General features: G+C 35.0%; 48 protein-coding genes (2 of these 48 cut by a window edge). 24 read left to right on the top strand and 24 right to left on the bottom strand.

Features of this window, described 5'->3' with window-relative positions:
• Window positions 1-930 carry the 5' portion of an SPFH domain-containing protein gene (locus tag LNP23_RS02995; protein WP_230003653.1) on the bottom strand. The gene continues 198 nt to the left of window position 1, outside the view, so the window shows 930 of its 1,128 coding nt (coding positions 1-930); the start codon lies at window positions 928-930; the stop codon falls past the left edge of the window.
• A gap of 335 nt (window positions 931-1,265) precedes the next feature.
• Window positions 1,266-3,629, bottom strand: a complete 2,364-nt coding sequence (locus LNP23_RS02990; protein ID WP_230003651.1) for an efflux RND transporter permease subunit — start codon at window positions 3,627-3,629, stop codon at window positions 1,266-1,268.
• A 178-nt stretch (window positions 3,630-3,807) separates the two neighbouring features.
• On the opposite strand from LNP23_RS02990, the gene LNP23_RS02985 reads away from it, so the two are divergent.
• From LNP23_RS02985 to LNP23_RS02970, 4 genes are all read left to right on the top strand, one after another.
• Window positions 3,808-4,137: a DMT family transporter gene (locus tag LNP23_RS02985; RefSeq protein ID WP_047778919.1), complete on the top strand. Its 330-nt coding sequence runs from the start codon at window positions 3,808-3,810 to the stop codon at window positions 4,135-4,137.
• A 769-nt stretch (window positions 4,138-4,906) separates the two neighbouring features.
• A complete protein-coding gene (locus LNP23_RS02980; protein ID WP_230003649.1) occupies window positions 4,907-5,668 on the top strand; it encodes a sensor histidine kinase in 762 nt (253 codons plus the stop codon).
• A complete protein-coding gene (locus LNP23_RS02975) occupies window positions 5,631-6,350 on the top strand; it encodes a LytR/AlgR family response regulator transcription factor (protein ID WP_230003647.1) in 720 nt (239 codons plus the stop codon). The genes LNP23_RS02980 and LNP23_RS02975 overlap by 38 nt, the downstream gene beginning before the upstream one ends.
• Before the next feature lie 190 nt (window positions 6,351-6,540).
• Window positions 6,541-8,811, top strand: a complete 2,271-nt coding sequence (locus tag LNP23_RS02970; RefSeq protein WP_047778916.1) for a cation:proton antiporter — start codon at window positions 6,541-6,543, stop codon at window positions 8,809-8,811.
• 549 nt (window positions 8,812-9,360) lie between these two features.
• On the opposite strand, the gene LNP23_RS02965 is transcribed toward LNP23_RS02970, so the two are convergent.
• From LNP23_RS02965 to pyrH, 3 genes are all read right to left on the bottom strand, one after another.
• Complete coding sequence (locus LNP23_RS02965; protein ID WP_230003645.1) at window positions 9,361-11,856, bottom strand: DUF5686 family protein; 2,496 nt, start codon at window positions 11,854-11,856, stop codon at window positions 9,361-9,363.
• Between the two features lie 116 nt (window positions 11,857-11,972).
• Complete coding sequence (frr, locus tag LNP23_RS02960; protein WP_047778914.1) at window positions 11,973-12,536, bottom strand: ribosome recycling factor; 564 nt, start codon at window positions 12,534-12,536, stop codon at window positions 11,973-11,975.
• Between the two features lie 75 nt (window positions 12,537-12,611).
• Window positions 12,612-13,319 (bottom strand): UMP kinase, encoded by a 708-nt coding sequence (pyrH, locus tag LNP23_RS02955; RefSeq protein ID WP_047778913.1) that lies wholly within the window; start codon window positions 13,317-13,319, stop codon window positions 12,612-12,614.
• Between the two features lie 191 nt (window positions 13,320-13,510).
• Between pyrH and LNP23_RS02950 the strand changes: the two genes are divergently transcribed.
• Entirely contained in the window at window positions 13,511-14,128 is a 618-nt protein-coding gene (locus LNP23_RS02950; RefSeq protein ID WP_230003643.1) for a thioredoxin family protein, read from the top strand.
• A 362-nt stretch (window positions 14,129-14,490) separates the two neighbouring features.
• On the opposite strand, the gene truB is transcribed toward LNP23_RS02950, so the two are convergent.
• From truB to LNP23_RS02930, 4 genes are all read right to left on the bottom strand, one after another.
• A complete protein-coding gene (gene truB / locus LNP23_RS02945; protein WP_047778911.1) occupies window positions 14,491-15,186 on the bottom strand; it encodes a tRNA pseudouridine(55) synthase TruB in 696 nt (231 codons plus the stop codon).
• Entirely contained in the window at window positions 15,186-15,983 is a 798-nt protein-coding gene (locus LNP23_RS02940; protein ID WP_047778910.1) for an undecaprenyl-diphosphate phosphatase, read from the bottom strand. The genes truB and LNP23_RS02940 overlap by 1 nt, the downstream gene beginning before the upstream one ends.
• 83 nt (window positions 15,984-16,066) lie before the next feature.
• Complete coding sequence (locus LNP23_RS02935; RefSeq protein WP_047778909.1) at window positions 16,067-16,312, bottom strand: DUF3098 domain-containing protein; 246 nt, start codon at window positions 16,310-16,312, stop codon at window positions 16,067-16,069.
• A 58-nt stretch (window positions 16,313-16,370) separates the two neighbouring features.
• Entirely contained in the window at window positions 16,371-17,246 is an 876-nt protein-coding gene (locus LNP23_RS02930) for a cell division protein FtsX (RefSeq protein ID WP_047778908.1), read from the bottom strand.
• A 1,117-nt stretch (window positions 17,247-18,363) separates the two neighbouring features.
• Here LNP23_RS02930 and leuS point away from each other — a divergent pair.
• The 5 genes from leuS to LNP23_RS02905 all read left to right on the top strand — a co-directional run bounded on the left by leuS (window position 18,364) and on the right by LNP23_RS02905 (window position 24,579).
• Entirely contained in the window at window positions 18,364-21,267 is a 2,904-nt protein-coding gene (leuS, locus tag LNP23_RS02925; RefSeq protein ID WP_230003642.1) for a leucine--tRNA ligase, read from the top strand.
• 615 nt (window positions 21,268-21,882) lie between these two features.
• Window positions 21,883-22,734 (top strand): alpha/beta fold hydrolase, encoded by an 852-nt coding sequence (locus LNP23_RS02920; protein ID WP_230003640.1) that lies wholly within the window; start codon window positions 21,883-21,885, stop codon window positions 22,732-22,734.
• Window positions 22,734-23,204: an RNA polymerase sigma factor gene (locus tag LNP23_RS02915; RefSeq protein WP_230003638.1), complete on the top strand. Its 471-nt coding sequence runs from the start codon at window positions 22,734-22,736 to the stop codon at window positions 23,202-23,204. Before LNP23_RS02920 ends, LNP23_RS02915 begins: the two co-directional genes overlap by 1 nt.
• Complete coding sequence (locus LNP23_RS02910; RefSeq protein ID WP_230003637.1) at window positions 23,194-23,790, top strand: hypothetical protein; 597 nt, start codon at window positions 23,194-23,196, stop codon at window positions 23,788-23,790. The genes LNP23_RS02915 and LNP23_RS02910 overlap by 11 nt, the downstream gene beginning before the upstream one ends.
• 99 nt (window positions 23,791-23,889) lie before the next feature.
• A complete protein-coding gene (locus LNP23_RS02905; RefSeq protein ID WP_047778903.1) occupies window positions 23,890-24,579 on the top strand; it encodes a zinc metallopeptidase in 690 nt (229 codons plus the stop codon).
• Window positions 24,580-24,716: 137 nt separating this feature from the next.
• On the opposite strand, the gene LNP23_RS02900 is transcribed toward LNP23_RS02905, so the two are convergent.
• The 3 genes from LNP23_RS02900 to LNP23_RS02890 all read right to left on the bottom strand — a co-directional run bounded on the left by LNP23_RS02900 (window position 24,717) and on the right by LNP23_RS02890 (window position 26,774).
• A complete protein-coding gene (locus LNP23_RS02900) occupies window positions 24,717-25,187 on the bottom strand; it encodes an Lrp/AsnC family transcriptional regulator (RefSeq protein ID WP_047778902.1) in 471 nt (156 codons plus the stop codon).
• A gap of 154 nt (window positions 25,188-25,341) precedes the next feature.
• A complete protein-coding gene (locus tag LNP23_RS02895) occupies window positions 25,342-26,091 on the bottom strand; it encodes a uroporphyrinogen-III synthase (RefSeq protein ID WP_047778940.1) in 750 nt (249 codons plus the stop codon).
• A 14-nt stretch (window positions 26,092-26,105) separates the two neighbouring features.
• Entirely contained in the window at window positions 26,106-26,774 is a 669-nt protein-coding gene (locus LNP23_RS02890) for a DUF4271 domain-containing protein (protein WP_047778901.1), read from the bottom strand.
• Window positions 26,775-26,879: 105 nt separating this feature from the next.
• Here LNP23_RS02890 and LNP23_RS02885 point away from each other — a divergent pair, with 105 nt between their 5' ends.
• Genes LNP23_RS02885 through LNP23_RS02875 form a run of 3 tightly spaced genes read left to right on the top strand, consistent with a single transcriptional unit; the run spans window position 26,880 to window position 29,458 of the window.
• On the top strand, window positions 26,880-27,605 hold the full coding sequence (locus LNP23_RS02885; RefSeq protein WP_047778900.1) for a polyprenol monophosphomannose synthase: 726 nt from the start codon (window positions 26,880-26,882) through the stop codon (window positions 27,603-27,605).
• A 10-nt stretch (window positions 27,606-27,615) separates the two neighbouring features.
• Window positions 27,616-28,956, top strand: a complete 1,341-nt coding sequence (locus tag LNP23_RS02880; RefSeq protein ID WP_230003635.1) for a dihydroorotase — start codon at window positions 27,616-27,618, stop codon at window positions 28,954-28,956.
• Between the two features lie 10 nt (window positions 28,957-28,966).
• The gene (locus tag LNP23_RS02875; RefSeq protein WP_230003633.1) at window positions 28,967-29,458 is read left to right on the top strand and encodes a DUF4296 domain-containing protein; all 492 of its coding nucleotides are present in this window, start codon (window positions 28,967-28,969) and stop codon (window positions 29,456-29,458) included.
• A 2-nt stretch (window positions 29,459-29,460) separates the two neighbouring features.
• Here the strand turns inward: LNP23_RS02875 and LNP23_RS02870 are convergent, their stop codons facing one another.
• Entirely contained in the window at window positions 29,461-30,462 is a 1,002-nt protein-coding gene (locus LNP23_RS02870) for an NAD-dependent epimerase/dehydratase family protein (protein ID WP_230003632.1), read from the bottom strand.
• Window positions 30,463-30,640: 178 nt separating this feature from the next.
• The gene (locus LNP23_RS02865; RefSeq protein WP_230003630.1) at window positions 30,641-31,891 is read right to left on the bottom strand and encodes a PorT family protein; all 1,251 of its coding nucleotides are present in this window, start codon (window positions 31,889-31,891) and stop codon (window positions 30,641-30,643) included.
• A gap of 247 nt (window positions 31,892-32,138) precedes the next feature.
• On the opposite strand from LNP23_RS02865, the gene tyrS reads away from it, so the two are divergent.
• Together tyrS and LNP23_RS02855 are read left to right on the top strand one after the other, a co-directional pair.
• Window positions 32,139-33,434 (top strand): tyrosine--tRNA ligase, encoded by a 1,296-nt coding sequence (gene tyrS, locus LNP23_RS02860; RefSeq protein ID WP_230003628.1) that lies wholly within the window; start codon window positions 32,139-32,141, stop codon window positions 33,432-33,434.
• A gap of 39 nt (window positions 33,435-33,473) precedes the next feature.
• A complete protein-coding gene (locus tag LNP23_RS02855) occupies window positions 33,474-33,818 on the top strand; it encodes a hypothetical protein (protein ID WP_230003626.1) in 345 nt (114 codons plus the stop codon).
• Here LNP23_RS02855 and LNP23_RS02850 read toward each other — a convergent pair.
• From LNP23_RS02850 to LNP23_RS02835, 4 genes are all read right to left on the bottom strand, one after another.
• Window positions 33,815-34,795, bottom strand: coding sequence for a LuxE/PaaK family acyltransferase (locus LNP23_RS02850; RefSeq protein ID WP_230003624.1), 981 nt, complete (start codon window positions 34,793-34,795; stop codon window positions 33,815-33,817). The genes LNP23_RS02855 and LNP23_RS02850 overlap by 4 nt on opposite strands.
• 534 nt (window positions 34,796-35,329) lie before the next feature.
• Window positions 35,330-35,671, bottom strand: coding sequence for a T9SS type A sorting domain-containing protein (locus LNP23_RS02845; RefSeq protein WP_230003622.1), 342 nt, complete (start codon window positions 35,669-35,671; stop codon window positions 35,330-35,332).
• A 316-nt stretch (window positions 35,672-35,987) separates the two neighbouring features.
• Window positions 35,988-37,127 carry a hypothetical protein gene (locus LNP23_RS02840; RefSeq protein ID WP_230003620.1) on the bottom strand — a complete coding sequence of 380 codons (1,140 nt, stop codon included), beginning with the start codon at window positions 37,125-37,127 and terminating at the stop codon, window positions 35,988-35,990.
• 204 nt (window positions 37,128-37,331) lie between these two features.
• A complete protein-coding gene (locus LNP23_RS02835; RefSeq protein WP_230003618.1) occupies window positions 37,332-40,109 on the bottom strand; it encodes a TonB-dependent receptor in 2,778 nt (925 codons plus the stop codon).
• A 231-nt stretch (window positions 40,110-40,340) separates the two neighbouring features.
• Between LNP23_RS02835 and LNP23_RS02830 the strand changes: the two genes are divergently transcribed.
• From LNP23_RS02830 to LNP23_RS02820, 3 genes are all read left to right on the top strand, one after another.
• Window positions 40,341-41,024 (top strand): response regulator transcription factor, encoded by a 684-nt coding sequence (locus tag LNP23_RS02830; protein ID WP_047778888.1) that lies wholly within the window; start codon window positions 40,341-40,343, stop codon window positions 41,022-41,024.
• Window positions 41,025-41,253: 229 nt separating this feature from the next.
• Complete coding sequence (locus LNP23_RS02825; protein WP_047778887.1) at window positions 41,254-42,333, top strand: sensor histidine kinase; 1,080 nt, start codon at window positions 41,254-41,256, stop codon at window positions 42,331-42,333.
• A 168-nt stretch (window positions 42,334-42,501) separates the two neighbouring features.
• Window positions 42,502-43,797, top strand: coding sequence for a porin (locus tag LNP23_RS02820; protein WP_047778886.1), 1,296 nt, complete (start codon window positions 42,502-42,504; stop codon window positions 43,795-43,797).
• Window positions 43,798-43,799: 2 nt separating this feature from the next.
• Here LNP23_RS02820 and LNP23_RS02815 read toward each other — a convergent pair whose 3' ends face one another.
• The 3 genes from LNP23_RS02815 to LNP23_RS02805 all read right to left on the bottom strand — a co-directional run bounded on the left by LNP23_RS02815 (window position 43,800) and on the right by LNP23_RS02805 (window position 49,193).
• Window positions 43,800-44,870 (bottom strand): glycosyltransferase, encoded by a 1,071-nt coding sequence (locus tag LNP23_RS02815; RefSeq protein WP_230003616.1) that lies wholly within the window; start codon window positions 44,868-44,870, stop codon window positions 43,800-43,802.
• A 235-nt stretch (window positions 44,871-45,105) separates the two neighbouring features.
• Window positions 45,106-45,699, bottom strand: a complete 594-nt coding sequence (locus LNP23_RS02810; RefSeq protein ID WP_230003614.1) for a hypothetical protein — start codon at window positions 45,697-45,699, stop codon at window positions 45,106-45,108.
• A 62-nt stretch (window positions 45,700-45,761) separates the two neighbouring features.
• Window positions 45,762-49,193, bottom strand: a complete 3,432-nt coding sequence (locus LNP23_RS02805) for a hypothetical protein (RefSeq protein WP_230003612.1) — start codon at window positions 49,191-49,193, stop codon at window positions 45,762-45,764.
• A gap of 378 nt (window positions 49,194-49,571) precedes the next feature.
• Between LNP23_RS02805 and LNP23_RS02800 the strand changes: the two genes are divergently transcribed.
• From LNP23_RS02800 to LNP23_RS02790, 3 genes are all read left to right on the top strand, one after another.
• Window positions 49,572-49,919 carry a helix-turn-helix domain-containing protein gene (locus LNP23_RS02800; protein WP_230003610.1) on the top strand — a complete coding sequence of 116 codons (348 nt, stop codon included), beginning with the start codon at window positions 49,572-49,574 and terminating at the stop codon, window positions 49,917-49,919.
• Window positions 49,920-50,054: 135 nt separating this feature from the next.
• A complete protein-coding gene (locus LNP23_RS02795; protein WP_230003608.1) occupies window positions 50,055-50,972 on the top strand; it encodes a PorP/SprF family type IX secretion system membrane protein in 918 nt (305 codons plus the stop codon).
• An 11-nt stretch (window positions 50,973-50,983) separates the two neighbouring features.
• On the top strand, window positions 50,984-52,918 hold the full coding sequence (locus LNP23_RS02790; protein ID WP_230003607.1) for an OmpA family protein: 1,935 nt from the start codon (window positions 50,984-50,986) through the stop codon (window positions 52,916-52,918).
• A gap of 110 nt (window positions 52,919-53,028) precedes the next feature.
• On the opposite strand, the gene LNP23_RS02785 is transcribed toward LNP23_RS02790, so the two are convergent.
• Both LNP23_RS02785 and LNP23_RS02780 read right to left on the bottom strand, forming a co-directional pair.
• On the bottom strand, window positions 53,029-54,288 hold the full coding sequence (locus LNP23_RS02785) for an aspartate kinase (RefSeq protein ID WP_047778994.1): 1,260 nt from the start codon (window positions 54,286-54,288) through the stop codon (window positions 53,029-53,031).
• Between the two features lie 66 nt (window positions 54,289-54,354).
• Window positions 54,355-54,828, bottom strand: a complete 474-nt coding sequence (locus LNP23_RS02780; protein WP_047778993.1) for a GNAT family N-acetyltransferase — start codon at window positions 54,826-54,828, stop codon at window positions 54,355-54,357.
• A gap of 171 nt (window positions 54,829-54,999) precedes the next feature.
• Here LNP23_RS02780 and fbp point away from each other — a divergent pair, with 171 nt between their 5' ends.
• Window positions 55,000-56,007: a class 1 fructose-bisphosphatase gene (gene fbp, locus LNP23_RS02775; RefSeq protein ID WP_047778992.1), complete on the top strand. Its 1,008-nt coding sequence runs from the start codon at window positions 55,000-55,002 to the stop codon at window positions 56,005-56,007.
• Between the two features lie 105 nt (window positions 56,008-56,112).
• Here the strand turns inward: fbp and LNP23_RS02770 are convergent, their stop codons facing one another.
• Entirely contained in the window at window positions 56,113-56,544 is a 432-nt protein-coding gene (locus tag LNP23_RS02770) for a TerB family tellurite resistance protein (RefSeq protein WP_047778991.1), read from the bottom strand.
• Between the two features lie 171 nt (window positions 56,545-56,715).
• Between LNP23_RS02770 and LNP23_RS02765 the strand changes: the two genes are divergently transcribed.
• The gene (locus tag LNP23_RS02765) at window positions 56,716-57,309 is read left to right on the top strand and encodes a HupE/UreJ family protein (protein WP_047778990.1); all 594 of its coding nucleotides are present in this window, start codon (window positions 56,716-56,718) and stop codon (window positions 57,307-57,309) included.
• A gap of 5 nt (window positions 57,310-57,314) precedes the next feature.
• Window positions 57,315-57,671, top strand: the 5' portion of a protein-coding gene (locus LNP23_RS02760; RefSeq protein ID WP_047778989.1) for a deoxycytidylate deaminase. The gene runs 75 nt beyond the window's last position; the window shows 357 of its 432 coding nt (coding positions 1-357); the start codon lies at window positions 57,315-57,317; its stop codon lies beyond the right edge, outside the window.

Below are 57,671 nucleotides of genomic sequence, written 5' to 3'. Positions count from 1 at the left end.
CTTCCCTTCAACGGGTAAAGGTGGAGGCGTTTGATTCGGTGTAAAGGAAGTTTGGTTTGCTGTCGCTGTTTGAGACGATTCGTCGAAAGACTGCATCATTTGTTTTGCCATATGCAATCCAGTTCCGATGCTAAAAGCGGTTCCTGCAATTCCGGAAGGGTTTTCTACGGCTTTTTCAATAGATTGAGCTGTTTTGTATTGTGTGAATTTCTGCATGTCTATCTTATTGAGACGGCTTAATTCAAAAATCTCTTTTTTAATATCCTCAGGCATTGAGGTGTTTTCGAGTAAAAATCTACTGAGTTCTATCCCATAATCCGCAAAATCATCTTTCATGAAGTTAAAAATCGTAGTCGAAAGTTCCGTAGTGTTGCCTACATACGATTCTATCGGTAATTTTGCTTCACCAATTGCATCAGTAAAACGCGAAACAATTATACTTTTTAATTGCTCTGCAATTTCTTGGGTGGTAAATTGTCCGTCGGTACCCACAATTTCCTGAATGAATTTTTGAGAATCAACAACTTTAAAAGCATAGGTTCCAAATGCTCTGACTTCCAGCATTCCAAAACGATCGTCATTTAAAATTAACGCATTTTTTGTTCCCCATTTCTGATCGATAAAGTTGCGAGTGTTAATAAAATAAACTTCTGCTTTAAAGGGACTGTTAAAATCGTATTTCCAGCCTTTTAAAGTAGATAAAATAGGTAAATTTTGAGTATTTAGATTATAAGTTCCTGCGCTAAAAATGTCTGCAATTTTGCCTTCATTCATGAAAACAGCCTGCTGACCTTCTCTAACAATAAGTTTACTGTTGTTTTTTATTTCATTCTGAAATCTTTCAAATCTATAAACAATAGTATTGTTGGTATTGTCTACGAATTCAATGATGTCAAGGAATTCATTCCTTAATCTATCAAATATCCCCATTTTTAATTTAGTTAAATTTTAAATTCAAATGTAAGAATAATTTGTTTTCTTGTTTGAACAAAAAGGATCTTTTATTGTTTTAATATTTATTTTTAGATTGTTTTTCGCGCGTAAAAATCAGAACGAAATTTAGTTAAGTGAATAAATGGTTAATAAGAAAATACGAAGTGTAGTTGGGGGTTCATCAAAAAAAAACACACATTCATGAATTTTAATTCGTAAATGTGTGTGTTTATTTTATAAAATTGCTGTTTCTCGTTGTTTCTCTACATTTTGATGTAGTGATAAATCGAATTGAACAATTCGCACTAATTCGTGAAATTCGTGGCAAAAAACTATTCCAATCCTTCCAAATCCTCTTTCTTCGCCTTCTTCTTCTCAAATGTCAAAACCAAAGCCGGTAAAACCAATAAGTTCGCAAACATCGCAAATGCAAGTGTACAAGAAATTAATCCCCCAAGTGCAATTGTTCCGCTAAAGCTGGAAAGCGTAAAAGTGGCAAAACCTAAAATCAAAACTACTGAAGTATAAAAAGTACTGATTCCGGTTTCTCTTAAAGCACTGAAAACAGATTTTTTGACCTTTCCGTTACTTTGCAATAAATCATGTTTGTATTTCGCCATAAACTGAATTGCATTATCTACCGAAATTCCAAATGCAATACTGAATACTAAAATAGTAGACGGTTTTAGAGGGATTCCAAAATACCCCATTAATCCCGAAGTAATGCAAAGCGGTAAAACATTCGTAATAACCGAAGCGAAAACCATTTTGAAAGAGCGGAATAAATACAACATCAGTATCGCAATCACCAGTATAGCAAAAATCAACGATTCGATTAAGTTGTCTACTAAATACGAAGTTCCTTTCTGGAAAACCAAAGCTTTTCCGGTAACCGTAACTTCATAACGGTCTTTTGGGAAAATTTCGTCAATTTTTTTATGTAGTTTTTTCTCGACTCTCGCCATTTCATCTGTACCGATATCCTTCATGAAAGTAGTGATACGGGCGTATTGACCAGTCGAATCTACATAAGCTTTCATTAAATTGTCTTTACTGTTTTTCGTCGCATTTTTAGCATAGCCCAAAATAAAAGTCTGCTCTTGCGAAGTTGGCAGTTGATAATATTCAGGATTTCCGTTGTAAAAAGCCTGTTTTGAATATTTAACCAAATTTACAATCGAAACCGGTTTTGCCAATTCAGGCATTTCGATAATTGTATTTTGCAATTCATCCATTTTACGAATGGTAGACGCTTTCATAACACCTTTTTTCTTCTTAGTGTCAATCATTATTTCCAAAGGCATTACACCATTGAATTCTTTTTCGTAGAATAAAATGTCTTTAAAGAACGAAGCGCTTTTTGGCATTTCTCCGATCAAACTTCCCGAAACTTTCATTTGTGAAACTCCGATAACACTAAAAACTAAAAGCAAACCGTAAAGGATGTAAATTACTTTGCGTTTGTTTTTTACCACATTTTCAACAAAGTCAAGCAGGGTCGAAATATAGGTTTTGGTTAAGTGATACAAATGTTTTTCATTTGGCATCGACATAAAGCTGTATATGATTGGCACAATTAAAAGAGTCAATAAATAAACAGAGATCACATTGATAGAAGTCACTAAACCAAATTCAAAAAGCAAATCGTTACCCGTAATCATAAAGGTAGCAAAACCAATTGCAGTCGTCAGATTCGTCATTAGAGTCGAAACTCCGATTCTCGAAATAATACGTTGCAAAGCTCTTGCCTGATTATTGTGAAGTTTGATTTCCTGCTGGTATTTATTAATCAGAAAAATACAATTCGTGATTCCGATTACGATAATTAATGGCGGAATAATAGCCGTTAGAATCGTGATTTTGTAATGAAATAATCCAAGTGTTCCGAAGGACCAGATTACCCCGACAATCAAAATACAGATGGAAATAAAAGTAGCTCTGAACGAACGGAAAAAGAAAAAGAAAATCAGAGAAACTGTCAGTAAAGCTGCACCGATAAAAAGTCCGATTTCGCCTTTCATATTGGCAGCATTGATGGTTCTGATATAAGGCATCCCCGAAACGCGCAGGTCAATTCCCGTAGTTTTTTCGAATTTATCGATTTTTGGGACTAAATTTTCAAGAATAAAAGTTTTTCTTTCGGCTGTATTTACAATCTTTTTATTGATGTAAATAGCAGATCGAACACTACCACTTTCTTTATTAAACAATAGTCCCTCGTAAAAAGGCAGATTGTGAAACAGATCGTATTGAACACTTTTCAGATAAGCCGGATCATGCGTTTTGCTTTGGTTGATAAACGGTGACAAAACAAATTTCTCGTTAACGGTATCTTTTTCCAGTTTCTTCAAATCGTTTAAGGAAACCACTAAATCTACTTCTTTGGATTCTTTTAAACCTGTCATTAATTCATTCCAGGCAGCATAATTTTTCGGAGTAAAAAAGTTAGGATCTTTAAAACCAATTACAACAAGATTTCCTTCTTCACCAAACTTGTCTAAGAATTTTTGATAGTCTTTATTGGCAATATGATTTTTAGGAAGCAGATTGGCTTCGGTATAGGTCATAGAAAGGTTTTTCCATTGATAAGCAAGGAAAATGGTTAAGGCAGATAGGAGAACTAATATTGCAACTCTGTTTTTAAGTATGATTCGGGCTATTTTTTCCCAAAATCCGACTTGAATAGTGTTTTTCATAAAATCTTTAAAAATGGATGCAAATGTAGTGAAAAGTGCTCAAAATCATAAACAATTGGTTCAGTTTTTACGGTATGTTAACACAAAATTACCATTGGATTTCTAAGATTTATAGCTGATTTTAGAATTACTAGCTTAGCTTTTCGGATATTTGCGCTTAATTTAAAATGAAACAAAAATGAATTGGATTTTGTTAATTATTGCGGGACTTTTTGAAGTTGGTTTTGCTTCGTGCTTAGGAAAAGCGAAAGAAACAACCGGAATTATTTCAACCTATTGGATGGCAGGCTTTTTTGTTTGTCTTTCTATCAGTATGATTTTACTATATAAAGCAACACAGGTTTTACCAATTGGTACCGCTTATGCCGTTTGGACAGGAATCGGAGCAGTAGGAACCGTTTTGGTAGGGATTCTGATTTTTAAAGAACCGGTTACTTTTTGGAGAGTCTTTTTTCTTTCGACATTAATTGCTTCGATCATTGGGTTGAAGTTTGTGTCTAGTCATTAAAAAGGTTAGCCACAGATTAAACAGATTTCTACATATTGTATATTTCAATTCGTGAAATTTGCGTAATTGGTGGCAAAAAAAGGTCGCAGATTAAACGGATTAAACGGATTAAACGGATTTACACAGATCGTATATTTTAGTTTGTGAAATTTGCGTAATTCGTGGTAAGAAAACTGGTTACAGGTTTAAAGTTTTAGCGCCAGGCAAAAAAAAATCCGCGAGAATCTGTTTAATCCGTTTAATCTGTGGCAAAAAAACACCACCAAGGATTTATCTGATTAAACAGATTTGTGCAGATTGTATATTTTAATTTGTGGAATTCGTGGCAAAAAAAGGTCGCAGATTAAACGGATTAAACGGATTTACACAGATCGTATATTTTAGTTTGTGAAATTTGCGTAATTCGTGGCAAGAAAACTGGTTACAGGTTTAAAGTTTTAGCGCCAAGCTAAAAAAGAATCCGCGAGAATCCGTTTAATCCGTTTAATCTGTGGCAAAAAAACACCACCAGAGATTTATCTGATTAAACAGATTTGCACAGATCGTATATTTTAGTTTGTGAAATTTGCGTGATTCGTGGCAAGAAAATAGGTTACAGGCTTAAAGTTTTAGCGCCAGGCAAAAAAAAATCCGCGAGAATCCGTTTAATCCGTTTAATCTGTGGCAGAACAACGCAACGAATGACATGAATTAAATGATTTTTTTAGTGTCAAAAGAGAGCTCAATTTGTAAAAATTCGTGAAATTCGTGTTGAAAAAAAAATAGTACTATGCAGGAAAACGATACCATTACTTTTATTTTTTTAGCCATTATTTTATTATTGGTTGTCATCATTGGCTTTATGGTGTATCAATTAATGCATTCAAAAAAAGCAAAAGAGGATGCTGAAAAAAGTTTTTATGCGCTCGAGATGAAAGTCAATGACTTGCAACTGGAAACATTAGAAGCAAAACTGAATCCCCATCTTTTTAAGAATATTCTAAACTCCATACAATCGCATGCCTATCAAACCTATTTTGCTTTAGATAAACTGGCGAATGTTTTGGATTATATTTTATACGAAAGCAAAAAGAAATTTGTCACTGCAAAAGAAGAAATTGATTTTGCATTGAATTTAATCGAAATCAATAAAATCAAGATTAGTCCGCTGTTTGAGTTGAAAATCAAAACCAATATCAATAAAGAGGATAAATTGTATGAGCAGCCTTTGCTGGCGCCACTAATTTCTATTGATTTAATCGAAAATGCTTTCAAACATGCCGATTTGCAAAGTGCCGATGCTTTTATTTCAGTGATTTTTGAGTTTAAAGACAACGCGTTTTCTATGACCGTTTCCAATAAAATCTCAGATAAAAAAGTGCTGAAAAAAGAGCGAAGCGGTATTGGCCACTCGACTTTAGAACATCGTCTGCGGATTATTTACAGAAATAATTTCAAACTCGAGAGATTTGTAGAAAATGATGTTTACATTGCTCACCTAAAAATTGATCTACTTGAATACAAAACTGAAATGCTTGCTTCTGGACGATGAGTTACCCGGATTAACGTATTTGAAAATGCTTTGCGAACAAATTTCCGAAGTTGAAATCGTAAAAACGTTTAATAATCCCGAGAAACTATTGACCGAAATGGACCAACTCGATTTTGATTTATTAATTTCTGACATCGAAATGCCGGGAATTAACGGTTTGCATTTGGCGGAAATGTTGCAAAATAAGCTGGTTATTTTTTGTACCGCTTATAAAGAATATGCTGCAGATGCTTTTACAATCGAGGCAGTAGATTATATCACGAAACCGGTAAAATTGGAACGTTTACAGAAAGCGATCTCAAAAGCAGCAGAACGATTCCACAAACCCGACGCAGCCAAAAAATTCATACAGCTCAATACCGATAAAGGAAAGACTTTGCTGTATTTTGATCAGATTCAATACATAAAAACCGCAATCAGCGACAGCCGCGATAAAACGGTACTGTTGACCGATGGCAGTTTTCTGAATTTGAAAAACGTTAAATTTGATACCCTCCTAAAAGAATTACCCGAAACCGACTTTTGTCGCGTAAACAAAAAAGAGATTGTCGCGGTAAAAGCCATTAAGTTTTTTAATCACAACGAAATTGTTTTACATCATTTAGAAAAAAACGAAAAAAACAGCACACTATTACTTAGCGAAACCTATCGTTCAGACTTCTTAAAAAAAATAAAAATATAACCTCTCAACTGTCAAGCTGAGCGGAGTCGAAGCCCAAGCTAAGCAAAGTCGAAGCTCTTTTTTATCAACTATTCCAACTTATTACAAAGTTTTTCGGACTTGTTACATGGATTGAAAATTAGGTTTAAATTTACTTCTTGGATAAGAAATCACTTCTGATATTTGCCCCATAAAAATTAAAAGAGAAGTTATGAACAGCATAAAAAACTCAGCGTTTTACGTTACCATTATTGGAGGTTTTACTGCTTTGATATATTGGGTGATTGTTAAGGGCGCTTCGCTGGAAGTAGGCCGTGGAATTGTTCGCAAAAAAATAGAAAGCAATCATTGGAATGATTTTCTGCATTCTATGGTCGAGAACCTGCAACATCCTTTGGCTATTTTGTTAGCGCAGATTGTTACGATTATTCTGGTGGCACGTTTATTCGGGTGGATTTTTAGAAAAATTGGGCAACCTTCCGTTATTGGCGAGATGATTGCCGGAATTGTGTTAGGGCCGTCTTTGGTCGGAATGTATTTCCCGGAATTCTCCGCTACACTATTTCCAAAAGAATCTTTAGGGAATCTGCAGTTTTTAAGTCAGATTGGTTTAATCCTTTTTATGTTCGTTATTGGAATGGAGCTGGACTTAAAAGTACTGAAGAATAAAGCCCATGATGCAGTCGTAATAAGCCACGCCAGTATCGTAATTCCGTTTGCATTAGGGTTAAGTTTAGCCTATTTTATTTACCACACTTTTGCTCCAATTGGCGTAGAGTTCTCTTCTTTCGGATTGTTTATGGGAATTGCCATGAGTATTACCGCATTTCCGGTTCTGGCGAGAATTGTGCAGGAGCGAGGTATGCAAAAGACAAAACTGGGTACAATTGCGATAACCTGTGCTGCCGCAGATGATATTACAGCCTGGTGTATTTTGGCTGTTGTAATTGCAATTGTAAAAGCGGGTTCTTTTACAAGTTCTTTGTATGTAATTGGTTTGGCGGTTTTGTATGTTATTATCATGCTCAAAATAGTTCGTCCGTTTTTAAAACGAGTGGGGGACTTAAACTCAACCCGCGAAAGTCTGAATAAACCGGTTGTCGCCATTTTCTTTATAACCTTATTATTTTCTGCTTATGCGGCTGAGCTAATTGGAATTCATGCGTTATTTGGAGCCTTTTTAGCAGGAGCCATTATGCCGGAAAACAATACGTTTAGAAATATTTTTATTGAAAAAGTCGAAGATGTTGCCATCATCGTGTTATTGCCGTTGTTCTTTGTATTTACTGGATTGCGTACGCAAATTGGTTTATTGAATGATCCTTATTTGTGGAAAATCACAGGTTTAATTATTGCCGTTGCCGTAGTTGGGAAGTTTTTTGGAAGCGCTTTTGCTGCCAAGTTTATGGGACAAAGCTGGAAAGACAGTCTGGCGATTGGTGCTTTAATGAATACGAGAGGTTTAATGGAGCTGGTAGTACTGAATATCGGATATGATTTAGGTGTTTTGTCTACTGAGATTTTTACTATGATGGTAATTATGGCGTTAGTGACCACTTTTATGACGGGCCCGGCGTTGGATTTTATAGGCTTTATTTTTAAAGATAAAATAACGGCCATTCCACAAGAGATTGGGAATAAAAGCAAGTTTAAGATTCTGCTGTCCTTTGCGACTCCCGAGAAAGGTAAAAAACTGTTGCGAATTGCAAATAGCTTGGTTAAAAAACAATCTGATAATTCTATTGTTACAGCAATGCATTTGTCTTTAAGTACAGAAGTGCATTCGTTTGATGTGAAAGATCAGGAACGTAAAATGTTGGTTCCGGTTATCGAAGAGTCAGAACGTCTGAATCAAAATATGGTTAGTGTTTTTAAAGTAACAAACGATATTGATACCGACATCATCGATACCGCCAATCAAGGGGACTATGATTTGTTATTGGTAGGTTTGGGACAATCTATTTTTGAAGGAACTTTGCTTGGAAAAATACTTGGCTTTACCTCCAGAATTGTAAACCCGGATCGCTTAATTGATAAGTTCACAGGAAAAGAAGGGCTGTTTGAAAATTCTCCTTTTGATGAAAGAACACGTCATATTATTGCTAAAAGTAAAATGCCGGTCGGAATTTTTATCGACAAAGACTTAGAAGACGTCAACCAGATTTTTATGCCGATTTTCAATAAAGAAGATGCTTTTTTAATTGAATATGCTAAAAAGTTAATCAATAATAACGGTTCTCAGATCACGGTTTTAGATGCAAGCGGTGAAATGAAAAGCACCCGTGATATTCAGGAAACCATTCGTTCGATAGAGCAAATCGCTCCAAATCACATCATGATCATGCACGACCGAACAATCAAAAAAGAGTTTTTAGAAAGTCAGAATCTGATGATCATCAGTCTAGATAGTTGGAAAAAACTGATTGAATCACAAAGCATATGGTTGAATAATACGCCCTCAGTTCTGATTTTGAAACCGTAGAGGGGGGGATGAAATTCCAATCTTTTTAAATTCCAAATTCCAATTTTGTTGGGGTTTGGATTTTTATTGTTTTTGTTTTCCTTTCCGTAGAGATGCACCGCAGTGCATCTAACTCAATGCCCCGAATATTTAATTTTATAAAATAGAGGAGGGGGTGAAATTCCAATCCTTTTAAATTCCAAATTCCAAATTTGTTTGGGTTTGGGATTTTTTATTTGCGTGATGATTGATTTTAGTGATAAAGAATTAAATCCAGAAGATACAAGGAAGCCAAATAGAGAAATCATTTTAATCTGTGAAATCTGTGGCATAAAAACAAAAGCCGCAGATTTAGGGATCAAGTGTTAGTAAAACATTAAAACTGGCAATTTAGTTTATCTAAAAAAGACACCCCCATTTGTCCTTTCGACGAAGGAGAAATCTCCGCAAGTAACTCCATAAAGATAAGCTCAGTAAACGCAGATTTATTCACATTTAACAAGTTTTCATAATCATAAAAAGCATTCCATTGGAATTTGGAATTTAAAAAGATTGGAATTTTACAAAATTTTAGATCCCCAAATCCAATACATAAGAGATTTTAACCGCAATATTATTCTCAAATCTTGGCAGTTGATTTGGCCCATATCTATAGAAACCTCCTAAACCGATGCCTTTATAGATTTTGTTTAATTCGATTCCGGATTCAAAGAAACCTTTGTCAAGTGTTTTATAAGCAGGGCCGACATGTTGTTGCGGATTTTCCATATTTCCCCAAGCCATTCGGGTAACCAGTACCAATGAAGGGCGAACTTTTCTGAGGATTCGGATTCGGTCAAAACCATGTTTAATTTGAAACATTACATATTGACTGGAGAAAAACTCATTAAAATACATAGTTTCAAAACTGTTTCTGCCGGCAAAAGTAATACGTTGAACAACCGTTTCTTTGGTCAGGTTATTCGGAGCCGTATTGTATAGGTGGGTAATCGGCACATCGCCAAAAGCATATCCGCCTTGTAGCAGTACACCAGTTTTCTGACCGTTTAGATATTTTTTTTCATATTCAGCTTTGAAATCTATTTTACCAAATTTAAAATCATTTTCAAATACATCTGGGAGCGATTGGGTATATTGAAAAGTAAACTTTGGAAACCTTTTATCCGCTTCGGTTCTTCCGGTTGGGGTTTGCATGAAATCACTAAACGGTGACCAGACAATAGAAAGCATTGCTGTAGTCATTATGTAGCTTGAATACAGTTTTCCATGCAGATTAAAAAGATAATCAAATTTAGGTTCGATGTGATTTCGTGATAATTCCAGAACAGCCTCCGTTTTCGGAATGATCTTAGTCTGAATATTACCCCTCCAGCCGACATACTGATAGAAAGTACTAATGTTTATCGGACGTGGATCATAAATTTTAAAAACACGTTTGTCGACAGCAAAAACGGTACTCGCAATTTCCCGAACATCATCCGAGTAATACCCATTTAGCCATGTATTGGTGTTTTTATCGAGTAAAAAGCCGGAGCCGATGCTGTATTTCGTTGTGCCGTCTTTTGTTCCGTAAGCGGCATATCCTTCAATTCGGAAATTTTTAGAAAAACGGTCATTCGTAATTCCGCCAAGACCCAGACGAAAGCCTTCGTAATTATTGTAGCTGATTAGTTTTTTTAGGTCAAAATCAATTGGCCCCATCGGAATGTAACCGTTGATGATTTTTCGGCCAAGGCCCAAACGTTTTTCAATTCTCTTTTTAATAGAAATGCTGTCCAGCAATAAATAGGTTTTTTGACTTTTCAGATCTAGCGTTTCTTTGCGATATTCGTTCCAGAAAGCTTCCGGTTTCTTGCTGGCATCCTCTTTAATTTCGATATAAAGTGCCGGGTTTTTTATGACCGGATTAGTGTTATAGTGAATATCAAAATTGTTGCTCTCAGAAAGTAAATAGGTGAAGTCGGACGCTGCTTTTTTTCTCGGTTCAAAGTTTTCTCCGGTGTCTGCATCAAATTGAATGGTTCCTCCCAGAATTTTAATATCCTCGTCGTTTTTGCCTTTTACAATTTTGAATGTGGTACGGCTTTGAAACCATATTTTTTCACTTGGAACATATTCAAACTCATGAATTCCGCTAATGTCCAAAACACCTTTTATACGCATTACAGCTTTGGCGATTGCAAAATTTTCTGCGTCTATGTATAAAACACCTTCCAGACCTGATGCATTTCTTTTTTGCTTGTTTTTGTAATGGATCATGTAGGTTTCACGCCCCTGTACCGTTACCGTGTCAAGCAGCTTGTACGTGTAATCTTTAAGTGCATTGTTTGAAATCGGGCTCTCATATTTTGTTTCCAGCAATTCGTATTTCGGATCATAAATAGAAATAGATTGCAGACTGAAAGCGATAATTTCGTACACAGGCTGTTTGAAACCCGCCATTTTTGTACCTAATACGGTTTCTTTGAGCCTTTTACTTCCAAATTGATATTGTGATATTTTTTCTGTTTGAAATAAATGTTGTTTACTTATTATTTCTTTGAATTTATAATCGGAAGAATCAATATTGATTTTCTTTTTCTTTAAATCTTTATAAGTTGCCGAAGAGTCAATGCGTCCGTCGATAGAATCAGGATTGGCAGTGACGATAAGTTTGTTGTAAGTTTTGTACTCAAAACTACTCAGCTTTTTCTGTGGATTGTTGCTGTTTTTATTGGAAATGACCTTTCTTAAAATGCTCAGCGCCGGGTTTTCATTTGAAATAACAACCTCTTTTAAATCATCCGTTTTCTGAGAAAGTGAAACGGAGTAGAATTTTTTGTTGTTTGTTAGGGTAATGTTTTTGGTCTCGAAACCAATATAGGAAACTGTAAAAAATCCGGTTTCAGAGGAAACCGTAAAAGAAAATTTGCCATCAACATCTGTAATGGTGTTATTGTGGTCTGCTGTTTTAATGCTGGCAAAGGGAAGCGGTTTGTTGCCGGAGTCCGTAACAATTCCGTTTATTTGAAATTGCGCCTGAATGGTAAGCGTAAAAAACAAAGTCAATAAACAAAATAGCTTCATACAGAGGATTATAGTTTCAGAAACGAAAACATTTAATTTTCAATAGGTAAAAATAAGAATAAAAAAATCCGTCTGGTTAAATATACCAGACGGATTTTGTTTTGTATCGAATAAAATTAAACTTTCATGATCTCAGCTTCTTTCGCAGCCAATAATTCATCAATTTTTTTAATATAAGTATTCGTTAAATTCTGAACTTCTTCTTCAGCAGATTTACAAACATCTTCAGAAGTTCCTTCTTTTTCTAATTTTTTAATATCAGTATTGGAGTCTTTACGTACGTTACGAACACCAATTTTTGCATCTTCTGCCTCAGATTTTGCTTGTTTAGCAAGGTCTTTACGACGCTCTTCTGTCAAAGGTGGTACACTGATAATGATCACGTCTCCGTTGTTCATTGGGTTGAAACCAATATTAGCAACCATAATTGCTTTTTCAATTACAGACAACATGTTTTTTTCAAAAGGTTGTAAGGTAATTGTTCTCGCATCAGGAACACTAATCTTTGACACTTGCGAAAGTGGTGTTGCAGATCCGTAATAGTCTACAAAAACACTTCCAAGCATTGCCGGTGAAGCTTTTCCTGCGCGAATGTTAAGAAATTCTTTCTCTAAATGCGCTATCGAACCATTCATTGATTCTTCAGTACTATCTAATATAAATTCTATTTCTTCAGTCATTGTTTTTTTAGTTTTCAGTTTTCAATCCTCATTTTCAGTTTAAGCAGTCTGCGACTGTAATCTGTCACTGAAGACTTATATATTAACTACAGTTCCTATGTTTTCGCCTTCGCAGATTTTTAATAAATTTCCAATTTTGTTCATATCAAAAACAACGATTGGCAATTTGTTTTCCTGGCTTAATGTAAAAGCAGTTGTGTCCATTACATTTAATCCTTTTTTCAATACATCATCAAAAGAGATGTAATCAAATTTTACTGCCGATGCATTTTTTTCAGGATCAGAATCATAAACACCATCAACACGGGTTCCTTTTAGGATCACATCAGCATTGATTTCGATTCCTCTTAAAACAGCAGCTGTATCAGTAGTGAAATAAGGATTACCGGTTCCAGCACCAAAAATTACAATTCTTCCTTTTTCAAGGTGACGATCTGCTCTTCTTTTGATGTAAGGCTCTGCAATAGATTCCATTTTCAAAGCAGTCTGTAAGCGCGTTTTCATTCCTTTATCTTCAAGAGCACCTTGTAATGCCATTCCGTTAATTACGGTTGCAAGCATTCCCATATAATCGCCTTGTACGCGATCCATACCGGCACTTGCTCCTGCAACGCCTCTAAAAATATTTCCTCCTCCAATAACAATAGCAATTTCTACTCCTTTAGTGTGAATTTGCTTAATTTCCTCAGCATACTCGGCTAGTCTTTTTGGGTCAATTCCGTATTGTAAATCACCCATTAAGGCTTCACCGCTTAGTTTTAGAAGAATCCTTTTATATTTCATGTGTGTCTTGCGTTAATTTGTGCAAATATAGACATATTCTGATTTTTAGAAATAGTGTTTTAAAAATAATTTCGGATTGTATACTTTGCTCTTTTGAGAGGAGTCCGGTTTTATTTCTTTTGAATGTGATAAAAATCAATTCAAGGTCTTTTTAAAAATCGTATTTTTATGGTATTCTAAACAAATTAAGTATGAAAAGTATTGTAGCCAAAGCATTATTCAATAGTCACTCTTATTCTGAATATCGAAAACTTGTTACGGATTTATTATCCGACGGAAAATCAACAGGCAATGAACAATCTGAAAGTTTAACGCATTATACAAGTCTCAATGAAGCCCGAATGAACCGATTGGAGAAAACAATAAAAATTTCGGAAGAAACAATCGAAAAACTTCAAAAACTGGAGAATCATTATATTTGGTTGGTAATTTCTGAAGGCTGGTGCGGTGATGCAGCTCAAATACTTCCTATACTAAATAAGATGGCCTCATCATCAGATAAAAAAGTTGATCTGCGAATTGTTTTGCGTGATGAAAATGATGAATTAATGAGTCATTATTTAACAAACGGAGGAAGGGCAATACCCAAAGTCATTGTGATTTGTAAAGAAGCCGGAATTGTCCGTACCGATTGGGGACCAAGACCCAAAGGAGCCACAGAATTAATGGCAAACTATAAAAAAGAGTTTGGTGTAATTGATGAAAAAATCAAAACCGATTTGCAGTTGTGGTATCTGGCAGACAAAGGACTTTCTGTTCAGGAAGAATTACTGGAGATTATGGAGAATATCAAATACGATCGCCTGTAATTTTGGGTTGTGATGCCCTTAATTTACTGCTAATTGGTTGATATTAAATAGGCTAAATATTTAAAATGTATTAAAATGTTTTTTTTATTTTAATACATTTTGTATCTTGCTTGAGGAATCCCAATTCTATTATTTACTTTTTATTTGCTCTTTTTATTGGTGTTTTTATTATTTAACAACTAAAAAATACCACCATTATGAAAAAGTTATTCGAAAGGTTTTATGATTTTATTTCAGGTTTTTTGTTTGGAAGTGAAAAAGCGACTCACTACTAGTCCAAAACAACAGCGGGGATAAAAATGGCACTATTCTAATTTAAGGGTAGGCACATTACTATTGTCTTTTGTAATGTGCTTGATGTCTTATTTTTGTTCCAGAGTTTCTTCAAACAAAGTGATGTCGATGGCGTTTTTTACATCGTAGTCACCAATTTTAGTTCGGCGTAAAACAGTTAGGTGTGAACCCGAATTCATTGCTTTCCCAAAATCAAAAGCCAGGGAGCGAATGTAAGTTCCTTTACTGCAAACTACTCTAAAATCAATTTCCGGCAATGCAATTCGCGTAATTTCAAACTCGTGAATGGTTGTTTTTCTGCTTGCGATTTCAACAGTTTCTCCAGCACGCGCATGTTCGTACAAACGAACACCGTCTTTTTTAATGGCAGAAAAAATAGGCGGTTTTTGATCAATTTCACCTAAAAATTGTTTTACCGTTTCATGAATCAGCGTTTCATCGATATGCTCGGTTGGAAAGGTCTGATCGATTTCGGTTTCTAAATCGTAAGATGGAGTAGTGGCTCCAATATAAAAAGTCCCCGTATATTCTTTGGCCTGACCTTGCAATTCAGAAATACTTTTGGTGAATTTTCCGGTGCAGATCAATAATAATCCGGTCGCTAAAGGATCTAACGTTCCCGCATGACCGATCTTGAACTTTTTTGGAAGTCCAACTTTGTTGATTAAAAGGTATTTTAATTTATTGACTGCTTGAAACGAACTCCATTTTAAAGGTTTGTCGATCAATAAAACCTGTCCGTTTAAATATTCTTCAGGAGTCATTATATAATGGTAAGCGGGTGAATGAAAAAGTGAATGGCCAATAAAATGATTCCGGCAATTATTCGATAAATACCAAATACTTTGAAACCGTTTTTAGTAAGGAAACCAATGAAAGTTTTAATGGCTAAAAGTGCTACAATGAAAGCTACAATGTTTCCAATAATTAACAGATTGATTTGATCGTGAGATAATACAAAACCGTCTTTGTAATAGTCGTAACATTTCTTTACCGTTGCGCCTAACATGGTTGGGACAGCAAGGAAAAACGAAAATTCGGCTGCGGTAGTACGACTTAGTTTTTGCGACATTCCGCCCACAATACTGGCACCACTTCTGGAAACTCCGGGGATCATGGCAATACATTGAAAAAGGCCTATTTTGAAAGCCTGTAAATAGGTAATTTCCTGAGAAGCTTCAGTTGCATTTGGCTGATTGAACCATTGGTCAACTTTTAGTAAAATAAGTCCCCCAATCAAAAGAGATATGGCAACTGTAACCGGGTTTTCTAGCAATCCGTCTATAAAATCACTTAATAATAATCCTAAAACTACAGCAGGAATAAAAGCGACTAAAAGTTTAAAGTAAAAGTCAAGTGTCTGAAAGAAACGTTTGAAATATAAAACGACAACCGAAAGGATGGCGCCTAATTGAATAACTATTGTAAAGAGTTTAGTGAAATCGTCATGAGCAATTCCAAAAAAAGAAGAGGCAATAATCATGTGACCAGTTGAAGAAACAGGTAAAAATTCTGTAATTCCTTCAATAATGGCAAGGATAATAGCTTGTAATGTGTTCATTAAAAGTTTAGATTTTAGATTTTAGATTTTAGATCGGTTGCCTTTATTAAATGCAAGGAAACGGAATGAAAATCTATAAAATGCTATTGTTTTGATTTTTTGAAAATCGAGTAAATCGTGATTCCAAACCCTATTAAAACAGTTGTTGGAGCTAATCGGATACGTCTGAAGTTAAAAATATCTTCGTTAAAAACATTCGGATTATCACTACCACCACCGGACATTAAGATAAAACCCAATGCAATTACCGCAATTCCTATCAAAAGGATTTTGTAGTTGATGCCTTCAAAAAGGAATTCTTGTTTTTGTTCTGTTGTATTATTTTTCATTGCTGTTAAATTCGATTATAAAGTGACTGAAAACTGCGACTGTGACTGTTTTTATAAGTTAATAAAGGTCGTCAGTTCTTAAATTCAGAAAACGTTGTGTGGCAAAGTGTGTGCTTACCCAGGTGATTAAAACTCCCAATCCGAAAACAATAAGTAAGATCAAACCGGTTACCAGTTTATCGTCTAAAATTCCTAGTCCCGGGAAATTGGTTTCTACATAAACTAAAAGCGCAATCAAGGCAATAATCGCGAGACCAGCGCCCAACATGCCTAGTTTTACACTACGCATTACAAACGGTTTACGGATAAATGATTTTGTTGCACCAACCATTTGCATGGTTTTAATGATAAAACGATTAGAATGTATCGATAAACGAAGAGAACTATTGATTAGTAAAACCGCAATTACAGTCAGGAATCCGCTGATAATCAAAATCCACATACTCACTTTTTTGATGTTGTCATTAACCAAGTTGACCAATTGTTTGTCATAAACGATATCGGAAATCATGGTGTTTTTACGCAGATGGCTTTCAATTCTCTGAATGCTGTCTCTTTCAACATAATCCGCTTTGAAGTGAATGTCGTAAGAATTCAATAATGGATTTTCTCCCAAAAAGGTCAGGAAATCTTCACCAATTATATCAGTATGCTCTTTAGCCGCTTTTTCTTTAGTTACATAAACGTATGATTTTGCAAAAGGAGCTCTTTTTAGTTCGGTATTAAAGGCTTTTATAACACTGTCATTCGCTTCGTTTTTAAAGAAAACAGTCATGGCGATTTTTTCTTTAAAATCGTCTGCCAGTTTTTTAGAATTAACGATGAACAATCCCAATACTCCTAAAAGGAATAGTACCAGAAAGACACTTAATACAACCGAAAAATAAGAGGAAATTAACCTGCGCTTTTGAAATTTATCAAAGTTAGAACTCATAGTTTGCTTAAATTATGTGGTAAAAATAATAAACAATTTCTTTATTTAAAGTTAATAACGATCAAAGTTTTAACTTTTGTACAATATAAGCAATTTTAGTGTTGCATTTTGTCGGAATAAGAATGAAGAAATTAAAATTTAACGCATTTGGGGTTATTTCGCTAAATTTATTTAACACATAGAGACATAGATTTAGGATCTGCTATTTGAGATGTTTCAAGGAAATCACAATTTTTTCATGTAGTCATAATGCTTGTTTAAATTTCATCGGAAAGAATTTTAAATCCGTTTTAATCCGCGTCTTAGTGATAACGAATCTGTTCAATCCGTGTCTGAAATTAAGTTGCAAGTTCTCTATGTAAAGAGTATGCAGAATTGGACGCGGATTATGCGGATTTGCAAGGGCAAAAACGCTGACAAAAACGGATTTTTTTATATTGAAAAGCAATAGTGATCGATTAAGATGGGGTAGTTTTATTTTTACGTTTTAGAATTTAGTTTGGTTTTTCTTTTTGGAATCAGAAATTTAAACAAGCTCTGATGTGATTTATTTGGAATGAAACTTCATTTTTAGGCTTTGTTAGCTATGCTTCTATGTGTTAAAATTAATTGCACTCATTGAGTTAATTGTTTTATGTATTCTAAGCGCTTGTTTAGATTTCATCGCAAAGAATTTTAAATCCGTTTTAATCCGCGTCTTCGTGATAACGAATCTGTTCAATCCGTGTGTGAAATTAGGTTGCAATGTCTGTGTGTAAAGATTATGCAGAATTGCACGCGGATTATACGGATTTGCAAGGGCAAAAAACGCTGATAAAAACGGATTTTTTTATATTGAAAAGAAATATTGATCGATTAAGAATTTAATGTGGTTTTTTCTTTTTGGAATTAGAAATTTAAATAGGCTCTGATGTGATTTATTTGGAGTGAAACGTCTTTTTTAAGCTTTGTTAGCTATGCTTCTATGTGTTAAAATTAATTGCACCCATTGAGTTAATTGTTTTATGTGTTAAAATACTTTTTGTTACAATCTGTAATAAATGTAAATTTGCGATCTTATTACATAATGCATTAAAACTTAGCAACTCAGTTACTCAGTAACTCAGCAACTCACAAAATGAAATACAATCCGAACGAAATAGAAGCCAAGTGGCAAAAATATTGGGCCGATAATCAAACTTTTGCAGCCGTAAATAATTCTGACAAACCAAAACACTACGTATTAGATATGTTTCCATATCCATCCGGTGCTGGATTACATGTCGGACATCCACTCGGATATATTGCTTCAGACGTGTATTCGCGTTTCAAAAGACATCAGGGCTTTAATGTTTTGCACCCGATGGGTTACGACAGTTTCGGATTGCCGGCAGAACAATATGCCATTCAAACCGGGCAACGTCCCGAAGATACTACGCGTGTGAATATTGACGGTGGAGTAGATAAAGAAGGAAAAGAAATTGCCGGATACAGAAAACAATTGGATAAAATTGGATTTTCATTTGATTGGGCGAGAGAAGTTCGTACATCAAATCCGGATTATTACAAACATACACAGTGGATTTTCATTCAGTTGTTTAATTCGTGGTACAATAAAGAGGCTGATAAAGCCGAAGATATTTCGACCTTAGTTTCTGTTTTTGAAAAGGAAGGAAATACAAACGTAAAAGCCGTTTCAGATGACAATATTGCTCCTTTTTCGTCAAGCGAATGGAATTCGTATTCAGTAGATCAAAAAGGAAAAATAATATTACAATACCGATTGACATATTTGGCGGAAACGGAAGTGAACTGGTGTCCCGGTTTAGGAACGGTTTTGGCAAATGATGAAATTATAAACGGAGTTTCGGAACGTGGTGGTTACCCTGTTATCCGTAAAAAAATGACCCAATGGAGCATGCGTATTTCTGCTTATGCAGAGCGTTTGTTACAAGGTCTAAATGATATTGACTGGAGCGAAAGCATCAAAGAAAGCCAACGCAACTGGATTGGAAAATCTGTTGGTGCGATGGTTAAGTTTCAAGTTTCAAGTTTCAACTCTCAAGAGGTGGAAACTTCAAACGTGAAACCTGAAACAAAATTTATCGAAGTGTTTACCACGCGTCCTGATACTATTTTTGGAGTTACGTTTATGACTTTGGCTCCGGAGCATCCTTTGGTAGCTGAAATTACAACTGCGGAACAAAAAGCGGCTATTGAGGGGTATATCGAGAAAACAGCAAAACGTTCGGAGCGTGAACGTATGGCTGATGTTAAGACTATTTCGGGAGTATTTACCGGAGCTTATGCAGAACATCCGTTTACAAAAGAGCCAATTCCGGTTTGGATTGGGGATTATGTTTTGGCAGGTTATGGTACCGGTGCTGTAATGGCAGTTCCTTGTGGAGACGAGAGGGATTATGCTTTTGCAAATTTCTTTAAAGGTCAAAACGGAATGCCGGAAATCAAAAATATTTTCGCGAATGTCGATATTTCTGAGGCAGCTTACGGTTCAAAAGATAACGTTGAAATCGCTAATTCTGATTTCTTAAACGGATTAAATTATAAAGCAGCTACTCAAAAAGCAATTGCTGAATTAGAGAAAATTGAACAAGGAACAGGAAAGACCAATTACCGTTTGCGTGATGCCGTATTTTCGCGTCAGCGTTATTGGGGAGAGCCTTTTCCTGTATATTATGTAAACGGTCTTCCGAAAATGATTGACGCACAACATTTGCCAATTATTTTGCCGGAAGTAGAGAAATATTTACCAACCGAAGACGGTTTGCCTCCTTTAGGTAACGCAGCAGTTTGGGCTTGGGATACCAAGGAGAATAAAGTTGTGGATACTGATTTAGTTGACCATGCAACGATTTTCCCTTTAGAGTTAAACACGATGCCGGGTTGGGCTGGAAGTTCATGGTATTGGATGCGTTATATGGATGCACACAACGAAACCGAATTTGCAAGCAAAGAAGCTTTAGCATACTGGGAAAGTGTTGATTTGTATATTGGTGGAAGCGAACACGCAACCGGACATTTACTATATTCTCGTTTCTGGAATAAATTCTTAAAAGACAAAGGATTCGCTCCAACCGAAGAACCATTCAAAAAACTGATCAATCAGGGAATGATTTTAGGGACTAGTGCTTTTGTTTATAGAGTTGAAGGGACAAATAGCTTTGTGTCTAAGAGTAAAATTGGAGATCAGAGCGTACAGCCAATTCATGCTGATGTTTCAATGGTAAATTCATCTGATGAACTAGATATTGAAAGATTCAAAGCCTGGAGAGAGGATTATGCTGATGCTGAGTTTATTTTAGATGATAACGGAAAATACATTGTAGGCCGCGAGGTTGAAAAAATGTCAAAATCGAAATACAATGTAGTAACACCGGATGATATTTGTAATGAATACGGAGCAGATACATTGCGTTTGTATGAAATGTTTTTAGGTCCGTTGGAGCAGGCAAAACCTTGGAATACCGCTGGTATCTCAGGTGTTTTCGGATTCCTTAAAAAATTATGCCGTTTGTATTTTGATGACAATGGTTTGATTATAACGAATGAAGAGCCAACAAAAGACAATCTAAAATCATTGCACAAAACGATTAAAAAAGTAGCAGAGGATATCGAGAATTTCTCTTTTAACACTTCTGTTTCTCAGTTTATGATTTGTGTGAATGAATTGTCGACTCAAAATTGTCATTCACGTGCTATTCTAGAGCCATTGGCAATTGTAGTTTCTTCTTATGCACCGCATATTGCAGAAGAGCTTTGGAGTTTGTTAGGACATACGACTTCGATTTCGACAGTTGCTTTCCCTGTTTTTGAACCGAACTATTTGGTAGAAAGCAGTAAAGAATATCCGGTTTCATTTAATGGGAAAATGCGTTTCACTATCGAGTTACCGCTAGATTTAACGGCAGCACAAATCGAAGAAATCATTATGAAAGATGAAAGAACACAACGTCAATTAGAAGGAAGAACTCCAAATAAAGTGATTATTGTTCCCGGGAAGATCATTAATTTGGTCGGATAAAGGGAGTAAATTCCAATATTTTAAATTCCAAATTCCAATTCTGTTGGGATTTGGAATTTTTTTTTGCCACGAATTACACGAATTTTTGCAAATTAATTCGTGAAGATTCGTGCAATTCGCGGCGGAATTTTTTTACCACAAATTTTCAAAAAACAATCCGTGGAAATCCGTGCAGTTCGTGTTGAAATTTAATCATACGGTATTGACGTGCCTCCGTAGAGACGCACAGCAGTGCGTCTCTACCATTGTGCGTCTCTACTGCTGTGCGTCTCTACTTTTTTATGTCACAAATTTCACGAATGACCACAAATCAATTCGTGGAGATTCGTGTAATTCGCGGCGAAATTTTTTTTCATCGCAAATTTTCAAAAAAACAATCCGTGCAAATCCGTGCAATCCGTGTTAAAATTTACCCGCACCGCAGAGACGCACAATGGCAGAGACGCACAATGGTAGAGACGCACAGCAGTGCGTCTCTACGATGTCGTCAAAAATTGGAATTTGGAATTTAAAAAATTGAATTTTAATTTTATTTTCTAAAATTTGTAACATTTTGATTTTTCCCGTATCCAAAAGGCGAATTTGATTCATTAACAATTTAAAAAGCTATTAAAAATGAAAAAGTATATCATCCTGGTTATCGCGTTATTATTTTCTGCAGTATGTTTAAATGTGTTTGCACAAACAAAATCATATCCTTTTGAGGTTGTTAAATCGGGAAAAGGAAAACAGGCTATTTTATTTATTCCGGGTTTTGCTTCTTCGGGAGAAGTATGGAACGATACAAAAGCTAATTTCGAAAAGAATTTTACATGTTATACGCTTACCATGGCAGGATTCGCCGGTGTGCAGCCACAGTCCAATGCTTCTTTTAAAAATTGGGAAGATGCTATAGCGGGTTATATAAAAGACAATAAAATCGAGAAACCGATTATAATTGGTCACAGTATGGGCGGAGGATTAGCTTTGGCAATTGCTGCAGATTATCCCGATCTGGCTGACAGAATAGTTGTTGTTGATGCCGTTCCTTGCCTCGCGGCTTTGATGGATGCCTCTTTTAAGCCAAAAGTAAATAACGACTGTAAGCCAATTGTGGATCAAATGACCGGCATGACCGACGAACAGTTTTTGGAAAATCAAAAGAAATATTTGGTAAGATTGACTGAAGATGCTTCTAAACATGACTTGTTGTTGGGTTGGAGTGCGAAATCGGACAGAAAGACTTTTGCTGAGATGTATTGTGATTTTTCGAACACAGATTTAAGAGATAAGATTGCTGCCATAAAATGTCCCGCATTGATTTTATTAGAGTCTTATTTTGCAAATATAAAACCGGCTATCGAAGCGCAGTATAAAAATCTTAAAACCGCTAACCTTCAATATGCGGCTAAAGGATTACATTTTATTATGTATGATGACAAAGAATTTTATTTCAAACATTTAAACAACTTTATAAAAGTTAAATAATGGAGTTTGAAAGCATTTATAAAATGTATTGGGACAGAATCTTCAGGCTTTGCATGGGTTTTGTCAATGATTATGATGCTGCACAAGATTTGGCTCAGGAGACTTTTATTATAGTCTGGCAGAAATTGGATACGTTCAGGAATGAATCAGGTATTGGGACCTGGATTTTTAGAATTGCGTCTAATAATTGTTTAAGGCAGATCGAAAAGCAAAAGCGTTTTCCTAAATCGGAATTGCCTTCTAATCTTACAGAGGAAAAACAGTATTCCATAGAACCACGGATCCAGTTTTTGTATAAGTGTATTGCTGAATTACCGGAAGCAGAGCGGATCATTATTTCTTTAGAATTGGAGGACGTCAAACAAGCTGAAATCGCTAAAATCGTCGGACTTTCTGAAGCTAATACAAGAGTTAAAATTCACAGAATAAAAGAAAAACTGACTCAAAAATTCAAACAAAATGGACAATAAGATAGATTTTAAAGATTTATGGAACAAACAGTCCGTAAGTCCACCCGATATAAAAGATTTGTTGGTTAAGTTAAGTCGTTTCAAACAGTCGAGTTTGAGGAAATTAATGCTAACCAATGCGCTGCTTTTGGCTACCTGTATATTTATTGTTTTTATCTGGTACCGCTTCAAACCCGAATTTATTTCGACCAAAATCGGAATTGTTTTATGCGTTGTTGCAATGGTCGTTTATTTGGCGGTTTACAATAGATTATTTGGTGCTTATAAGAAAATTGACGGTACGAAAAGCAATACAGAATATTTGCAAAAATTAATTGAAATAAAAACGAAACAGAAATTCCTGCAATCCACTATGTTGAGTTTGTACTTTGTAATGCTGGGAGTGGGGTTATGTTTGTATATGTTTGAATATACGTCAAGAATGACTGCGTTCTGGGCTGTTTTTACCTATGCAATGCTGTTGTTGTGGTTTGGCTTTGTTTGGCTTTATCTGCGTCCGAAACAAATCAAAAAAGAGAATGCAAAAATCAATGCGCTGATTGAAAAATTTGAAACCATAAATAAGCAATTGACTACTGATTTTTGATTATAGATGCTTTTCGGGACCTCTTGGCATTTTGTTAAAGTGGTTCGCAATTTGCAGTTTGTTTTGTAACTTTAAAATTCAAACTAAAAAACGAAAGACATGGGGTACGGATATATTATAATTGCAGGAGTCATAATGTTGCTTAGCTGGATGGTAAGCTCAAAGCTGAAAAGTAAATTTGAACTTTATTCAAGGCTACAATTAAGAAATGGAATGAGTGGTGCTGAAATTGCTGAAAAAATGCTGGCCGATAACGGTATAACTGACGTACGTGTTATTTCGACACCCGGACAGTTAACCGATCATTATAATCCATCGGATAAAACGGTAAATTTAAGCGAAGCAGTATATAGTCATCGCAATGCTGCTGCAGCTGCGGTCGCGGCGCACGAATGCGGTCACGCAGTACAACACGCTATCGGTTATCAAATGTTGACGATGCGTTCCACATTAGTCCCGATTGTTAATGTAGCATCCAGTTATATGCAATGGATTTTGCTGGCGGGGATATTGATGATTAATATTTTTCCACAATTATTGCTTATCGGGATTATCGTATTTGCATCAACAACTTTATTTGCGATCGTTACTTTGCCTGTAGAATATGACGCAAGCAATCGAGCGCTGGCTTGGTTAGAGAATAAACATATGCTGACACAAGAAGAGCAGGCGGGAGCAAAAGATGCCTTAAAATGGGCTGCACGAACTTATGTAGTAGCAGCGCTCGGTTCAATTGCAACGTTGCTGTACTATATCTCTATTTATTCCGGAAGTAACAGGAGGGATTAAATTTTAAAAAATAAATTCCAAATTCTAAAATCCCAAATTCCAATTAAAAAAACAACCCGACAGGTTTTTAAAACCTGTCGGGTTTAATTCATCCCAACAAATTTGGAATTTGGAATTTGGAATTTTAGAATTTAACCTCAAAGTTGTATCTGTCGGTCAATTTGTTGGTCTAAGGATATAAAGGTTTCTGTTCTGGAAACGCCTTCAATGGCTTGAATTTTGGTGTTTAAAAGCTGCATTAAATGTTCGTTATCGCGACAAATGATTTTTATTAATACGGACCAGTTTCCGGTTGTGTAATGGCATTCCAAAACTTCGGGGATTTTTTTTAGATCTTTTACGGCTTCAGAATTTCGAGAGGCTTTGTCTAGATATACCCCCACAAAAGCCATAGTGTTGTAACCTAATACTTTTGGATTTACAATAAATTTTGATCCCGAAATGACACCCGATTGTTCCAGTTTTTTCAAACGCTGATGGATCGCGGCTCCCGAAATGCCTATTTTATTGGCGATTTGTAAAATGGGTTTTCGCGCATCATCCATTAAATAACGAAGGATTTCTTTATCGATACCGTCAATTTCAATTAAGAGGGAGTTGATTTTCATAATTTGCAATTTGAAACTATAATTAGTGTTTTGGGTTTTGAATAGAAACCAAATGTAGTTAAAATGCTGTAAAAAAGAAAATTCCAAATCCCAACAGTTAAGTTGGAATTTGGAATTTGGAATTTGAAATTTTTATATTGTATATTCTAAAAGGTTATTTTCCTTTGTTTGCTTCGTTGATGTATTTTTCCAAAGCCATTGTCATAGAAGGAGTTTCAGGAGTTGGAGCAAGAATATCAATTCTTAAGCCATAATCTAAAGCTTCTTTTTGAGTGGTGCTTCCAAAAACAGCAATTCGGGTTTCGTTTTGTTTAAAATCAGGGAAGTTTTTAAACAAAGATTTGATTCCTGTTGGGCTAAAAAAGGCTAAGACATCATAATAAACGTCTGCTAAATCAGATAAGTCGCTCATTACGGTTCTGTAAAAAATGGCCTGAGTCCAGTCTACTTTTAAATTGTTTAAAGTAACGGGTGCATCTGCATTTAATTGGTCAGAAGCCGGAAGTAAGAACTTTTCGTCTTTGTACTTTTTAATTAATGGAGATAAATCTGCAAAATCTTTTGCGCCTACATAAATTTTACGTTTTCTGTACACTACATATTTTTGTAAGTAAAACGCAACTGCTTCAGACTGGCAAAAATATTTCAGTCCTTCAGGTACTTTATAACGCATTTCATCGGCTACTCTGAAAAAATGATCCACGGCATTTCTGCTTGTCAAAATAATCGCAGTATAATGATTAAGATCGATTTTTTGTAATCGAATCTCTTTTGCGCTAACCCCTTCCACATGAATAAATGGTCTGAAATCAATTTTTATTTTGTGTTTTTGTTGGAGCTCAAAGTAAGGAGAATTCTCCACTTTAGGTTCAGGCTGTGACACCAAAATTGTTTTCACTTTCATATTATAAACTTTTACTAAGCCGCCTCTTTTGTAATCCAATAATAGATGAAATAATAAGGGGCTATTTCAAGAGCGCAAAGATATAAAATAAAATAAAATAACTTGCTGATTATTATATTTTGATGCGTTTTAATCGAAATAAAATAGGAGAATAGACTTATACACAGTGAAACACCGATGATTGCTAGTGGTACACTTTTCGGAATGTTGTCATAATAAAACAAAACCGCATTAAAAGGAAGGATTAAAACACCAATATACGTACGGTATGTTGCTTTTTGTAAGTTAAGAAGGTCTATAAAATCTTCAATATTGAATGAAGTAGCAACGATTTTTTCGATTAAATATTTTGCCAGAATAAAATATAATAAAAAAGTGGCAATTTGAATGAATAAAACCCAGTCCGTTTTTGAGGCATATCCAAAAGTATGCATCGTAAGCTGAATGAAAAAAGAAAACGAAATAATCTGCACAAAAAACAAACCAACAATAAAGCTGCCTTTCAGATTACTTGAATCCCGATAGATTTTGGCATATTTATCAGAGAAAATAAGCTTGCTGAATTCGCTAAATCGGGATTCATATGCTGATTTAGTAATGGCAACAAGAGCAAAAGCCAACACAAATAAAAGTGTCGCCCAGTCTTTGTTTTCGATAATTCGGGGATGAAGTTGTTCAATCATAACGTTGCAAAATTAGTAATTTTTTGGATCAATACTTTTATTATAAATTTATTGTGAATCAAATGGCATAAAAAGTTTACTTTTGCGGTGAAATTACCCAGAAAAATGAATGATTGTATTGTCATAATTCCCACTTATAACGAAATTGAAAACATAGAAAGTATAGTTAGAGCTGTACTTTCTCAACATAAACCTTTTCATCTTTTAATTATTGACGATAATTCGCCGGATTTTACTGCGAATAAAGTAATTGCACTGCAGGAAGAATATCCCGATAGATTGTTTTTAGAAAAAAGAGCCAAAAAATCAGGTTTAGGAACCGCTTATGTTCATGGTTTCAAATGGGCTTTAGAGCGCAAATATGAGTTTATATTTGAGATGGATGCCGATTTTTCTCATAATCCAAACGATCTCGAAAAGTTGTACGACGCCTGTCATTTTGGTGGTGCCGATTTAGCTATCGGATCACGATATGTAAAAGGTGTAAATGTCGTAAACTGGCCACTAAGCCGTGTTTTGATGTCTTACTTTGCTTCCGTGTATGTCAAATTTATTACCGGAATGAAAATTCATGATGCTACAGCAGGTTTTATCTGCTATAAAAGAGTAGTTTTAGAAAAGATAAAACTCGACAAAATTAAATTTGTTGGTTATGCTTTTCAAATCGAAATGAAATATCGAACGTATTGTGCTAAATTTGAAATTACCGAAGTTCCGATCATTTTTACGGATCGTACCAAAGGGGTTTCGAAAATGAGCAACGCCATTATAAAAGAAGCAATTCTGGGTGTAATAACACTTCGATTAAAAAAATTATTCAATACTTTATAAAGTCACGGTGATGAACAGAATTTTAATAAAGAACGCTAAAATTGTAAACGAAGGATCCATTTTTGAAGGTGATGTATTGATCGAAGACGACTTAATTGTTGAAATTTCAGACAGCATCAGTTTAAAATCATCGGATTGTAAAGTGATTGATGCCGAAGGAAGTTATTTGATTCCGGGTGCGATCGATGATCAGGTACATTTTAGAGAACCGGGGTTAACACACAAAGGAGATATTGAGTCAGAATCCAGAGCTGCAGTTGCAGGAGGAATTACCTCTTTTATCGAGCAACCTAATACGGTGCCAAATGCTGTTACTCAGGAAATACTGGAAGATAAATATCAAATTGCTGCCGTAAAATCATATGCGAACTATTCGTTTATGATGGGAGCTACCAATGATAACCTGGAAGAAGTTTTAAAAACGAATCCAAAAAATGTTGCAGGAATAAAAATATTTTTAGGTTCTTCAACCGGAAATATGTTGGTGGATAATGAAGCCACTTTAGAGAAAATATTTTCAAGTACGTCAATGTTAATTGCGGTGCACTGCGAAGATGAAACAACTATTCAAAACAATTTGGCCTTGTACAAAGAGCAGTATGGTGATGATATTCCGGTAACGGCGCATCATTTAATCAGAAGTGCTGAGGCCTGTTATATTTCGTCGTCTAAAGCAGTGGCTTTAGCCAAAAAGACAGGTGCCCGTTTGCATATTTTCCATCTTTCGACTGCTAAAGAAATGGAGTTGTTTACGAACAAAATCCCATTAGAAGATAAAAAAATAACGGCTGAGGTTTGTATACATCATCTGTGGTTTACAGATGAAGATTATAAAACAAAAGGTAATTTCATAAAATGGAATCCCGCTGTGAAAACGGCAGCTGACAGAAAAGTACTTTGGGAAGCTTTAAATGATGGTCGTATCGATGTAATTGCTACAGATCACGCTCCACATACAAAAGAAGAGAAAAAACAACCTTACCTAAATGCACCTTCCGGTGGGCCATTGGTTCAACATGCTGTTGTGGCTATGTTTGAGGCGCATCATCAAGGGAAAATCTCTATTGAAAAGATCGTTGAAAAAATGTGTCATAATCCGGCTAAGATTTTCAAAATCGAGAAAAGAGGTTTTATAAAAGAAGGTTATTTTGCCGATTTAGTTATCGTGAATCCAAGCTTGCCATGGAGTGTGAATGCGGACAATATTTTAGCAAAATGCGGCTGGTCTCCATTTGAAGGCTTTGTTTTCAGATCAAGAATCACACATACTTTTGTAAACGGAGAACTGGTTTACAATAACTTTAAGGTGAAAGACCTTCGCAATGGAAAAAGATTATTGTTTGACAGATAAAAAAGTATAGATGAAGAATTTTATAATACTAACATTGGTTTTGTTTCTTTCGGTGAGCTGCGAAAAAGAGTTGGTAAAACAACCCAAAGGGCTTATTGAGAAAGAAAAGATGCTTGATATTATGTATGATTTGTCTATTTTGGAAGCTGTAAAATACCAACATCCGTTATCCTTAGACTCGATTGATGCGAATCAAAAAAGGTTTGTTTTGCAGAAATATAAAGTAGATAGTCTGCAGTTTGCGCAAAGTAATATTTATTACGCAGCAGATTACGAAGGGTATAAAGATATGTTTGATGCAATTGCCAAGCGCTTGGAGAAAAATCAAAGAGCAGCAGATTCATTGGCTAAAATAGACGAGAAGAAAGCCATTAAGAAGAAAAAGCAGGAAGAAAAATTGAGAAAATTGAATCCTGAACTTAAAGAAGCAATGCCGGCTAAAGCGAATATTGATTCGATAAAAACGGCGATGCATGCAAGAAGAATAAGGCAAACAAGATAGTTTTATAACTTAGAAACGTCTTTTACATATTGGTGTACATCCAGAAAAACCGTTCCCAGAGCGGTTTTTGTTTTTTCATTACTATACAGATTTTTGGAATAAGAAGCTTTCAAAGTGGCTTTGGTGATGCTTCTTTTTTTGAAAAACAAAGTTGAAAATATCCCGTCTGCTAGCCAGGCTATAGTTAATAATATTGGTTTCGCGTGGATATTCGGTCTTTTTACTTTTAAGCTGTCGGCTATAGTGTTGAGGATATCTCGAAATACGATATTTTCGGCAATCAGCGTAAAACGCTCATTTTTGATGCTGCTTTTCATTAATTCAAAAGCAATTTTTACTACATCATTTACAGTAATAAACCCGGTACTTCCAAGGGTATAGAAAGGGAGGCCTTTGGCAACTCTGGTGTAAAATTCAGCGCTTCCCTGCTCGCTTGTTTTTGTAGTTGGAATTGGTCCTAAGATTACTCCCGGATTTAAAATGATGACTTCTAAGCCTTCCTGAAGTCCACGCCAGACTTCCATTTCGGCACCATATTTTGAAATTGCATAATCGCTGTGTGGTTTCTCAGGATTCCATTCTGTTTCTTCGGTAATGGTGGTTTCATGGGCGGCCAGATCTCCTAAAGCGGCTATTGAACTCACAAAACAGAATTTTTTTATTTGTTTCGCAATCGAAAAATTAACCATATTGGCAGTTCCTTCAATATTGGTTTTTCGCAGTAAATCTTCGTCTTTTGGATCAAGCGAAATAAATGCGGCACAGTGGTAAACATATTCAATGCCGATAAAAGCAATCTCTAATGAAGGAATGTCAAGAATATCAGCCTCCAACCATTCTATTTTCTCAAATAAATCGGCTTTTTTGTATAATTCAAAAACAGCTTTTGTTTTCTCAATTTTGTTTGGATTTCTATATATTGCTCGTACAGTTTCTCCATTTTCAATTAAATGAAGTGCTAAATGTGAGCCTACCAGACCTGTTCCTCCTGTTACTAATACCATTTTGTAAATATACTATTTTGGTTTAAAGGTGCAAAGTAGGGAAGGTGCGAAGTTTTTGTTTGTTTTGAAATTGGTAATCTTTGTTTTTATGCAAATGGTTTAAAAAAAAGGTGATGCAAATGAATTAAGAATTTTAATTCATTTGCATCACCTAGAGGTCGAATAATTTTATTGCTTACTAAAAAATAGTATAGGCAAATATGAAATCTATTGCATTGTATTTTGCTGAATGATAGGTGTAATTAACTAATTCTTTTTTTGTATTAAATCTTATTTCAGCTGAGAATTTATTTTTGAAATTATAACCGATTCCCAACGCTGAGTTTTTTGCGAAATCTCCTGTGAAACTCCCCGAAGCGTTGCTTGCCGTTTTGTTAGTGTAAGTTATATCTGTTTTGCTGCTGACGTCTATGGTGTACGAATAATTAATGAAAATTTTTGAATTTTCGTTTAAAAACATATAATGGCGTATACCAATTGGTAGTTGCAATGAGCTATAACTGGCTTTTATAGTGTATTCTACATTTGGAAAGGTGATAAAAGGACTCGGAACTCCATAGTCTTTTTCATTCTGATATTTTTGATACGTCGGGTTGATAAAAACACTCCATTTGTTTTTATTGTAAGGAAGTACGTATTCGAATTCAGCGCCAATTCTAAACACAGCTTTTTTATCAAGTTTTGCATTAAGTTGATTGTCAGCGTCATTGGTTGATGATAATGAAGCAAAACTTACGCCGGGTGTTATTTTGATGAAGAATTTACTTTTGGTCTTTTTTGTATTTTCATTTTTAACGGAGTCAGGATTAAGGTTGTTGTATTTTGAAAAATAAGCAACAAGGTCTGCTTTTTTGTATGTTAGGTTTAAGAGACTTTTTTCGGTTGTAGTTGGAGTGGCAACATTCTTATATAACTGTTGTTTGTATTCGTTGTTTTCGCCTATCTTTTCTGCTCCTTCGCTTTGCTCTGTTATTAGGTATTTAACGTAAATCAATTGTTCCGTTGGAATTGTTTTAGTAGCGTAAAAGAATCGGTTCATATTGTCTTCTGTATAACTATACAACGTAGCATCGCCTTCTACAAGTGTTTTTAAGAATAGCGTTTCTTCTCTCCAATCCGGATTTCTGTTTGATGTTAATTTTAACGGATCGTCGCTTGAACGGTCTATTTTTATTTTGAATTTTTTGTAGGTACTTTCATTGTCAATACCAAATTCTTGGGTATCCGCACCAGTACTTGTTTGGAATTCGGAATCTGTAAGTTGTAGTTTGTATTTAAAGTCTGTTGGGTTATTCTTCCAATCTAAATTTTTAATATAACATTCTGTTCTGTTTCCGTTATTGGATATAAAGTATCCTTTTTCGAACGTAATTTGCGCATTTGTAAACGAGTAGCAAAGTAGTAAGGTAATCAGTAATAGTTTTTTCATAAGTGGTTTCTTGGTTTTTTGTCAAAATTAGATAATGAAATTTGAAAATATATCAATTTTTAAGATTTTTTTTACGTTCCAAAAAAGTTCTTCGTAATTGGCTCATTATAAGTCTTGTGTTTGTTTTTTGTACGGTTAGTTTGAAGGTTAGGATAAAGTGCCTCGTGAAAAATCTTTTTCGGATATAAAATTTTATAGTATCCCACTACTAGCGGAATTAATTATATTTGCACAAATTATTTTAAAAATGAAAAATCTAGTTGAAGAATTAAAATGGCGCGGGTTATATCATGACAGTATGCCTGGAACGGAAGAACAATTACTGAAAGAAGTAACAACAGCGTATATTGGTTTTGATCCAACAGCAGATTCACTTCATATTGGAAGTATGGTTCAGATTATTTTATTGGTTCATTTAAAGAATTTTGGTCATCAGCCTATCGCTTTGGTAGGAGGTGCAACCGGGATGATTGGTGATCCATCTGGAAAATCGGACGAAAGAAATTTATTAAACGAAGAGACTTTGGCTAAAAACGTAGCCGGTATTAAAAGTGTTCTGTCTCGTTTCTTAGATTTTAATTCGGCAGATAAAAATGCTCCGGTAATGGTGAATAACTACGATTGGATGAAAGAATTTTCGTTTATTGATTTTGCGCGTGAAGTTGGAAAACGAATCACCGTAAACTATATGATGGCGAAAGATTCTGTAAAAAAGAGATTGAGCGGAGAAGGAGAAGGAATGTCTTTTACAGAGTTTACATATCAATTGATTCAAGGTTACGATTTTTATCATTTATATAAAAACAACAACTGCCTTTTGCAAATGGGAGGTTCTGACCAATGGGGTAATATCACCACAGGTACAGAATTAGTGCGCAGAATGGGAGGAGAAAGTGCAAAAGCTTTTGCCTTAACAACGCCATTGATTACAAAAGCAGATGGATCTAAATTCGGAAAATCTGAAGGAGGAAACGTATGGTTGGATACTGATAAAACTTCAGTATACAAATTCTACCAATTTTGGGTAAATGCCACTGATGTTGATGCTGAAAAGTATATTAAAATTTTTACTTTTTTAGAGAAAGAAGAAATAGATGCCTTAATCGAAGAGCATAAAACAGCACCACACTTGAGAGTTTTACAAAAGAAACTGGCTGAAGAAATCACCATTTTTGTGCACAGTAAAGAAGAGTTGGAAAAAGCGATTCAAGCTTCGAATATCTTGTTTGGAAACTCGACTGCAGAAGATTTGAAACAATTGGATGAAGCTACTTTCTTAGAAGTTTTTGACGGAGTTCCGCAAGCAGAAATTGCAAAAGCAGATCTTGAAAACGGTTTGGAAATTGTGACGGTTCTAAATGAAAAAACAGGTTTCTTTAAATCAAACGGAGAAGCAAGACGTGCGCTAACAGCAAATTCGATTTCGGTAAACAGAGAGAAAATAAAAGAAGATTTTGTTTTAACGGCAAATGATCTGATCAATAATCAATTTGTGTTATTGCAGAGTGGAAAGAAAAATTATTTTGTGATTAGAGTAAAATAAGAATACTAACTTAACTACGGTTATTGTCTAAATTAATATATGTTCGGATTTATTTTTATTTATTGGATTTGGAAAGCTTTCAGTAATTTGGCGATTTTGTACAATAAAAATAAATGGAAATATTTCTTTTTAGGACTAGGGTCTTATTTTGGTTTGTCTTTTATATTCGCAGTAAGTTTTATGATTGTGATGGGACTTGTTGATGGATTTGAGACTATAGAAAATGGAAATTATGATAGCCCGGCTCATAATATATGTTATTCAATTTTAGGAGGATTAGGTTGTTATGCAGTCTATAAATCGCTTGAAAGCAAAGGCAAGAAAGAAAAAGAGTTACTTAGAAAAGAAGGAATAGATAGTATTGGTTTGCTGGAAGAAAATTAAAGTACCATCAAATTACAGCCACGAATATCAGAATTATCAAAACGTCCCAATACCTCGAAAGAGTTGTTGGGATATTTTTTGCCCAAATCCTGCGTTGCGATAAAAGAACAGGAATTGATATTGGCTAAATCGATCACATTTATTCCACCCGTTTTTCCTTCTTTTACATAGGTCAAAGCATCTTCAGGGTCACGAACTAAAATGTTCATCCAAGACGGACATTCAAATATACCTTCACCTAAAGAATAGGCCTGACCTAAAAGTTCGGTCATTCCATATTCGGAATGAATGGCAGTAACACCAAAACCTTCGCAAAGTTGTTCGTGCAGTTCTTCGCGAATCATTTCTTTTCGTTTGCCTTTCATTCCTCCGGTTTCCATGATAATGGTGTTCTGAAGTTGAAATTGATGTTTTTCAATTAAATCCAATAAAGCATAAGTTACCCCAATCAGAATGGTATTTTGTCCGGATTGGTCTAATTCGATTAGTTTTTGGGTAAGTTCTTCGTGGTTGTGTAAATAAAACCCGCTTTCAGGCTGATTGGATAGTTTTATCAGATCTTCTACCATGTAGATTAACGAAGAGCCCTCGCGTTCGAGATAAGACGGTAAAAGGGCTAAAACAACGTAATCCTCGATATTGCCGTAAAATTCAGAAAACCCTTTTCGATAACTTTCTTCGTATAAAGTAACATCGGTTACGATATGTCTGCTGGTAATCATTCCGGTAGTTCCGCTGCTGGTAAAAGTAACCTGAGCAGGATCTGCATTCGAAACAACATCATGACTTTTGAAAAACTGAATGGGTAAAAAAGGAATTTGTTGTATTGATTTTACCTGTTGTGGATTTACTTTCAAAAAATCACAAAAATCACGATATACCTGATTGTTCTCATGCTGAAAACGAAACACCTTTAAGGCTATTTTTTCAAATTGTTTCTGACTCGAAATGGTAAATATATCGTTGGCTGTAATCAAAACTTTTTTTGCGCAAAGGTAGGTATTATTGTAGATAGTTTTTAGTTTTCGGTCTCAGTTTTCAGTTTCAGTCTGAGTCTTGACATTCATTTGTCACCCTGAGCGAAGTCGAAGGGTTTTGGGTTAAGCAGGGCTTCGACTTCGCTCAGCCTGACATTAAGGTTTTTTTAGTGTTCAGTCTCAGTGTTCAGTCTCGGTATTCAGTCTCGGTATTCAGTCTCGGTATTCAGTCTCAGTCTCAGTATTCAGTTTTAGTTTTGACATTTATTGTCGCCCTGAGCGAAGTCGAAGGGCTTTGTATTTGATCCATGAGAATATTATTTTCCACAGTATTCATTTCGAGCGAAGTCGAGAAATCGCGTTCAGTTGAATGCGAGTACTCCTCCGTCAATTGACAAAAAGGGAGCACGAGTGAATCATTTTAGAAGAATTAGAAAAGCAGATTTCGAAGAAAATTTAAGCAACCCCAAAAACCGAACCTGAGATCGAAAACTAAAAAAGGCTGTTCAAAATGAACAGCCTTTTTTTTATTTTTTATCGAATAATCAACTTTCGCGTAGCGGAAACATTTTGTTCGCTTATTTTTATAATGTAAACGCCGGGAGATAAATCAGCAACGTTTAATTCTTTGGAGACTAAATGTGTCTGAATTACTTTTTTACCCAAGAGATCAAAGACAATAATTTCCTTTTCTAAATCGTTTTTAGAGGTGATATAAACCTTGCCATTTGTGACCGGATTAGGGTACAAACTTAGTCCCTCAATAGTGGCAGATCCATCTTGAGGTTTTGACGTTTGTTTACTGTCTTGTGCAGAAGAGCTAACAGTAAAGAAAAAAGCCAGTAAGATTATAATATAAAAGTAATTTTTTGCCATCGCATTTTTTTAGATAAGTAAATATACAAAAAAAATTACAAAAATTACACCAAAAAATTACATCCTGAAAATTTAGGATGTTTTTAACAAAATGGGTTTTTCTAAATTAGAAGGCAATAAATCAGTGAGTTGTCTCATAGCAGTTATATATCTATTGTTAGTTATTACTCGTAGTTCAACTGAAGGCGTGATTTCAGTAGTGAAGTTTAAGAAAATAGTTTTCGGCACCCGTTTTCAACAAAAGGCAAATTGTTGCAAAAGAAAAAGCAGTCTGAAAATTATTTTCAGACTGCTTTTCTATATGATTGTTATTTAATTACTTAGTCCAATCAGCCCAAGTAGGTAAATTTGCACCAGCACCAGCACCAGTTTGACCACTAGTTGCTCCAGATAATTTAGGACCAGTTACATTAGTGATTTGAGCACCAAAAGTATAGTTTGTGATCGTAAAGAAACCAGCATTCATGTTTGCAACAGCACCAGCATCAGTAGCTAGTTTAGCAAGAGCGATAGGCATATCGTCAGCAACATATAAGTTTGTGTAAGCTTGTTTTCCACCACCTTCTTTATAGTTGATTGCTTTTTCGTCTGATAAGAAAGTAGCTCCACCTTTTATGATAGAAACATTAACGATTTTAGCATTTGTTACAGGAAGTGCTCCACTAGGATCTTTCTCATTGTTTGAACCTTCAACACCTGCTTTTGAAACACCTTTAATATATACGTTTGTTGCAGTACCTTGCCATCCGTCAGCGAAATCTAATGAATCATCATAAGAGTTGATTATTGTAAGGTTTGTAGCGTTTACAGCTCCTCCGAAAAATTCAATACCATCATCACCACTTTCGTAAGTATAGATGTCAGATACTTTTGTTCCAGAACCTACTCCAAAGAAAGATACTCCATTGTATTCTTTAGTTGCAGAGAATTTAGAACCAGTATAAGAAATTTTCAAGTAGTTAATGTTTCCTGAGTTATCCGTATTGTCAGTTCCTCCGTAGCTTAAACCACCTACTTCAGAAGTTCCGTTTGCTCCAGTGTTTACGATACCATTACCAGCGATAATTAATCCACCCCAGTCACTTTGTGCAGGAGTAGCTTTTCCAGATGTCATAACTACTGGTTTAGCAGCGGTACCATTGATGTTGATTTTAGCATTTCTTTCTACAGCGATAAATAAAGAAGTAGATTCTGCAGTAGCAGAACTTTTGATTACTGTTCCGGCAGGAATAACTAAAGTTGCTCCACCTTTTACTACTAAGCCACCAGTTAAAGTGTAAGTTTTAGTTGGGTCTAAAGTTACTGTACCGTCATTAATGTTTCCTTTTAAATCATCAACTTTTAACACGAATGTGCTTTTGTCTCCACTGTTGTTGTTATTGTTGTTGTCATCAGAACTACAGCTTGTTAAAGCAAGTCCGAATAGTGCAGTCATTGCTAAAAATGTTTTTTTCATTTTATTAATTTTTTGTTGTTTTGTTTATTTATGGCAAAGTAAAGGAAGATATTTTTTTGCCGAGTTAAGCGGATATTATTAATGTATTAAGCGTATCTTATCAAATGAAGAGCGACTTAATGTAAAATTTACATTCGATTTTAATACATAAAAAAAGGTGATTAGTAGTAGCTAATCACCTTTGTGTTTTTTTAAAATAAGTTCTTAAAATGTATAGTTTAATGTAAGTCTAAGATCAGAGCCTGCTTTGTATGAAGTTACTAATACATCACCTACAGCACTTTTTCCTGGTACTTCACCTTGCTCTTGTACACGTTTAAAAGTTGGATTTAATATGTTATTGTAAATTAGTCCCAGTTTTAAGCTTTTAGTCAAACTGGTATTTAAAATGAAATCTAATTTATTTACAGCTTTGTCCACTATGTTTCCAACTTTTGAAGTTCCAATTACAGCTAACTTATCTGAAAAATAAGAATATGATACTGTTGCGGAGATGTCTCTGTCGTGTGAAAATTCATTTAAGAACGAGATGTTTGCATTGGCTAAGAAATTAGAAGCACCTGTTAATTTACTTTCTGTAAAAGTGAAATTAGCTCCAAAAGGATTTTCAGCATTTACTTTGTCATTACTTAGATCCTGATTAGTATAAAGATAAGACCCGTTTGCATCAAAGGAAAGTTTTGTTTTTAGACTATTCTCATTTTCGATTTCAAAAATGTCTTTTCTAATTTCTAATTCAATTCCGGCTACCGTTGCTTTTTTACCTGTATTAGCATAAGTAATATCATTAGAAGAAGAATTCAGGAACATTTCGTTAATTGGATTTTGAATAATTTTTCCAAAAGCAGTTACAGAAACTAATTCACCTGATTTCGGAAAATACTCCCATCCTAAATCAAAATTGTAATTTGTAGAAGGATATAACTTAGGGTTTCCTTCATAAGCTTGTGCTACATCTTCGTAAAGAATTGGCACTTTTTCTTTAAACTGAGGAAGCGTATAGGTTTTGCTGGCAGAGAACTTTAAATTTTGTTTCTCATTCAAAGTATATTTCGAAATTAAACTTGGTAAAATGTTGAATTTAGAATAGTTTGAGTTGTCTCCGTCAGGCACTGTTGTAGTCACGTAAAAGACATCCTGAGTTAATTTTTCGAATCGGGCTCCTAAAATCACGCTTAGTTTTTCGGTAAGTGAGTACTGAACATTTGCGAATGCACTATGGATATCTAAGTTTCCATTGTACAATTGATGTATTCTGTTAGATTGGGAAGACCCAAAGTGTGCCTCATCCAGATAATTGTCAACATGATGAATGTCTTCTTTCGGGAAAGATATTGTTGTTCTGTCCGGGAAGAATGAAAATTGCTGCATCGTATAATCTAATTTTTTCATTTTTCCTGAGTAACCAAAAGTTACTTTCCCTTTGTATCCGTCATCGTTACTTTTTTTGTTGAAGTTATAAGAAAGAGCAATGTTTGCAGCAAATTCCTTTTCTTTTAAATCTTGAAAAAATCGGTGATTATTGATGTTTGAATTGGTAAAGAAAGTGAAATCTGTTCCATTAGGAGCGTAAACAAAAGAGTTTTGCATACGATCTGGAATTGCACTATTAGAAATACTGTATCCAAGTCCCCAGTTTAAGTTCCATTGATCATTAAATTTGTTTTTTCCTGTAAGTTGATTTACAGTCAATCGCGTTCTTTCGAAAGTTCCACGTTTGATAAAACCTGTAATTTGATCTAGAGCGGTAGCACCACCACCATCAAAGTTTACGTTAGTTCCTTCGTACTCACTATAGTCCTGATCGCTTGAGTTTAAGAATAACGAAGTAAAAAAGATGGAGTTTTTATTGTTGATTTTATAATCGGCCGTACCCATAACGGTTGTAGTAGTACTGTGTTTGTAAGCTTTTCTGTAAAAATCAGAAAGGATATCTCCGTCAGAAGTGATACCTCCTCTGCTGTAACCTTCTGTGTATTTATTTTTTGCACTAAAAGAAGCAGTAACAAATGTACCTATTGAGCTTTCGTCATTTAGTATAAATTTTCTTCCTCCCGTTAAGGCATAAAAAGCATTTAATACATTTTTGTTCTCTTGTCTGTCCCAGCTTGTAGTATAGTTATAAGGTTTCAGTGGAGCATCAGGAACTCCAACTGTTTTAAATCCAGAGTAAGAAGGTCCGTCTTGTAAATAAAAATGATCCTGACCTAAAACATTAGTATTAGCACCTGTACCAACTGAAAAAGTAAGGAAAGGTTTGCCGCTGAATTTTTTTGCGCTAATATCAATATTTGCTCCTCCAAAATCGGCATAATTTTGCGCCTCAAATGTTTTGCTTATACCGATATTATCTACAATATTGGTAGAGAAAATATCCAGAAGTATGTTTTTGTTGGCAGGATTATTTGATGGTAATGGAAGGCCATTTAGAGTAGTAACATTGTAACGGTCGCCAAGTCCTCTTACGAAAACATTTCCGGAGTCATCCTGTTTTGATACACCACTAACTTTAGATACTGCAGTTGCAACATCATTAACTCCTTTTCTTGTTATTTCTTCAGCACCAATAGCAGATTTAAAGGCAACTGCATTTTTTTGGTCTAATAATAAAGCCGTTTCTTTTTGTTTGTTTGCCGTAGATTTTACAACAACATCTTTCAATGTATAACCTCCCGAAGAAAGGATCTGATTTACGGTTACGGTTTGACCTGCGGTTACTGTTACGGGTTGTTCAACAGATTCATAACCCACAAAACTGAAAATAATAGTATAGTTTCCAGGGTTTACATTTAAGGAATATTTTCCGTCAATGTCAGTGTTTGCGCTAATTTTTGTTCCTTTTAGTAAAACATTAGCAAAAGGTAGTGATTGATTATTCGATTCTTTATCGGTTAATACACCAGAAATTGTACCTTTGTTTTGAGCGATCGAAATCGAACAGATAAATAATGTGATTAATAGAAATTTAAAATTGAATTTCATTTGAGTTGTGTTTAATTTATTTTTTTGCAAAGAAAGAACCGCCCTGTAAAGTTCATGTTACGCACTTGTTATGTTTTTGTGTGCTGTAGATTATCAAATTGTTACCAGATTAAATTACCGTTAACAGCAATTTTTAACGGTCGTTTTATCGTTATATTTACCATCGCAATTAAAAAACTATCGGATTTTAAGATATGAAATTTGATAAGAAAACTCAATTTTTGCTATTTTATGAAAAAAACACAAACCAAGATTTTATTAGTTGATGATGAGCCGGATATCCTGGAAATTGTTGGCTATAACCTTGCTCAGGAAGGCTATCAGATTGTAACTGCTTCAAATGGAAAAGATGCAATCGCAAAAGCGCAGAAAGAAATACCGGACCTAATTATTATGGATGTAATGATGGCCGAAATGGATGGAATGGAAGCTTGCGAACACATCAGAAAAATACCAGAATTAAATAATGTAATCATAACCTTTTTAACCGCAAGAAGTGAGGACTATTCTCAAGTTGCCGGTTTTGATGCAGGTGCAGATGATTATATTACCAAACCAATAAAACCAAAATTATTGGTAAGCAAAGTAAAGGCTTTGTTAAGAAGGTTAAAAGAACAAGAAGTTGTTAGTGACACCTTAAACGTTGGCGGAATCGAAATTAACCGTGAAGAATACAAAATCATCAAGGGAAATGTAGAAATCGCTTTGCCAAGAAAAGAATTCGAATTGTTCTATCTATTGGCTTCAAAACCGGGAAAAGTTTTTAAAAGAGATGAAATCCTTGATAAAGTTTGGGGTAATGAAGTAGTAGTAGGTGGAAGAACAATCGATGTACACATCAGAAAGTTACGTGAAAAGATTGGAGAAGATCTTTTTAAAACAATTAAAGGTGTTGGTTATAAATTTGAAGTTTAAACATCTTATATAAATTTGAATCTTATAAATAATATAAGTTCATTTTAAATTATAGGGTACATACTTTTGTAATTGAAAATTTATCTTTGTCAAAGTTTTAATTTTGGCAAAGATTTACTTTTTTAGGTTGTTATCTAATCCTTAGAAATAAGGTTTTATAGGTAATGAACTTATATCACTTATCTGATAAAAAAAGTAATCCCTATAGTTTATTATTTTAAATGATCCAATGAAAATTAATTTTAAAAAAACCTACAAATTTGCTGTAAAGTCAGCATTGTATATCAGTCTTTTTACAACAGGATTTGTATTGATTCTGATGTCTCTGTTTTATAAGAACCAGTTAAAACATCAGATTGCGTTTGGATTAGTCTTTATTATCTCGGTTTATATTTTTTCCTTTCTGGTTTTACAATATCGAGTAGAACGGTTTATATACAGGAGAGTAAAAAAAATATACGATGAGGTTTCCTTGTTAGAATCAACTACCCTGATCAATCAACCCATAACAACCGATATGGAAACGCTCTCACGCGAAGTGAAAAAGTTTGCGACAGATAAAAAACTCGAAATCGAAATGCTCGAAATTCGGGAGCAATACCGAAGAGAGTTTCTGGGTAATGTTTCGCACGAACTTAAAACACCTTTGTTTACCGTTCAAGGGTATGTGTCGACTTTGCTTGATGGGGCGATGGATGATAAAACGATTCGTAAAAAATATCTGAAACGTGCCGAAAAAGGAGTAGAGCGTCTCATCTATATTGTAGAGGATCTGGATATGATTACCAAATTGGAGTCGGGAGATTTAGATTTGTTAATTACAGATTTCGATATCGTCGAGTTGATCCAGAATGTTTTTGATTTATTGGAAATGAAAGCCGATAAAAAGAAAATCAAATTGGCTTTTGAAAGTAAAAATGTGCATTCTGTTATCATACGCGGAGATAAGGACAGAATTCAACAGGTTTTAGAAAATTTGATTGTAAATTCTATTAAATACGGTAAAGAAGGTGGTTTGACAGAAGTGGGTGTAGTAAACCTGACGAAGAAAAAAGTCTTAATCCGTATTAGTGATAATGGTGAAGGAGTTGAAAAACAAAACATTCCAAGACTTTTTGAGCGTTTTTACAGAGTTGACAAAAGCGGAACCCGTTCTGAAGGTGGTTCCGGACTTGGACTTGCCATTGTAAAACATATTATTGAAGCACATAAAGAGAAAGTATACGTAGAAAGTGAGTTCGGAATTGGTTCCGAGTTCTCTTTTACGTTAGAAAAAGCGTACAAAAATCAAAAAGCTGAAGTTAAGTAAATGTAAGCTTTATTGAGACGAAGTACTATAAAATCTGGGCTTGCGAAAGGGCTTCATGATGGCATAACGATTTCGAAACAAATCTTCTTATTATAGTAACGTCTTGTTAATGATATCTTAACATAGGTGATACATCTTTGCACCTGAAAATTAAGTGCAGTCGTGAAAATGATAAAAACAAAAATAATCGCAGTTTTATTGCTGATTACAGGTGCAGTAAATGCCCAAGATTTAAAGAAAGAAGACGTAAAGAAAGAAGTAATTCGACTTATGGATTCTATAAACAAAGCAAAAGCTTCTGAGGTAAAAGAAGAAAGTGGTACTTCTGAACATTGGTACGATAAAATTTCTCTAAGAGGTTACGCTCAAATAAGATACAACGGTTTACTTTCTACAAACGATAAAGTTTCCTGCGAACAGTGTGATAAATCCTGGGGAACAACTTCAACAGCACCCGATGCAAAAGCCAATAATGGACTTTTTATCAGACGTGCACGATTAGTGTTCTCAGGGCAAGTACATCCAAATGTATATTTTTATTTTCAACCTGACTTTGCAAGCTCACCGGTTACCGGAATTCAGAATTTTGTACAAATTAGAGATTTGTATTTTGATCTTTCTTTCGATAAAAAAAGAGAATACCGTGTTCGTGTAGGGCAAAGCAAGATTCCTTACGGGTTCGAAAACATGCAGTCCAGTTCTCAAAGGTTAACATTAGACAGAAGTGATGCAATCAACAGTGCAATATTGAACGAACGTGACTTGGGACTTATCTTCTATTGGGCACCAAGCGAAATCAGAAAACGTTTTGCTATGCTGGTAGAGGATGGTTATAAAGGTTCAGGTGATTATGGTGTTTTTGCTTTTGGAGTTTACAACGGACAGATAGCCAATAAATTGGACGGAAACAGAGATCTGAATGTTGTAGCAAGAGTTACCTATCCTTTTGTAATTGGTAATCAGATTATAGAACCGGGGATTCAGGCGTATACTGGAAAATGGGCTTTTACCGGCGAAATTTCTTCAGGAGTTACCGTTAATGATCCGCAATATGTGAAAGACCAAAGATTGGGAGCGACCTTCGTTTTATATCCAAAACCTTTTGGAATCCAGGCAGAGTATAATATTGGAACAGGACCGAGATACAATACCCTTACCAAAACGGTTGATGAAACAAGTCTGAACGGTGGTTATGTATTATTAAATTATAAGTTAGATTTCAAAAAACAACATTTATATCCTTTTGCAAAATTTCAATATTATGACGGAGGAAAGAAATACGAGAAAGATGCCAGAAGTTATGTTGTAAGAGACTTCGAAATAGGAGTTGAATGGCAACCAATCAAAGCGCTTGAACTTACCGCAGAATATGTTATTGCTGACAGGACTTTTGAAGACAGCGTTCTACCTATCAACAGACAACAAGGAAATGTATTGCGATTACAAGCGCAGTTCAACTTCTAAAATTACGCTTCAAAAATAGAAAATAACGAATCCCAGTCGATGTTATTTTTAAATTGAGATAAACCTTTAAACGATTTTACTTTTGAAAGATCTTCAATCGTAAAGTCGTTTTGCGTTGCATAAGGTACCAGATTCTCGTCTTGAAGTTTTATGGCCAGATATTCCTGCTCATACTGTCCCGGGGTTGGAATAAAAAAGGCTTTTTTACCCAGTTTCGCCAAATCCATAACAGTGGTGTATCCCGAACGACATAAAACCAAATCGCTTTCGTTAAAGGTCTGTTCCAATTGTTTTGAATTCATGAAATTGTAGTAGGTAACATTTCCAATTTCCTGTTTGGTTTGTGTTTTCTCTACTACTCCTTTTACAAAAACAACTTTGCCTTTATAATTTTTAACCTCTTCTTGTAGTTTTTCGTCCAAATAAGTGCGTTGAGGTTCAGGTCCCGACAGTATAACCATCAGATCATAAAGTTTAGGCGTTTCTTTTTTACGCATTCGGCTTAATGGACCAATATACTTTAAATTCAGCTCATTGGTTTCGAGGTGTCCCAAAGTACCGGTTAAGTTTACAACTTCATTAGTATCAGGAACCCAACATTCAGTATATTTTTTTATAATGTGTTGATGGCATTTACTGGTAAACCAGGTGGTATTCCCCGTCATCACATTGAGCTGATGTGTCATAAAAACCGATGGAATCTTTTTACTGAAAACGCCCAATCGGTTATCGGATATAATACCGTCAATTCCGTGTTTTTTTATTAGTCCCTTCACCATTTTTTTCTCATCTAAAATGGCTGTAATCATTTTAGGTAAGTTTTTAATTAGTTTCCATTTGAAGTTTTTGCCGTTTTTGGCATATTCTATATGATAAGAAGGCAGTTCAAGTGTTTCTATGTATGGAAATTCTTTTCGCAGTAAAGCCAATGCAATTCCGTCAGAAGCGATTATTGGGATATAATTGTTTTCCTGAAGCGCTTTTATGATAGGAATACATCTTGTTGCATGTCCTAAGCCCCAATTTAACGGAGCTACTAAAATAGTTTTGTTCGCAGAATAGTCAATGCTCATAATGTAGCGCTTTTTAAGACGAAGATAAAGAAATATGTTTTTTGTGTTATTTCGTACATATTACTAAATTATTAACTCTATAGAGCTGTCAAGGCCGCAAAATTACTTTAAAGAGAGGTGGGAATGATATGATTTGCAGACAAAGTTACTCGTATGTTAACAGTAGATTTGTTTTTTAAACAAAAAAAAGAACTGTCTGAGCAGTTCTTTCTTTGTATCGTAGTTAAAAAAGGATTTAATCCTGAATATAAGTTTTGTTTCCGTTAGAGTTGATATAGTATCTACCGCCTTTAGGTCCTGTATATACTTTTTTTCCGTTGTACTCTCCGGTAACTTTATCGGCCACTTTTGGTGCTTTTTCATTAGTCTCTTTGACTTTTTTAGTAGTCGTTTTTGAGGCAGCCGTTGTGGTTTTTGTAGCTTTATCTAGTGTTGCTTTTGAACTCGCGTTTACTTTATCAGCACTTGCTTTAGTTTTGTCTGCACTTGCTTTAGTTTTGTCTGCACTTGCTTTGGTTTTGTCTGCGCTTGCTTTAGTTTTTGCAGTGGTTTTGTCTTTAGTTTCTTTAGCGCTGGCATTTACCTTATCGGCACTCGCTTTTGTTTTGTCTGCCTTTGTTTTCGTAGCGTCAGCAGCTGTTTTGTCAGCTTTTTCTTTTGTTTTTGTGGCTTTATCAGTAGTTTTTTTAGCATCGGCCTTCGTTTTGTCAGCGCTTGCTTTTGTTTTCTTTGCCGAAGCCTCGGTTTTTTTCGCTGTTTTCGTGACGTCCTGAGCGTAGAAATTAGTAGATAAAACTACTATAAGACAAAGTAATAATAATTTTTTCATAAGAGTATCGTTTAAAATTCAATTAAAGTTAAACAATTTATTGACAGGTTTTTCGCAACACGTTAAAAATAAGCACGTAGCTGCACGTTGCCCGTATGAATAGTGGAACCCGTCTCACTTTTTCTCCCCTGATAATTTAAATTGACATCTAAAAACTGCGTTAGATTCTTCTGCAAAAGAAGTTTCCAGACTAAATTTTGCCCGGCCTGCAGTCCTTCTAACATCTGGAATCCTACTGAAGAGAATTCGTTTCCGGTAAATTTATTTTCATAAAAAGAAAACTCTCCGTTTACCGTTACTTTTTTGTCTCCCGCATAAGAAAAAGAGGTTCCCAGTCGGTTTTGTGCTAAAGTCTCGAAGTTTCCAATCTGATTTTTTTTATTTTGTAATTCGTAAAAGAAATCCAAACTAGTGTTTTTAGAAAACAAATAGCTGATTTTCGGGGCAATCTGATAGCCTTCCAAATTATAATTCTTTTCGGTAAAATCTTCAGAAACTAAGGTGGTTTTAATTGTTTTGGTAAAGAAATTAAACAACCAGCTTTTTTGATACAGATGCGTGTATTGCAGTTGATGCGATTTGTTTCGGACATCCTGCGAGCCAATCGAAAGCAGGTTTTTTCCTTTATTAATGAGGTACGAATAGGTTACCGAATGTTTTTGTTTGCCACGGTTGTAAAAAAGACTGTTTCTAAAACTTGAATTGAGGCCCAGTAAATTTTCATCCGAAGAATTAAACGGATTGAGTTCAAAACGACCGCCGTTATTTTTTACTTTTCGATCCATAATAAACGAAGTCTGGTTGTAAAAATAAGAAGCTAGTTTTTTGAAACCAGTTTCGTTTTGCCATTGCAACGGATTTAAAGTCACCGATTGCGAGAATTTATTCTGGTTGGTTTTGATGTAAACCTGGTTGGGTAAAAAGAGACGGATAAACTTTGCCTGATCCGGAAAAAGAGCAACTTCAAACTCCTCTAATTCCTGCATGCCGTTACCATTATAATCATTCCAGGTATAAACTCCTTGTCCCGTTGGAACTTCAATATAAGTAAATTCCTGTTGCGCAATAGTTCCCGAACTGGTCTCGTAAACCGTTCCAATTTGCAGAAGCTGATTAAAAAAACGATCGTTATAAAGTACTCTGGAATTTAACGAAGGTTCATTCTTTCGGGAAGGATCCGTAAAGTCCAGTGTCCGGTAACTGGCATAAACCGCCAGATCTGTTTTTTTGTTTTGAATTAATTTTGATTTCAAAACATACATTTTCGAATCGTTTACGTGTTGTAACAAACCATTTTGCAAACTGTCATTGCGACGTTGTAAATAACCCAGTTCTACAAAAACTTTGGTGCTGTCGCCACGGCCAATAAAAACACCGTACTCTGAAAACCGCTGACTCAAGGCCGAAAACTGATTGGTAATTTTGTCTTTTTGCTGGTTGTCTTCAATTTGAATACTTCCACCAACCCAGTTTTTGCCAAAATGATACTTGGTTTTAGTTAGATTCCGAATAAATTTAGAAGTCGAACTAGTAGCATCAGAATTCAGGAAACTGCCCTGATTTTCAATTGTCCATTTATTTAATTTAGAGAAAAGATTTACCGTATGTCGTGATCCCGAGTAGCTTGTTGTGAAGTCTAATTTCTCAAACTGATAGGTAATAAAAGCAGTATTGGCAGTTTTTTTCTTGGCGAATAAATCAAAATTTAATCCCGTTACCAATAAACTCTGATTACCATAAAGGTTTGTGTTTAAATTCCAATCCCGATTAAATTCAATCGTATACAAACGTTCTACAGATCTGAAATCGTCTTGCACAAATTGATAATTGGCAAAAGCATCCAAGGTCCATTCTCTGGAAAAAAGACGTTTTTTAATAGTGGTCTTTAGGGCAATTCCTGTGTTATCGGAGTCATCAATTTGAGAGAATAAATTTTTATCGTTATTGCTCATGGCGATTTCAAAATCAACCAGTGTCTTTTCATCCGGATTGTATTTCCCTAAGAAAGTAGCCACCTGAATTTTCATAGGAGCTACCAGTTTTACGATTGGGTCGTAATTTCCTTGTAAAATTCCGTTTATCGGATCTACGTATTTGTAGATGCGTTCGACCGAATTGTTGTTTTGTATGATATAATTTCCCAGATTATTCCCAACCAGACTAAATTTTACATTGTATAAAACATCAGTAGGAATGTTGGAATACTCGTAAATTTCAATACCGTTAAGAGTTGTTTTTTTGTATAAAATTTTATTGTCCGCGTATTTGTCTTCGTAAGCCGATGGTGCGGTCATTAAACTTTGATCATCTCCGGCTTGGCTTAAAATCTGAACCTGTTCTGTAGAAAGGTTTTGTTGTAAAGGCTGATTTTTTAAGTCATTCTCGGAATATAAATAACCACCAAAACTCCAGCTTTTGTTTTCATGCGTAGCGCCGGCATAGGTTACCAGTCGGTTGTAATTGCGATCTGAATATTGGTATTCTATAGTGATTCGCATTTCTGAAGTAATCGGGAAGAGTGAGGTAAAAACAATTTCGCCGGCATTATAATCAATCACGTAGTCATTGTTTTCGCCACGTTTGAGCAGTATACCGTTGACATAAACACGTTCAGAACCTGAAATAACTAAAACATAGAGCTCGCCATTCTGACCTTTTAATTTATAAGGACCCTGATTGCCTTCCTGACCGGTAAAAGTGCTTTTGGCGTATTGTCCTTTTACAAAAGCAACCGAGGCAAAAATATTGGTTTTGCTTTTTTCGGTATCAAAATTAAAACTTGTTGAGAGTCCTTGTACTTTTTTGTTAAAGCTCAAAAATTGCGTTTTTCTGTTTTCTAAAAAGACATCACCCGCACGAATGTTCCAGTCATCGCTGAAAAGTTCCATGAAAATATTATCAAACTGATCCAGTTTTTGAGAATAACCACCATCCTGCAACGGAATATTACTGTCCTGAAGTGAGGCTCTTAAACTGACTTTATCGGATATTTTTCCGGTAATCTGAAGATCTAAATTTGAATTTAAAACAGCATTCTGGTTATTGCCAATGGTCACACCGCGAGTAATGCTCCCGGAAGTATTTAAACCATCAAACGGAGTGGCTTTTTTTGAATTGGTATTCTCCAGTTTGTAGAGTTTTTCGGAACCAATATCATTGCTAACCACCTGACTTTCGTTATAAAGCCCATATTCTTTGGTTAAAAAATCAGGGTATTTTAAATAGTTTACAATTAAAGTATCGGATGCTGAGGTGAATTTTTCGTTGAGAAGTAAAGTTCCCTTTTGGAAGTCAATTTTATAGAAAGTAGAATCAATAGGTTCTTTTTTAGTATTTAAAAGCTCAAAAAAACTGGAATTGATGCTGAATTTTTCGAGGTGTATAGTATCCCGCGTTACAATTACTTTTTTGGTTTGGTATGCTGATTCTGTATTCTGGGCCTGTAGTCCGGAATACCAAAGAAACACCGCAAAAAACAGTAATTTTTTCAACATAAATACTTTAACTCTAAAAAGTCAAAAGTAGTATTTATAATTGGGAAATCAGGGCGCTTTTATGCCACTGTGATTTAGTGGAATTGGCTGGGTTGTTTTGATTTTGTGACTTAATCTTTTTCAAAGGAGCGCCTTTAAGTATTTTTTTAAAGAGGATTCGCTTTTCTATTTTACTCACGATGGAAAGGACACAATAATGTATCTAGTACAGATAGTTATTTCTGACTGTTTTTTTTGTACGGTCAGTTTTTATTCATTAACAGAAATAAAGTAGATGTGTTGATCTGTAAAATAATTGTATGGTAAAGAATAATCTTAGTTTAGGTTTGAACGTAAATACAAGGAACAACTTGGTAAGATTTTATTTTTTTATAGACAATGAACTTATTTGTAGGTTATAAATTAAAGATTCTCAGAAAGAATATGGGATGGACACAAGAGCGGATGTCTGATCAATTATTTATTTCGCAGTCGGCATATGCTCGCTTGGAAAATGGTCAAAGTCAATCGTGGGCAGGTCATATTGATAACATATGTAAAATCTTTGAGATAAAACCAGAAGCGTTATTTAGAAGGGAAGAAGAAATAAAGAGCGTGGAAATCGGACACGATGAAATGACTCAAAATGCTTTGCTCAGTGTTTATCAAAAAATAATAAAGAAATATGAAACGCAAATCTTAGAATTGGAGCAAGTAATTAGGGATTTAAAGGAGGATAAACAGTAATAAAAAAGGGTCGACTTGTAGTGAAACCGCATAAGCCGAATCAGAGCGCTTAGAGACAAGAAATAAGAACAAATAGAAAAAAAGAGATCGAATCACAAACATTGATAAAAACAATTGGTATAATAAATAACTACTATGAGAAGAAAATTAATTTTATTCGTCATACTGTTTACTGTGATTGCCAGTCATGCACAACAAGATGCACAGTATACGCAATACATGTACAACACCATAAACATCAATCCGGCTTATGCGGGATCCCGAGGAGTATTAAGTGTTTTTGGTTTATATCGTACACAATGGGTTGGACTTGACGGCGCACCTAAGACGGGTACTCTTTCAGTTAACACACCTATAAACAATAGTCATGTGGGAGTTGGAGTTTCATTGGTTAGCGACAAAATCGGACCGACCAATGAAAACACGCTTTCTGCAGATCTCTCGTATAGTGTTCAGGTCTCTGCCGAATCTAAAATTTCGTTTGGAATCAAGGGATCTGCTAATTTATTCAATTTAGATATCAATAAATTGAACCTAGCCGATCAGGGAGATCCGCAATTTCAAGATTTCAGCAATAAATTCAATCCAAATATCGGAGCCGGGGTTTACTGGCATTCTGATAAAGCTTATGTTGGACTATCGGTACCAAACTTTATTGAAACCAATCGTTATGATGACAATGATATTGTGATCTACAAAGATAAAATCAATTACTACTTCATGACCGGTTACGTTTTTAATTTAGATGATTATCAATACATCAAATTTAAACCGGCTGCACTCGTTAAAATGATACAAGGTGTTCCTTTACAAGTAGATGTTTCAGCCAATTTTATGTTCAACGATAAATTTGTTGCCGGTTTAGCGTACAGATGGAACGCTTCACTGAGTGCGATGGCCGGATTTCAAGTCACAGATGGTTTGTATATTGGATATGGTTACGATCGTGAAACTACGAGGTTAAACAACTACAATTCAGGATCGCATGAAATATTCTTACGATACGAATTCTTCTCCAATAAAGGTAAAATGATAACTCCTCGTTTCTTCTAAAAATGATAATCATGAAAAATTATATCCTACTTTGTCTGACAGTTATTATTGTTTCTTCATTTGACAGTTATTCTCAGCAGTCGGAAGTAAATTCCGGCGATAAAAAATACGATCATTATGCCTACGATGCCATAAAGACTCATGAACGTGTGGCCAAAAAAGGATACAAGTCTGAAGATATGTTTAAAAAACTAGGTAACTCCTATTATTTTAACTCTGAATTTGAAGGTGCGGCAAAATGGTACGGCGAGTTATTTGCCATGAATACCAATGTAGAATCGGAGTATTATTACAGATATGCTCAATCTTTAAAGTCAACCGGGCAGCTGGATAAAGCAAATAGAATTTTGGATGAATTTGATACAAAATTCAAAAATGACAGCAGAGGTAAACTTTATCTAGAAAATTTAAACTATCTCGATCGGATTAAAGAAAATTCCGGTCGTTATACCATTGAAAATGCAGGTATTAATTCAAAGTATTCCGATTATGGAACTTTTGTACACAACAATAAAGTCTATTTTGCTTCGGCTAGAGACACCGGAAGTTTTTCGCAACGCAAACACAAATGGACAAATGATTATTTCACCAACATCTACATGGCCGATGTGGATTCTGTTAAAGTATCAAAGATAAAAAATACGTTAAACACAAAATTTCATGAATCTTCACCGGTCTTTACTAAAGATGGCAAAACGATTTATTTCACAAGAAACAGTTATCTAACAGGGAAAAAAGGAAGAGATGCCAATAAAACTACTTTAATAAAAATATACAAAGCGACTCTTGAAAATGGTAAATGGGACCATGTAACACCATTATCTTTTGACAGTGACAATTACAGTACTGCTCATCCTGCTCTGAGTCCGGACGAGAAAACATTATACTTTGCTTCTGATATGCCTGGAACATTGGGACAGTCTGATATTTTCAAAGTAGCTATAAACAGTAACGGTGATTTCGGAACGCCCGAAAACTTAGGTAACAGTATCAATACGGAGGGTAAAGAAACCTTCCCGTATGTAACAGCCGAGAATGAAATTTATTTTGCCTCTGACGGGCATCCCGGACTTGGTGGTCTGGATGTTTTTGTCGGTGAAATTACAAAAGACGGAACGGTCCGTAACATTCAAAATCTCGGAAATGACATTAATTCTCCAAAAGATGACTTTGCCTACATCATTGATCCTGTTTCGAGAAAAGGGTATTTTAGTTCCAATAAAGACGGTGGACAGGGTTCTGATGATATATATAAATTTCTGGAAACCAAAAGGCTAAAATGCATCCAAGAACTAAGCGGACTCATTACTGATGCTGAAACGGGAGCCATTTTATCCGGAGCAAAAGTAACTTTGTTTAACAATCAGATGGAGATAAAAGCTACGACAATTGCGGACGCTACCGGATCTTATAGTTTTCCTGTCGAATGTGGTATAACCTATAATGTAAGAGTCCAAAAAACAGACTACACTACCAGAGAAGTGAGCATTACAATTGAAAAAATAACCGGAAAATCAACCGGAAGAACAGCCTTATCTATTGCTCTTGAAAAGTCTATGCGTAATGTAACAGTGGGGGATGATTTAGGAAAATGTTTTGGTATAAAAATGATCTATTTCGACTTGGACAAATATAATATCCGTCCTGAAGCTGCTTTGGATTTAGAAAAAATACTGGCTACATTAAATGATTATCCAACAATGAAAATTGATATTCGTTCTCATACCGATAGTCGTGCCAATTTTAAATACAATGAGGTTTTGTCTGACAACAGAGCTAAATCTACTCTGCAATGGCTTGTAAAAAATGGAATAAATCCGGACAGATTAACAAGTAAAGGTTATGGAGAAACACAATTGGTAAACAAATGTGCTGATGGCGTTGCTTGTACAGAAGAGGAGCACCAACAAAACAGACGAAGTGAGTTTATTATCACAGCCCTTTAAAAAGAGCTTAATTTTAAGCCTTTTTAAAAAGAACAAAAAAGAAGCCGTTTTAACACTAATTAGTATTGAGACGGCTTCTCTTTCGCAAATTATTTTTTAACCTAAAAAAACTAATTAGATTCTTTAGTAACGATTTGCATCGTTTCACGGCTTACCTGTTTCAGTAAGACTTCTTTGTTTTCTTCAACTGTTTGCGCCGCTTGTTCCGTAAAGTGACGAATTGTATATAAAGTCACATTTTCGCTAAAATCTACTTTGAATTTTTTCGACAGTATCGTATTCAATTCATTAAAATTCCCAAATTTATCTTCCACACAAACCGAGAAGCTAATCGCTGAATTCTGAATTAAGTTCACTTTGATTTTAAACTCATGAAACAAAGCAAAAATTTCACTGATATTTTCCTCCATAATAAAAGAGAAATCGATCGAAGAAAGCGAAATTAAAAGTTGATCTCTTTTTACGATAAAACAAGGATATTGTGGCTCTAAATCAACGCCCTTAGAAACACAGGTTCCTTTTAATAAGGGGTTAATAAACGATTTTACGTATAACGGAATTTCTTTTTTCTGTAAAGGTTGCAGCGTTTTCGGGTGAATAACCGTTGCTCCGTAAAAAGCCAATTCGATAGCTTCACGATACGAAATCTGGTTTAACAAACTCGCATTTTCAAAATAACGCGGATCGGCATTCATAACTCCCGGAACATCTTTCCAGATTGTTACACTTTCAGCATTTAAGCAATAAGCAAAAATTCCGGCAGTATAATCAGAACCCTCACGCCCTAAAGTGGTAGTGAAGTTATTTTCATCAGCACCTAAAAATCCCTGAGTGATGTTTAATGTTTTTCTCGGAACATTTTTGCTGATGTTTTGTTGTGTAACTTCCCAATCTACTTCTGCATCTCTGTAGTTTGCATTGGTTTTGATGAAATTACGAACATCAAGCCATTGTGTTTTGATGCCCATGAAATTCATGAAATGACTTAGAATCGTGGTCGAAATCAGTTCACCAAAACTTACAATCTGATCGTAAACAAAATTATAGTTAGGTGATTTGTTGTGCGTTAAGAAAAATTCTAATTCAGAAAAATGCTCTTTTACAGCCGTAAAAACGGCATTTTTTTCATCTTCAAATAAATCTAATAAAATCTGATTGTGGTATTTCTTTATTTCCTGAACAGATGAATTTAACTCCTGAGATTTATCAAAATAATTCTTGATCACCACCTCAAGCGCATTTGTGGTTTTCCCCATAGCCGAAACTATTAAAATCACATCTTCATAGCCTACTTTTTGTAAAACGTCGTATACGTTTTTTATTCCTTCCGCATCTTTTACCGATGCTCCACCAAATTTAAATACTCTCATTATATTAATTTTGTATTGTGGAGATGCACTGCCGTGCGCCTCTACGGTATTTAATAATTTTTATTTTTATAATTTTTCTAAAAACGAATTAATTCCGTCTTCGTCCATTTGAACTACCTGCCATCCGTCAAGGATTTTTGCTCCTGAATTTTCGTAGAATTTAACCGCCGGTGTATTCCAATCCAGCACATTCCATTCAACTCTTCTTACCTGATCTCTTTTTCCCTGTCTCATAATTTCAGAATAAAGGGCAAATCCCAAACCGGATCCGCGCATTTTGTCCTTTACAATCAGATCTTCCAGATGGATAGTTTTACCTTTCCACGTAGAGTAACGATAATAATACAATGCAATTCCAACAATCTCGTTTTCGACCTCTGCGACAAAAACATGGAACAAAGGATTTGTGCCAAAACCATCACGTATTAAATCATCTTCCGTTATGGTGACTGCTTCAGGTTCTTTTTCGAATACAGCCAACTCCTGTATTAGTCCTAAAACCGATTTCATGTCTTCAGGATTCCCTTTTCTAATATTCATATATTCTTATTATTAAGCGATTATTAGCTAAAATATTATGTTTTTATCGGTTGCTTTTTGCTTTTGTTTAGCAAATATACAATAGTAGCAAACTAACAAAATAATTTTTAAATCATTCTCACAAAAAAAACGATATTTGTGACTTAAAAATAAAACTACAACGATTTAGTAATGGAAGAACGCAATAAAACACTGGGAGAGTTTATTATTGAGAATCAAAAAGCATTTCAATACTCGTCAGGGGAGTTATCCCGGATTATCAACTCTATACGTTTGGCGGCGAAAGTCGTGAACTATAAAGTAAACAAAGCAGGATTAGTGGACATCGTTGGCGCTGCCGGCGAGCAAAATGTTCAGGGAGAAGATCAGCAGAAATTAGATGTTTATGCAAACGAAGTATTTATCCAGACGTTAATTAACCGTGAGATTGTCTGTGGTATTGCTTCTGAAGAAAACGATGATTTTATTACTGTTCAGGGTAGCGATAACGCCCATAATAATAAGTATGTGGTTTTAATGGATCCTTTAGATGGATCTTCAAATATCGATGTGAATGTTTCAGTAGGAACTATCTTTTCGGTTTTCAGAAGAGTTACACCAATTGGAACTCCGGTTACTAGCGAGGATTTTTTACAGCCGGGAGTTAATCAGGTTGCGGCGGGTTATGTCATTTATGGAACCTCGACAATGTTGGTGTATACCACAGGTCATGGTGTAAATGGTTTTACTTTAAATCCGGCTATCGGAACGTTTTATCTTTCACATCCTAATATGAAATTTCCGGTTGACGGGCATATTTATTCGGTAAACGAAGGGAATTATGTGCATTTTCCACAAGGAGTAAAAAACTACATAAAATATTGCCAGAGAGAAGAAGAGGACAGACCGTATACTTCAAGATATATTGGAAGTCTAGTTTCTGATTTTCATAGAAATATGATTAAAGGCGGAATTTATTTGTATCCAACAAGCTCAAAAGCACCAAAAGGGAAATTGCGTTTGCTGTATGAATGTAATCCAATGGCCTTTATTGCAGAGCAAGCAGGCGGAAAAGCAACAGATGGTTTTGGAAGAATCATGGAAATCCAACCGACTGAATTGCATCAAAGAGTACCGTTCTTCTGCGGAAGTTATAATATGGTAGAAAAAGCCGAAGCATTTATGGCCGAAGCTCAATAATAAAAAAAATAAAACCCGACAGATTTTAAAACTGTCGGGTTTTGTTTTTTAGTTTCAGTATCCAGTCTCAGTAACTGATTACTGCAACTGAATACTGCAAACTTTCTATTTGTTCATATTCTCCATTTCGAATGAAAAAGTATCTAAATCTACTTTTTTATCTACCAAGCTTAGTGCTTTAGAAACAATATAATCCACATTACCCGGAGTAAAACCTAAAGCTAACCCCATACGTCTTAACATAATTTCTTGTTGATCTCCCAAATGGTGGTCGATATGTACCATACGTGCTAAGTCATACAAACGCTCTATACGTTGTATGTGTAAGTAAGGAGGGTTTATTGGATGTTTCCAAGGCTCACTAAGGATTTCCTTGTATTCTTCTTCCGAGATTTCTAATCTTGAAGCTAGTTTGTCCAAAAAGGCTTGCTCTTCGTCATTAATTTTTCCGTCAGCAAAAGCTACACGAACAATTGCAGAGAAATGGCCTCTGTTTCTTTGTTTGAATTCGTTATCAAATAATTCTGAAAATGGCATAATTAATCGGTTTTTTATAAAACAAAGATAAATCTTATTTTAATTTAACAATTTTAAATTTCTCATAAAATTAAGCATAATTTTTATAAGTTGTTTTACTGTGGCCGCTCTTTTAGTTTTCAAAATTAATCGTAAGTTTACAGACCCTTAATCAATAATAGTAGAATTTTTATGTCACAGTTTTGGATTTATTTTCAAATAGGATTAAAGCATGTTTTAGATATACACGCCTATGATCACGTTCTTTTTTTAATTGCATTAACAGTTCCTTATGCCTTCAAGGATTGGAAACGTATTTTGCTTTTAGTTTCTGTTTTTACAATTGGTCATACAGTGGCGTTAGTGCTTTCTGTTTTTGGCATTATTACGGTAAAAGTAGATCTTGTTGAATTTTTGATTCCGATTACGATTTTAATAACCGCTTTGTATCATTTGTTCACGGCAGGAAAGACATCCAAGAATGATGGTGTGAATTTATTGTTTTTTGTGACCTTGTTTTTTGGAATTATACACGGACTTGGATTTTCGAATTATTTCAAGACGATATTAGGTGGTTCGGCAACTTCAAAATTACTACCTTTGGGAGAGTTTGCTTTAGGAATTGAAGTAGCACAGTTAGTTGTCGTTTTTGTGGTTTTGATACTGTCTTATATAGTGCAGACTGTTTTTCGTTTTTCAAAACGCGATTGGGCACTGGTAATGTCGGCTTTTATTGTGGGAGTTGTCATTCCCATGATTATTGAAAGCCCTATTTGGAACAGATAAAATAAATGGAATTAAAAAAAATAAATAAATACGATAAAGCGTATTTGCGAATTGCCAAAGAATGGAGTTTGCTCTCTTATTGTAAACGCAAGCAGGTAGGAGCTATTATCGTAAAAGACCGGATGATTATTTCTGATGGTTACAACGGAACACCATCGGGATTTGAAAATTGCTGCGAAGATGAAGAAGGTTTGACGCGCTGGGATGTTTTACATGCTGAGGCCAATGCCATTCTGAAAGTAGCCAGATCAACACAATCTTGCGAAGGAGCAACCTTGTATATCACGTTGTCTCCTTGTAAAGAATGCAGTAAATTAATCCATCAGTCCGGAATCAAAAGAGTAGTTTATCAGAATGGTTAC

The sequence above is a fragment of the Flavobacterium cupriresistens genome (assembly GCF_020911925.1).
In the GTDB taxonomy this organism is placed as follows: Bacteria; Bacteroidota; Bacteroidia; order Flavobacteriales; family Flavobacteriaceae; genus Flavobacterium; species Flavobacterium cupriresistens.
This window is presented reverse-complemented; position numbering and strand designations above follow the sequence as displayed.

Bases quoted from the DNA above. Each gene is read 5' to 3' on its own strand.
- LNP23_RS02990 (WP_230003651.1), bottom strand. From the start codon at position 3,629: ATGAAAAACACTATTCAAGTCGGATTTTGGGAAAAAATAGCCCGAATC.
- LNP23_RS02985 (WP_047778919.1), top strand. From the start codon at position 3,808: ATGAATTGGATTTTGTTAATTATTGCGGGACTTTTTGAAGTTGGTTTT.
- LNP23_RS02980 (WP_230003649.1), top strand. From the start codon at position 4,907: ATGCAGGAAAACGATACCATTACTTTTATTTTTTTAGCCATTATTTTA.
- LNP23_RS02970 (WP_047778916.1), top strand. From the start codon at position 6,541: ATGAACAGCATAAAAAACTCAGCGTTTTACGTTACCATTATTGGAGGT.
- LNP23_RS02965 (WP_230003645.1), bottom strand. From the start codon at position 11,856: ATGAAGCTATTTTGTTTATTGACTTTGTTTTTTACGCTTACCATTCAG.
- frr (WP_047778914.1), bottom strand. From the start codon at position 12,536: ATGACTGAAGAAATAGAATTTATATTAGATAGTACTGAAGAATCAATG.
- pyrH (WP_047778913.1), bottom strand. From the start codon at position 13,319: ATGAAATATAAAAGGATTCTTCTAAAACTAAGCGGTGAAGCCTTAATG.
- LNP23_RS02950 (WP_230003643.1), top strand. From the start codon at position 13,511: ATGAAAAGTATTGTAGCCAAAGCATTATTCAATAGTCACTCTTATTCT.
- truB (WP_047778911.1), bottom strand. From the start codon at position 15,186: ATGACTCCTGAAGAATATTTAAACGGACAGGTTTTATTGATCGACAAA.
- LNP23_RS02940 (WP_047778910.1), bottom strand. From the start codon at position 15,983: ATGAACACATTACAAGCTATTATCCTTGCCATTATTGAAGGAATTACA.
- LNP23_RS02935 (WP_047778909.1), bottom strand. From the start codon at position 16,312: ATGAAAAATAATACAACAGAACAAAAACAAGAATTCCTTTTTGAAGGC.
- LNP23_RS02930 (WP_047778908.1), bottom strand. From the start codon at position 17,246: ATGAGTTCTAACTTTGATAAATTTCAAAAGCGCAGGTTAATTTCCTCT.
- leuS (WP_230003642.1), top strand. From the start codon at position 18,364: ATGAAATACAATCCGAACGAAATAGAAGCCAAGTGGCAAAAATATTGG.
- LNP23_RS02920 (WP_230003640.1), top strand. From the start codon at position 21,883: ATGAAAAAGTATATCATCCTGGTTATCGCGTTATTATTTTCTGCAGTA.
- LNP23_RS02915 (WP_230003638.1), top strand. From the start codon at position 22,734: ATGGAGTTTGAAAGCATTTATAAAATGTATTGGGACAGAATCTTCAGG.
- LNP23_RS02910 (WP_230003637.1), top strand. From the start codon at position 23,194: ATGGACAATAAGATAGATTTTAAAGATTTATGGAACAAACAGTCCGTA.
- LNP23_RS02905 (WP_047778903.1), top strand. From the start codon at position 23,890: ATGGGGTACGGATATATTATAATTGCAGGAGTCATAATGTTGCTTAGC.
- LNP23_RS02900 (WP_047778902.1), bottom strand. From the start codon at position 25,187: ATGAAAATCAACTCCCTCTTAATTGAAATTGACGGTATCGATAAAGAA.
- LNP23_RS02895 (WP_047778940.1), bottom strand. From the start codon at position 26,091: ATGAAAGTGAAAACAATTTTGGTGTCACAGCCTGAACCTAAAGTGGAG.
- LNP23_RS02890 (WP_047778901.1), bottom strand. From the start codon at position 26,774: ATGATTGAACAACTTCATCCCCGAATTATCGAAAACAAAGACTGGGCG.
- LNP23_RS02885 (WP_047778900.1), top strand. From the start codon at position 26,880: ATGAATGATTGTATTGTCATAATTCCCACTTATAACGAAATTGAAAAC.
- LNP23_RS02880 (WP_230003635.1), top strand. From the start codon at position 27,616: ATGAACAGAATTTTAATAAAGAACGCTAAAATTGTAAACGAAGGATCC.
- LNP23_RS02875 (WP_230003633.1), top strand. From the start codon at position 28,967: ATGAAGAATTTTATAATACTAACATTGGTTTTGTTTCTTTCGGTGAGC.
- LNP23_RS02870 (WP_230003632.1), bottom strand. From the start codon at position 30,462: ATGGTATTAGTAACAGGAGGAACAGGTCTGGTAGGCTCACATTTAGCA.
- LNP23_RS02865 (WP_230003630.1), bottom strand. From the start codon at position 31,891: ATGAAAAAACTATTACTGATTACCTTACTACTTTGCTACTCGTTTACA.
- tyrS (WP_230003628.1), top strand. From the start codon at position 32,139: ATGAAAAATCTAGTTGAAGAATTAAAATGGCGCGGGTTATATCATGAC.
- LNP23_RS02855 (WP_230003626.1), top strand. From the start codon at position 33,474: ATGTTCGGATTTATTTTTATTTATTGGATTTGGAAAGCTTTCAGTAAT.
- LNP23_RS02845 (WP_230003622.1), bottom strand. From the start codon at position 35,671: ATGGCAAAAAATTACTTTTATATTATAATCTTACTGGCTTTTTTCTTT.
- LNP23_RS02840 (WP_230003620.1), bottom strand. From the start codon at position 37,127: ATGAAAAAAACATTTTTAGCAATGACTGCACTATTCGGACTTGCTTTA.
- LNP23_RS02835 (WP_230003618.1), bottom strand. From the start codon at position 40,109: ATGAAATTCAATTTTAAATTTCTATTAATCACATTATTTATCTGTTCG.
- LNP23_RS02830 (WP_047778888.1), top strand. From the start codon at position 40,341: ATGAAAAAAACACAAACCAAGATTTTATTAGTTGATGATGAGCCGGAT.
- LNP23_RS02825 (WP_047778887.1), top strand. From the start codon at position 41,254: ATGAAAATTAATTTTAAAAAAACCTACAAATTTGCTGTAAAGTCAGCA.
- LNP23_RS02820 (WP_047778886.1), top strand. From the start codon at position 42,502: ATGATAAAAACAAAAATAATCGCAGTTTTATTGCTGATTACAGGTGCA.
- LNP23_RS02815 (WP_230003616.1), bottom strand. From the start codon at position 44,870: ATGAGCATTGACTATTCTGCGAACAAAACTATTTTAGTAGCTCCGTTA.
- LNP23_RS02810 (WP_230003614.1), bottom strand. From the start codon at position 45,699: ATGAAAAAATTATTATTACTTTGTCTTATAGTAGTTTTATCTACTAAT.
- LNP23_RS02805 (WP_230003612.1), bottom strand. From the start codon at position 49,193: ATGTTGAAAAAATTACTGTTTTTTGCGGTGTTTCTTTGGTATTCCGGA.
- LNP23_RS02800 (WP_230003610.1), top strand. From the start codon at position 49,572: ATGAACTTATTTGTAGGTTATAAATTAAAGATTCTCAGAAAGAATATG.
- LNP23_RS02795 (WP_230003608.1), top strand. From the start codon at position 50,055: ATGAGAAGAAAATTAATTTTATTCGTCATACTGTTTACTGTGATTGCC.
- LNP23_RS02790 (WP_230003607.1), top strand. From the start codon at position 50,984: ATGAAAAATTATATCCTACTTTGTCTGACAGTTATTATTGTTTCTTCA.
- LNP23_RS02785 (WP_047778994.1), bottom strand. From the start codon at position 54,288: ATGAGAGTATTTAAATTTGGTGGAGCATCGGTAAAAGATGCGGAAGGA.
- LNP23_RS02780 (WP_047778993.1), bottom strand. From the start codon at position 54,828: ATGAATATTAGAAAAGGGAATCCTGAAGACATGAAATCGGTTTTAGGA.
- fbp (WP_047778992.1), top strand. From the start codon at position 55,000: ATGGAAGAACGCAATAAAACACTGGGAGAGTTTATTATTGAGAATCAA.
- LNP23_RS02770 (WP_047778991.1), bottom strand. From the start codon at position 56,544: ATGCCATTTTCAGAATTATTTGATAACGAATTCAAACAAAGAAACAGA.
- LNP23_RS02765 (WP_047778990.1), top strand. From the start codon at position 56,716: ATGTCACAGTTTTGGATTTATTTTCAAATAGGATTAAAGCATGTTTTA.